Origin of the sequence: Legionella sheltonii (assembly GCF_026191355.1) — a bacterium.
Lineage (GTDB): Bacteria > Pseudomonadota > Gammaproteobacteria > Legionellales > Legionellaceae > Legionella > Legionella sheltonii.
This window is the reverse complement of record NZ_JAPHOQ010000008.1, coordinates 1-57,671: the sequence shown is the minus strand read 5'-3', so window position 1 is coordinate 57,671 and position 57,671 is coordinate 1. Positions and strand designations below refer to the sequence as shown.

Sequence of the window (57,671 nt, the reverse complement as noted above, 5' to 3'; positions counted from 1 at the left end):
ACGTGGCGGTCCTAAAATTGATTATCAAGTGCTCATTTATCCAGTAACTGATGCCAACTTTGAAAATGACTCCTACAAAGAATTTGCTGATGGCCCTTGGTTAACCAAAAAAGCCATGGAGTGGTTTTGGGACAATTATTTACCCGATAAAGCAAAAAGAAAAGAAATCACCGCATGTCCGTTGCAAGCCACTGTTGATCAACTCAAAGGGTTACCTCCAGCACTAGTAATTAATGGTGAATGTGACGTATTGAGGGATGAAGGTGAAGCATATGAGCATAAGCTTAATGCAGCGGGTGTTCCCGTCACCGGAATCCGCCATCACGGCACTATTCATGATTTCGTCATGCTCAATGATCTTTTTGATACTCCAGCATGTCGTAGTGCAATCGAAACCATCAACAGTCATTTGCGTATGGCATTTGCCAAGAAGCACTAATTGAATACACTCGAGGGATACGGCAAGTATCCCTCTTTTTTTTATAACAGTTCAAAATTCGAAACTGTTTTTTTATTTTCAGATTCTTTGTTTTTAATGCCTGTAAATAAAGGCTCTTGATACCCTCCTGGAAGGCCTTCTTTGGAAAAGACAATTTGCCATAACTGGTTTGAACGAGCACGAAAAGAACCGGCACATGCTAATAAATAATAGCGCCACATACGATAAAAATGTTGGTCATATTGTTCCTTTAAACGCTCCCAATTTTGTTCGAAGCGGTCATGCCAGGCCATTAGGGTGTTGTCATAATAAGCCCCAAAGTTTGCCCAGTTTTCCATAACAAATAATCCTTCTGAAGCTTTACTGATTTGCTCCATAGACGGAATCACACCATTAGGAAATATATATTTATTAATCCAGGGATCACAGGATTTGGTCGTTTCGTTTCCGCCAATGGTATGTAACAAAAACAAACCATTATCTTGAAGACAATCACGAGCTTTTTGCATGTAAACACGATAATTTCGATAACCTACATGCTCAAACATCCCTAAAGAAACCACACGATCAAATTGTTCATAAATATCCCGATAATCCTGGAAGCGGATTTCAATAGGCAACCCAGAACAATTTTGTCTGGCATATTCATACTGTTCTTTGGATATGGTGATCCCCACCACACTGACACCATAATGCTCCACCGCATATTTGGCAAAAGCACCAAAACCACAGCCTATGTCTAATACACGCATCCCCGGTTCGAGTTTTAATTTCTGGCAACTTAATTCCAATTTATTCAATTGTGCCGTATCAAGATCATTGGCATTTTTCCAATAACCGCAGGTGTAATTCATACGGCTATCCAGCATGGATTTAAATAGTTCATTGCCTAAATCATAGTGTCTTCGACCTACTTCCAGGGCTCGTTTTTTAGATTGATGATTAATTAATTTGAGCCAAATTAATTTTGGCCATAACCATTTGTTGGCTTTGACTTTTTGATCCAGTTGCGCCCGCAGAATACGGGTAAAGAATTGGTCGAGGCTTTGACAATCCCACCATCCATCCATGTAGGTCTCGCCTAGTGCTAAAGAACCCTCATTAAAAATACGTTGGTAAAATTCTTCATTATTAATTTGAATATCCCAAGGTTCATTCCCGTTGGGCGTAATACCAGCCAAATGCAACAGATCTGTTGTAATTTTCTTAATTTGCTGATTCATGAGTAGACTCATCCGTTTGTACTACACAATTCAAAAACTTTAAGCTGAGTAATTGTTATTGCTTTCGATTACTTAACCTATCCTGTAAAAAAATAAATACCTCAAACAACAAAAGTATTAATACAATATATTTTCCATACATTAGCACTGTCTGTACTATAAATTTGTTACCCACATGTTGTTTGTATAAGGCAAAAGAAAATGAATAATACATTCCTAAAGTAAAAATTCGGGTCCATTGAGAAAGATTATAAACAAATATGCCATCAATAAAACCTGCAATTTTTACTCGATGGTACATTTTAATGAAACTCATTCCCTCAACAAGAAATAATAAACTGGTTGCAAGAATCCAAGTATTAAGAATTACCCTATCATCAAGAGCGTGAGTCGCTGTACTGGCCAATCCCGAGATGGACAGGGCGCCATGAATGATACTGTTCCCATTACTCCAACCTAACAGCAAACGTTTCTTTGAGCATGAAAGCAAATACTTCCCAACAATCATGATCCCAATGGCATAGAAAAAATAACCCAAAATTATTAATACCTGGCTTATTAAAATCGGCATTACTGATGCAAACAAAGAATGGGTAAGCAACGCTAATGCTTGCGTACTCACAGTAAGAAGTAAAATATTACCCGTATGTATTTTTATTTTTTTAAAAAAAATGCGCTGTAAATTGATTAATGAAATAACGAGATAAATCGGCCAAAAAAATAACGCGCAAAAGGCACACAGCCAAATAACCAAATCCCAGGAGGGAAATTCTTGTAAAAATAAGAGTGTTAAAACTGAAGAACCGGCTACCCACGTCCCGATACCAAATTGATTTATTGCGCTGGTAGTAAACAAATTAAATTGCCCTGCCATAGAACATTTTACAAAAAAGCATATTAAATAAAGCTCTATAACCAACAACTCCAGGATAATCAGTCGTTTAACCAAAGGGGTTACCAATTGAAATTGCGGCAACACATCAAAAGTGGCAATCCCAATAGCCATGACAATGCTACCGGCAGAGGTCTGGCAACAGACGCTATTCTTATAAAAGTGATGCACCAAAGCGGAGACTAAAAATAAAATCAAGAGATACAGAACTGAATAATATTCCATAAAGTGATGATCTCAGAGAGGACCCAGTTAAAGTCGTATTCCATTCATTCTACACATTTCAACTTATAAGAAAACTCCCTGGCGTGCAAATTGCATGTGGATACAAAGCTACCTTTTAATTTTTGTAGTTCGCTTTTTCCTATCGACCTAATTTTAAGATAGCGCGCCTTAAATTTTTTAGTGAGGATAAAATTATGCCCCTAACCAGTGCATTAAATGGATTAAGCAGTATCAGCGCTCTTAGCCTTTCACAACCTGAAGCCATCGCAGGTTTAGTAGCTCTTGGGATAGTAGGTACAGGAGCAGTCATTGCAATTGCTCATAAAAAATGGGAGCACTATGAAGAAAAAAAACATAGAGATGAAATTGAAGACATCAATCGACGCCATAAACATTTCTTGGAAAAAATTGAAGTTCCTGGTTATGGAGTTATTCAAGGCTTCCCACCCATTTTCAAATTTACCCTTGAAAATGACATCAAATCAGTAGATTCCCTGCACTATACAGTGGATGATATTAAGGAAATAGGCAGAAAACTCCCACAAGTACCCACTGAATTATCCTCATACAGACAATCCATTCTCCATGCCATCTTAAAATTAAAAGAGTATTATTTAAGTCGAGATAATCATAATGATACTACCGCAGGTGTTCTTTCCTATTTACTCAATATTTTACAAAACAGATGCTTAAGCTTCGAGGGCTATGATTTTGATTCTGCATATCTTAGCGCGCTGACCGACTTTATTGATGATTATGCATCTAAAGAAGGACGGGAAAATAGCCAGCATTTTAAACGTTTACAACCAGTATATACCTACTTATTGGATGCCAAACAACACTTGGACAAACATAAAGAGTCACTGTCATTACGCGAATTAGTCAATGAACTTAGAGAAACCTGCCTTGATGACAGTAATCGATTGTTACGACTCTTAGTAAAAATGGTGGTGCCCGAGAAAGAAAAGGATTTAGCAGATACAGTAGCCCTTGATGAGCTGGAAAATAATATGGTCCGTAGAGAGTATATTAAATCTGAAGTATGGGGGGCAGTACTTAGTAAATTTCATGAAATCAATTTACCGGAAGCTGTATTTAAAGACTGGATCATCGGCTTGGCTGCATACTATCTCAAATCCTTAAGGCCATGTTCCATTTTGAAAGAAAAAAAAGTCATATCACCCGCCGATCTTTTTGCGTTCACCGATTGGGCACAAACCATTCAGCAGCAACCAAGCAAAACATCAAAAGACAAGGCACGGTTAGACAAAGAGTTAAAAGCAATATTGCGGGTATTTAGTGACTCACGCAATTTTATTAACACCAAAAGAGTGGGGCCTGAAAAAGATCCCGAATTTGTGGTGGTTAATGAAGATCACGAGTTGCTGGAGCGAACTGTCATTATGGCAAATTTTGCCCACTTAATTCACGCCATTATTTCCTTACAAGCATTTTGCTCTCACTTATTACACAGCATAGAACAATTGGGAGCAATTTATATTAATGATCCGCAGCATTTTACTGAAATTTTTACGGTACTCGACAATTTATGTAGGGTTGTTGAAGCCGACCTGCAACACGTCAAAGAATCGTTCGTCGCGATCTCTAAAGCCAACAAAAATACCATGCGCCTTGCAAAAGAAGGATTATTTCCCAAAGAAATTATCATGGTTCTCGACTCAGTAGAACACATGCTACTGAAGCTTGGCACGCAAGTTAAAGAATATAAAAATCGTCACTCTGAACCATCAGAATCTGCAACTAGGACAGCGGTTTATGAGATGCTTGCCGTCGCTCAGTTTTTCGAAAAAATGTATACCCTACCTCAAACCATTGCACAAACGATAAATCCAGCTATGGACGCTAAAAATAAAATTGCAGACACGCCAATCAAAGTCACTGCCCCAAGGAAGTCATTATTAAAAGAAACCATCGCTAAAGATGAATTATTGGACATCAACCGAAAAGAAAGGATTTTAAATGATCTGGATCAGCAAATAAGACAGCAGATTGATGCGATGCAAAAAGAGCAGCCATCCGATTTTAACCGAGCCAAATATCAAAAAATCAGTTATTCCTTAAGGATCTTGAAAATTAAATCCATGGCGATGTTACAAGAAAAGTCAACAGACGACGAACGGGTAGATAAAGCGAATAAAACCTACACGTTAGTTCTCTCTTTATATCAAACAACCCTTGAATTTTTGATGCTTCCTCAACAAATGCGAACAGAACAGTCTGGTACGTTTATCCAAAAAATTCAGGATGAATTAAACAATCATGAAAACAGGGCATTCATTGATAAACATCGAGATCCCCTCCCTAAATTCATAGCACAACATTTTGGTTTTTTTCATACGGATACTCGCAATAAATTATCTGTATTGCAGCAAGCTTACGAAGGGTTGCACATTCAATCTGCATAGGCGCATTAAAGGATCCGGATAATTACCAAACCGGATCCTTTCAAATAATAAAGGCTTTATGTCTGAAGGTTTTTCAGGCTTTATTAATTACAACGCGCAGTGCTTGCAACTTTAAAGCGGTACTATGAATGTATCCCTCACTTTCGAGAAGCTGCTTTTTATAATAAGCAATTTCATCCTCACGTATCGAAGGGTTGAGACTTTTTAATGCTTCAAGTCGATTTATTTCATGAGTCACACTTTGTTTCATCTCTATCGTTGCCTGCTCTATGATCTCCTGAAGTTGCGCTTCCGCAACTTTTTTACTTTGCGCTAATATGCGTTCCAGATCTGTTCGGATTTGCTGAATAATTGGATAGCCTAAATGACGTTTTACAGGCTCACACATTTGATTTAATTGTTTGTAATCCAATATTTTCGACAGATTCTTTCCCGATACATCCATAAGCACCCGAATAGGAGTAAGAGGCAGAAAGCGATCCAATTGCAATTTTTTAGGTGCAGCACAATTTGCTGTAAAAAAGGACTCCAAAAACAAGGTTCCAGGTTTAATACTTTTTATAGAAATCGTCGCTAACGCGGCATTTCCCAACTCGGAGTCCAAAGTCATTTCCATACATTCATTGACCATGGGATGCTCCCAGCTTAGAAACTCAACATCTTCTCGCACAAGTGCTTTAGAACGAGAATAAGTCACCGTAACGCCATCTTCTTTTAATCCTGGAAAATGACTTGTTTTCATATGATCCGTAGGACGCAATATTTCCGTACTTTCAGAATGGTACTCATGATCAATACCGTATTCCTGAAATACTTGAGCCATATAATTTTCTAGCTCCAAACAATTTTCTTCTGCCTCAATAGCGGCAATCAAGGCCTCTGCTTGGGAGGTATTACAGGAATTTAATTCCAACAACCGATCGCGGCCTTCGTGAAGTGCTTGATTAATTTGTTCGGCACGAGTTTTCGTTTCTGCAATCAACTGCTCCAATTCGTGTGGGGGGGGGGCTACTGTATCGAGAATGGGTAATAATCGATCTTCAAATTCTTCATAAAGAGTAAAACCCACCGAGCAGCTCTTGGTGAATAAGTTAAATCCCTCTTGATACCAGCGAAATAATTTCTCTTGCACCGTGTTCATGAGATAAGGGACATGAATTTCAATTGTATGTCGCTGGCCAATTCGATCGAGCCGTCCAATGCGCTGCTCTAATAAATCTGGATTTAAAGGTAAATCAAACAATACTAAGTGATGAGCAAATTGAAAGTTTCGGCCCTCACTACCTATTTCGGAACAAATCAGCGTCTGGGCCCCGTTTTCCAGTTCAGCAAAATAAGCTGCAGCACGATCTCGTTCAATAATTGATAATCCCTCATGGAACGAAGTGCTGCGAAGACCTACTTTTAATTTTAAATACTGGTCTAAAGCAATTGCTGTATTGGCCTTAGCACAAATAACAAGAACTTTGTGGGGATGTAATTCATTAATTTTATTCGCTAACCACTTCACTCGAGGGTCATTTTCCAGCCATATTGCTTTATCCAAAAGTTGTTCAGGATAAAGCTTACGCTGGCCTTTTTGTTCATCCATTGCGGAATAAATCGTAGGACACTCCAAAGGATAGGCATGCACTTGACGCTCAGGAAACCCTTGAATCGCAGCCCGCGTATTGCGAAATAAGACTCGTCCTGTCCCATGCCGATCCAACAAGTCTTTAATGAGCTGACTAACACTCAAACCGGTTATGTCCCCTAGATAAGTTTCTAATTGCGACTTAAGCGTTATTGGCAAGACATCCGTCGCCTGTTCCCCGTAGGTCATCAACTCTTGCACCAGCCTGTTGATGTGCTGATACCCTTCTTCTTCTTTTTTGAAGGTAGGAAAATCATAAAATCGTGATGGATCAAGCAATCTCAAGCGGGCAAAATGACTGGCAATTCCCGCTTGTTCTGGTGTCGCAGTCAAAAGCAATAAGCCTGTACTTTGTTTTGCTAATTCCTCAATGCATTCATACTCAGGACTTTTTTCTTCCTCAGACCAATGTAAATGATGTGCCTCATCAACAACGAGCAAATCCCAGTGGCTAGTCAACGCTTGCTGGCGAGCTTGTTCATTTTCCATCAGAAAATCCAGGCTGCACAAAACCAATTGTTCGTTTTCAAAAAGATTCTCTTGGGTTGTACCAATATGCATCCCTTCTTCTTCATCTAACTCATATAAAAGTTCATAGCGCTCCGCATCAATGATCGAAAAATATAAATTAAATCGGCGAATCATTTCGACAAGCCATTGATGAATCAACGTTTGGGGAACCACAATCAATACCCGGCTGGCGCGACCCGTACCTAATTGATAATGAAGAATCATGCCGGCTTCTATAGTCTTACCCAACCCTACTTCATCAGCCAACAACACCCGCGGTGCATAGCGTTGTGCCACCTCATTGGCAATATAAACCTGATGTTTCAGATGACTGGTTCTTGAACCCAATAATCCTCTAACACTAGACTGTTGTAATCTACTGACATGATGCAGGGTATCTATCCTTAATTTAAAGGTGCTTAACTTATCCAACAAACCACTAAATAATCTTTGTTCTGGAGTGTTTAATTTGATAAAACAGTCTAAAGAAAGCTCGCTAATTTGTAGTTCATTGCCCGCCTCATCTTCTCCAGTATAAAATAACAATCCCTGACGCTCTTCCACTTGAGAAATCTGTATTTTCTGTTGGTTTGCGGTAGTGACTTCGTCACCCACTTTATAAATAATACGACTTAAGGGAGCACTGTCGGTGGAATAAATACGCTCTTCATCCGCAGCAGGGAAGCTCACGCTCACCTGCCGACCATTCAAATCAATAATGATACCCAAACCAAGTTGGGTTTCGGTGTTGCTTATCCAGCGTTGGCCAATACGATACGTCATAAAAATCATCTTTTGAGTTAAGTGTGAGTAAAATAATCAAAAAACCAAATAAACTCAACTTGACTTGTATTCTTTTTTTAAATAGGATGACCCGATTTTAATCAAACTCAAGGGGTTTATTTATGGAATCTAAATTTGTTAAAGAACCAGAACGTTCAAGAAAATCAGGACAACGCGATTACCGGGAGCCCTATGAGGAAGAGGAAAAAGAATTAACTGAAGAATCGTATCAATATTACAGCTCGTCTGCTAAACGCTCATCACGTCAACCACTATCTCTTGGCCGTGAAAAAGGCGTATTGGATTTATTGATAGGAAATCCTGAAGAAAAACAAGTTGCAATCAATGCAATTAAAGATAAGCTACAAGAAGGATATGGATTTGTACAACAAACTGTACCTGGATTTTTTACTCCGTTTGGAAAGAAAAAAGCATTAGCGGAGCAACTTGGACTGAGTACTAAATCAGATATCGCAACTACAGTCACAGCACCAATTCATGGGCCTATAGTGTTTGCTCTTGCTGCTGGAGCTGCAGCCATAGCTGCCGCATGCGCTGCACTTTATGCACTTGGAAAATTGGTTATTGCTGCAGGTTTTGGATTACATAGTCTACGTGCAGGCAAAGAAGAGGCAATAGAAACGGCTCAAGATAACCTTAGAGCTTCTGCAAAAGCTGGAATTATTGCAGCTGCCTGTACTGTAATTGCTGTTGCTGCATCCATAGTAACCGCTGTTATAGCTCCTATCGCATTGCTGTATCTTCTTAGCCGTACCGGCGCCACTGCTGTTGCCGAAATTGCTAAGTGTACCGCCTCTTCTGAGGAAAGCCCTGAATATAGATCTGTTACAATGTAAAATGTACTTTATTAAGTTGGGCTCCCAAGCCCAACTTTTCTTAAAGATACATGAATTTTTTATATTTATATATAATCACTTAATTGAGGCATCAGCCTATTATTAACTCCAGGGAATAAATTTTTCTTGTTTTTTTAAGATATTCTGGTTAAAAATAGTAGTTACAGGAAGATTATTCAACAGAAAGGAATTCACATGGCTACCAACGAAGAAGAAACTCGACAACTTATTGATCTGGATGCAGTAGAAGAAAGGGAGCTTGATACCGTACAAGAGCCAGAGCAAGATAAAGAATCAACCATACTCGCAGTCGAAGAAACAGCATCTAAAGAAATAAAAGAGAAGTTAAAAAATCTTAACAATACCGATCAAGACAAACTTGTAAAAATCACTATTACCAAAGAAATATTTGAGCAAATCAAAAAAAGTCTGCAAGATACCATCAAAAGCATGGAAAAAAATCCGAGTATGTTCTCGCGAGCTGCGGAATACTGGGGTGAACTACCGCTTTGGCAAAAGATTATTGGTGGAGTCGCATTAACGGTTCCCACCCTAATCATGGGCATTGTCGCACATATTGGCTTTCTTTTGGCACTTTGTGGGGTCACGGCGGTTACCTATACAGCCGGAGGAATCATCCTTGATGATCATCATAAATGCAGTACCAGTGCTATTGAAAGTTTGCAACAAGGTATTTTAGGCTTAGCCGACCTCCTGCAATTAACCATTAATGCTCTGGATATTATCCGTCAACAATTAGCAGTAGAGATTCAAAAATTTGCCAATGAAAATGTACGGCTCACAGAAAATATTGAAGCGCTAAGCAAGCGCATTGATTTGATTGATAAACAAATCATGGCCACCGTTAAAATTAATGAGGCTTTAGATGGAACTAGAAATGGATTAGTAGAAATTTCTGAAGCCCTCAAAGAGGGGGTGGAACAACAAACCGACTTAATGCAAAAAAATCAGGAAAAGTTAGACCGTATTACAGAGGGATACAAAGCCAGTCAAGAGGAGTTAATGCAAAAAGTTCTGGAAGTGCACAAGGTGAGAGAAGCACTCGGAGCGGATCTTGATAAAGCGCAAGTAATGATCAATACGTTGCAGGCCACCATATCAGAATTAACGGTTGCCGCCATTGGCAAGGAAGAACAACGCCAGGCTTTCCAGGAAAGACTCGATTTATTTCTAACTAATAAAGAAACGAGCTTTGATACCATAGTGACACGCATCTGCGATGCCGAAAGGAAACTGGTGCTGGTGCAACAAGAGCTTGAGAAATCGAATGACCGTTATCAAGAACTTCTTGTGAAACAAGAAAAACTTATAGACACGCTTAAAACACTAAGTACTCCTCCTTCAAATCAGGGCACTCCTCCTACTGATCAACTAACCCCAACAATACCTGTGAGTCAGTTATTGGTTAAGAATGGGTTTTATTCAGAGAAACAAGAAACTGGCAATGGGTTAGATGTGGCAGTGCAAGCAACACAGGTGTTTAACTAATAATAAAATGACCCAAAAAAATCCCCTCTTCCAGGTGGGAGAGGGGCCGGGGTGAGGGTTCTATCTGCCTTATTTTTTTCTCCCTTCCAAAGTCAAATCATATGCATCTAAAGCCGCTTTCACCGCGGTACGCTCACTGATCCGTTGATACCATTTAAGTAAATGAGCAAAACGTTGCGCATCAATAGCCTGTTGATAAAAAATCTGAAAGCAGTAAATCCAGGGCCAAATGGCCATATCGGCAATGGTGTACTCATTACCACCAATATAAGAAAATTGGGTCAGTTGTTTTTCCATAACCCCTAACAAACGCTCACTTTCATCCGCATAACGTTTGAGTGCATAAGGAATTTTTTCATCCATACGATGAAAATGTCCCAATTGACCAAACATCGGACCTATATGAGCTGCTTGAAAAAAGCACCATTCGAGAATAGCGTACTTATTTTGCAGTGAATCCGGTAAAAATCTATGATGCTTTTCTGCAAGATATTGCAATATAGCCACACTTTCAAACAAATAAAAATCGGTTTGCGAGTCATATAAAACCGGAATTTTATTATTCGGGGAAATTTTTAAAAAATCCGGATTAAACTGTTCTCCTTTAGAAATATCGATGGTTTTAATCGAATAGGATTGGGACAGCTCGTGCAGCATAATCGTCGGTTTAATACCATTAGGCGTCCCAAATGAATACAAGGTATACATGCGAAACCTCCTTGTTATAAGCGCTAAAATGAAATTATAGTGTAATTTTTTCCTTCGCGTAAAACCAGTCTGGTTAATCACCAGGATAAAAAGCATACTTTGAAATAAGCAACCAATATCCCGGCTTGAATTATGTAGCGCAGATGGATAATTTTAGTCTATTCTTAGAAATCATGAGCAGCGAAAAGGAATTACCCATGAGCTTCAAAGATAAAGTGGCTATTCTTAATAGTTCCCGCACTCCCTTTGTCAAATCACAAACGAACTATTTAGGAAAATCCAATCAGGATATGTTAGGGGCAGCATTAGCTGATCTTATTAGTAAAACTAAAATTCAAGGTGAGTTATTGGGTGATTTTATTGCAGGCGCAATTATGAATCATCCTTTTGACTGGAATCTGGCCCGCGAAACCGTTTTAGGTAGTGAGTTGTCTCCAGATACTCCCGGATTAACCATACAACGTGCTTGTGGTACGGGTTTAGAAGCAGTCAATTTAATTGCGTTAAAAATTGCTAGCGGCCAAATCGCTGCAGGAATAGGGGGAGGAACGGACACCAATTCGGATATTCCACTAATTGGCCAAAGAAAACTAACTCATTTTTTAATTAAATTTCAACAGGCTAAAGGGGTGAAAGAAAAGTTTAGCCTTTTCAAAGAATTCCGCTTGAGCATGTTAAAACCTCTATTACCGGAAGTCCGCGAACCACGCACTGGTTTGTCTATGGGCGATCATTGTGAATTAATGGTTAAAGAATGGCAAATTAGCCGCCAGGCTCAAGATGAATTGGCTTTTCGCTCACATCAAAATGCGACTCAAGCGTATAATGAAGGGTTTTATGAGGATTTAATCGCCCCCTTTGCTTCTCTAAAGCAAGATACCATTACCCGTAAAGATCCTTCTTTGGAAAAATTGGCGTCCTTAAAACCTGCTTTTGATAAATCTGATAAGGGTAGTTTAACTGCAGGAAACTCAACGCCACTCACTGATGGAGCTTCTGTTGTATTATTAGGCTCTCCTGAATGGGCCAAAAGTCATCAACTAGAACCTCTTGCTTATTTTGTGGACTGCGAAGTGGCTGCAATAGATTTCGTGCATGGTGCAGGATTATTGATGGCGCCAACGATTGCTGTCGCTCGTTTATTGGCAAGAAATCGAATGAGTTTGCAAGATTTTGATTATTATGAAATTCATGAAGCTTTTGCTGGTCAAGTACTGTGTACGTTAAAAGCATGGGAATCTGCTGAATATTGTCAAAAAGTATTACATCTCAAAAAGCCTTTAGGAACTATAGACACACAAAAAATGAACGTAAAAGGAGGGAGTCTTGCCCTTGGCCATCCCTTTGCTGCTACGGGTGGACGTTTGGTGGGTGCCGCCGCCAAAATCCTAGCCAATCAAGGACAAGGACGTATCCTTATCAGTGTTTGCACTGCGGGAGGAATGGGCGTTGCAGCGATTGTTGAACGCTAGTCCCTTCATCCTGAGACAATGAGGAGATCTCCACGACGCAGGGGATCCCTCGCTGGGCTCGATGACAGAAGGTCTCGCACTTTAGGCTAACCTTAATTATTAACTAATGTATAAACACTTGTTTCTGCTTTTTGTATTCTCTCAGCATGAAGATGTTTGGCTTTACTGGCAAAAAAATTATGTGCCAGATAAGCGCTCGCCCCTGTGATTGAAGAAACTGCCTCCGTAACCGCCAAAGGAGGGTTGGGGGTATTTTGGTTTGGTTTAAAGAAAAAACCACCGCCATAGGTAGCCTTTGCAGCCACCTCAACTGTTTTGTTGAGCAAAACATTCATCGTATCAAAATACAGTGGAATGTTGAAACTACTGGTTCCCAAATCGATGTTGATATTAAAAGGCATTGATATGGTTGGACCATTATAATAGGCACCAGCCACATAACGTTCGCCAGAAGGAGGATAGGTGATCTTAGGCACCGTTCTGCTGGAGAAATAAAGTGCCGTCGTGGCAACTGTGGTACTGAGCATCGCCATAGATAGTGCACCAGCAAAAGCTTCTGCACCAACATAACCATACTCTTTCCACTGAGGCTTGGCAATTTGCAATCCATGATTGCGAGCATAATAACGCTGTTCTTCCCTATTTTCCTGCCACTGATTAATCGTTGCGCCTAAAGTTTTTAAGGCAATACCTGATGCCATGCAAATAGTACTGGCTGTTTGCACCATTCCTGAACTAATGTAATCGGTTACATTATAAGCGGTACCATTATTTATATTATTACTGTAAGTCAAAGGAAATGATTCACTAAGACTATAATTTATGTTTGTAAGGTTAACTCCTAAAGTAAAATTACCCGTAGCATTCACTGCGCCATAATAGGACGCACTGACTTCTTCTAAATTAAGCATGTTAGAGACAGCATATGCTGCACCACCCAGAGTACATGCCAAAGTGCCACATACACTCATTGTATCTGCTACTGCATGAACTGTAGTATCAAATGCCCAACTGGTTGTCGACCAAAATCTATCCGTCCAACGCATAACCTACATCCTTTTTTACAATAAAAAAAATGACTTGACCATAATTTTTCATCATGACAAGTCAAAATATCGACACCCTAGCTGTCTTAATTTCTATCAGAACATATCTAAATCAACCGGTCAATAATTTATTTAGATCAGAATTTTATCCATTCGAGGTCATCCCTCGCGCTGCTCGGGTTCCCCCCGCGAAACACAATCTCTCATTGGGTTCTCACTACCCCGCGGAGAGGAGGTGGGTGTAAACATTCTTCTAAAGATGGCGCAAATAAAAATTCATTTCATTGGCACGATTGGTGAAAAGCCAATTTATTCCTCGATTTAATTCGCGATACATGCTGAACTTGGAATCGATCATGCCTACACCAACAATTTGTTTGGCGGCTTGGAGTCTTTTAACAACCTGATTATTCATTAAAAAATAATGTCCCAAAACGCCCCCATAATTCTCTTTTAAACTGATATTGCAAAATTGATGCACATTATTATGCCCTGCTACCAATAACAGTGCATTTTTTGGAAATTGCGATAAGGAGCTAAAAACTGCGGAATCTAAAGTGAGCAAGTGATATTGTTCCCCAGCAGATAATCCATTCAATGCGCGGACTAAAGCTTCCTCATCTTGAAACGGTGCTTTTAATTCGATCAGCAAATGCATGCTGTGTCCATATCTGGCGACAACTTCATTGAGTGTAGGTACTGCTGGGCTCAGGGTTCGTAATTCATTAAAGCTCAGTTGAGCAATTGCTCGATCATGTCCCCACAGACGCTTTAAAGTAGGATCATGATTCACCACGAGCACTTTATCTGCAGTGGCGTGTACATCAAGCTCAATCCCCCAGCACCCCAATTCTTTCGCCAAATCAAATGCCGCTAGCGTATTTTCAATGATACCCTGTGCATGATTATGCGCCCCCCTGTGTGCAATCAAATGTGTGGATTTAACGATCTCCAATGAAGGTTTCTCCCGGGGAAGGAGCGCGAAATAACCATCCACAGTTCGTTCTATTAGATGAAGTAACACAACCACTATCCCTAATCATTTATATTTCAGGCCAATAGAATCTATTGTATTTGGGGGAAAATGAAAAGGCAAAACAGCTGATTTCTCTTTCAATTTGTGTAAAAATAATAGGCTTTTTAATTTATGGTCTGTATATGCCTTTAATTACAACCCACATCGATGATGCTATTCGCGATTTGCTTGCAGGAAAGCCTGTTGCCATACCTACAGAAACGGTCTATGGATTAGCAGCTCCTATTAATAATGAACAAGCAATTAGAGCTGTTTTTGCAATGAAGAACAGACCCTTAAACCATCCTTTAATCGTTCACGTTGCGCAAGATTGGGATCTCAATCAATGGGTCAAAGACATACCAGTCTATGCCCAGCAACTCATTAAAAAATTCTGGCCAGGTCCTTTAACTCTTGTTTTACGTTGCAAACCAGAGCAAATTACTCCATTAATTACGGGAGGTCAGACTACGGTAGCCATCAGATGCCCAGCCCATCCCATAGCCCAGGAGCTATTAAGTAAATTAGGGATCCCGCTGGTTGCTCCCTCAGCAAACCCTTTTGGGAAAGTCAGCCCCACAACGGCACAGCATGTCAGCGAATCATTCCCAAATCAAGAATTAACCATATTGGATGGAGGTCGTTGTACTGTAGGCATTGAATCCACCATCATTGATGCAACTCATGTAGCGAACTACCAAATTTTACGTCATGGACTTATTGATGAAAAAACCATCGCCGAAGTAATTACAATCCCCTCGCTCGACCATGAAAATACGCTGCGGGTTCCTGGAAAATTGGAAAGTCATTACCAACCGCAAAAATTGTTATATTATTTTACCGACTATGAGGCACTTAGCCATTTTTGCCAAAAAAATCCAGATAAAATCTACGTTATTGCCAGCAAACAACCCATAGGAATCCTTGGAGAGCATTTTCATCGATTGAAAGAACATCCTGGACAAGTAGCCTTTGATCTCTATTATCAATTAAGAAATGCAGACACATCCAATGCCCAAGTCATTGCGATCGAGCTTCCTCCGGCAACAGGAGCGTGGCAAGGCGTACGAGAGCGAATCTTAAAAGCAGGAGTCCCCTATTCCAGTTAGTTGAAACATTTTGCGCAAGATTAATCTAAAAAAGCCATTGACAGATCCACAAAATATGAGTAACTTAGCGCCACAATGCCGAGGTGGTGGAATTGGTAGACACGCTAGCTTCAGGTGCTAGTGGGGGCAACTCCGTGGAGGTTCGAGTCCTCTTCTCGGTACCATTAAATCGATTATAAATCCATTTCTAATAGACCCCAATCACGGGAACTTCCAGTAAGCCTGGCTGCTGAAAGCCCTATCTTAATCATGATTCCGCATAAAAATTTTTAAATTCATAGAGGGTTAGCTGATTGCAAGCAACCAAACTACATTTCCGTTATGATGTGTGTTGGTAAGTTAATTTGCTTCAGTTATCATAGACCGACGTGAAAAGGAGGTTGTGCATGAAAATTATTATTGGAGGTGGAACAGGATTAGTTGGTCAAACTTTAGTTCCTGAATTGATTCAATCAGGGCATAACGTGTATGTCATTGGGCGAGATGAAGAAAAAATTAAACAAACCTTTGCAAACACGGTACACCCAATTTCCTGGGATGAACTAGATCTGTTAAATCCGAATGAATTTGATGTGATTATTAATTTAGCTGGTGAAAATATTGCAGATGCTCGATGGAGTGACGAAACAAAAGAAAGATTACTCTCAAGCCGCATTGAAACAACCAGCCAATTAGTGCTATGGGGAATTAAAGCCGAAACAAAAAAACCTCATTTATATAATGCAAGCGCCATCGGCATTTATGGATTACAGAAAACACGAGCAGCAGATAATCTTACGTTTACTGAAACAACTCCCCCTATTGATTCGCCTGAAACCAGTTTTTCGACTCAGCTTGTAACCCAGTGGGAACAAACCGCCAAAAGAGGTTTTGAATTGGGAATGCCGGTAACCCTCATGCGTTTTGGTGTGGTTTTAAAACGCGGTGCTGGGATGTTAAAAAAACTGGAATTACCTACAAAATATGGTCTGGGCGCTGTACTGGGTTCTGGTGAGCAACCTTTAGCATGGATTGACAGTACCGATCTTGCTGAGGCCATTATGTTTTTAATCGCTCACCCAGAAATTACTGGCCCAGTGAATTTAGTTGCCCCAGAGTGTGTATCACAAAAAACATTTACTAAAACATTCGCACAGGTGCTAAAGAAACCTGCTTTTCTGCGCATGCCTGCCTGGTTTGTAACGCTTTTATTCGGGCAAATGGGTGAAGAATTATTATTGTCAGGACAGACCGTGGCCCCACAACGCTTGTCAGAGTATCAATTTGATTTCAAATACCCAACTTTATTGTCTGCTTTAACTAAAGAATTTGGAGGTTAAATTATGAGTCTTCGCTTGTTATCCCTGGAAGAAGTAAAACAATGTATCACCATGAGCCAAGCGATTAAGGCAATGGAAAATGCGTTTATTCAACTCGCAAAACAACAGGTTAAATTACCATTAAGAACAGGGATTACTATTGACGAAGAAGAGGCGCTTACTTTAACCATGCCAGCATATTTGGCCAAAGATAAAGCTTTAGGTTTGAAAGTAGCCTCCATTTTTCCCAAAAATAGCACCCGAAATAAACCGGCAATTACGGGTTTTATTATGTTGCTTGATGCCAGTACTGGTGAGCCTCAAGCATTAATGGATGCAGGGTACCTCACTGCATTGAGAACCGGAGCAGTTTCTGGATTAGCAACCCAATATTTTGCGACAGAAAACGCGAGTCATGTTGCAATCATTGGCTCAGGGGTGCAAGCAGAGACTCAGCTTCAGGCTGTAGCAACGGTACGTGATATAAAACAGGTCTCAGTCTGGTCAAGAAATATTAAAAGTGCAGAACAATTCGCGACAAAATTTGCAAACCAATACGCGATTCATGTCTATGATCATATCTCCTCTGCGGTTAAAGACGCGGACATCATCTGCACTGCCACTGCCAGTACTGAACCCTTAATTCACTTGCAAGACATACAACCTCATGTACATATTAATGCCATAGGTTCCCACACCGCCAAGATGAAAGAAATCAGTGATAATGTGCTAAAACATAGCGTGGTGATCGTCGATCAATTGAATGCGGTGATGGCTGAGGCAGGCGAAATTATCAGCGCGGTCCAACAAAATCAGTTAAAGCAAGAGGATATTATTGAGATTGGTACTTGGTTAATGCATAAAAAACCGGATTACAAAAACCAAATCACTGTTTTCAAATCAGTAGGGCTTTCGATTCAGGACGTCAGCGTCGCTTCCGTGGTTTATGAAAATGCGGTCAATCAAAACTTAGGAACTGCATTTGTGTTAAATTAAGAGGAATTTATATGGCATGTCGCCAGGGTTACCGCAGCGTAACCCGGGCGACAATATAATCAGGCAGGTTGCATAGATGTTAGTTAATTTCTCCTAACGCCTGACCAAAGCGTATGGGACTGCCTGCTTTTAAGTCTTTATCCCAATTCATTTGAGCACCATTTGCAAACAGCAAAACCACCGTGGAACCTAATTTAAAGTACCCCATTTCATCGCCTTTAGCCATTTGCTGACGCTCTTCTGGGGAGTATTCAAAATCAATACGGTTTTTGCTGCGTTTGATTTCCCCATGCCAGCTAGTTCCTATTGCCCCCACTATAGTTGCTCCAACCATTACCATCACCATAGGACCAATTTGCGTAGAAAAAAAGACAGCCAATCGTTCATTACGTGCAAATAACCGGGGTACAACTCGAGCCGTCGATGGTTGGACTGAAAATAAAGCACCAGGCATATAGCTCATTGAAATGAGTTCAGCATCAATAGGCATATGGACACGATGATAATCTTTAGGTGATAAATACAAAGTAGCGAAACGTCCATTAAGAAATTGCGCAGCCAGCTCTTTATTACACATTAAAAGATCGTCTACTGAATAATAATGCCCTTTTGCCTGAATTAATTGACCTTGCTCTATAGAGCCTATTTCACTAACACACCCATCTACTGGCGAAATAATGTCTGCTTGAGCCAAGGGTCTGCATTCTGATTTCAAATGGCGAATAAAAAAATCATTAAAACAAGCGTATGCGGTAGGATCTTCAATCAAAGCCTCACTCATATTAACTTGGTATTTATTTATAAAGCGTTGAATGATGTAATTTTTTACCTTGTGATGTTTCACTTCAGCCAAACATCCAGCTAGAGTCGTTAGCCCATGTTGAGGAATTAGATATTGAGGCAATGTTTTTATTAAATCAAAGGACATATAAAGCTCTGGCAACATTTTAGAAAAAGGGATCATAACCTATACTTCCAATGCTCACAAACTTAGTTGCAAACATTAGAAGTACAGACACGCTTAATAAGAACAACCTTCTGTGAGTTGCAGTTGGCGCTGGGTCGCATAAATTGTTGCATAATTATTTTTCACCTCACCCAGATACAATTTTTTATGTTCTTCCAAAGCAAATTGTGCGATTATTTGATACTTTTCATCTTTTAATAGCTCTGGAATCTTAGTTGTATCTTTTTTAATCGCCTCTATGATTTTGGTAAACAAACAGTCGTTTAGTGTCGAAGAATCTTGCCCGTTCATAAAGATCAAGGCGAGCGCTTTTGAATGAGCATTTCCTTTTAAATAACCCTCTACTTCCGGTCTTCTGGATGTCCCCCAGATGCTCCCCCATGATGCCCCTTCATATTTTTTTAATGATGATTCGATTAAGCTTTTAAATGATCGTTCCGTTAAAGTATCTACCCATTCATACATGCCTTGAAACAACATGGTCATACCTCGATCACTGTAGGGATGAGTAAAGCGTTTGTCTTTCTTGGCGAAGTACACAACATCACGTGTAAAATCGGCAATCCCTTTTTCAAAACTTTTATCTCTTATCGCTTGATCAATACTTGGTATGGGGTATTTTTCAAGCATAAAGGGAGTGAGGCCATTGATAAGCAAAGTATTCAATTCCCCATCTTGCTTTGTACCGGAACTTAAAATGTACGCCAAACGTTGATCTCCACTTTCTGCAGAACTGGCTTTTAAATACTTTTTAACGGATTCTGTTCTTTTGCGAAAGGAAAATGTTTCGATGTAAGGAGCATATTTTTTATCAACAATATCGGTAATATAACGCTCTAAATCTTCAGGCTTAATGGATTTGGCCCAAACAAATAATGAATCATTATATTGATTTTTCACATCTTCATGCGTAAAAGGTAAAACGTCTCTCTTCACCGCAAGTAGCGCTTTTTCCATGAGTTCGTCGGTCTTTGTTAAATGCAACTGGAAATTGACCTGTTCAGCAATTAATTTAAGACTTTCAGCGATATTATTAAATCCAGCGGCATGGGTTGTTGTATTTGCCAAGGCTTGGCAAATTTTTAAATTATGTGTTTTATACAGTAAGCCCAGCTTATCCGAAAACTCCAGGTTATCTTCTTCTGTGAGCTCCTTACGTTCTTTTTCATAATAGGTTTTAATAACCGTACGGAACTCATTAACAAAAGCAACCATAGATAATACTGCATCGCGTAATTTACTGTCTTTATCAACACTAATTTTTGCCGCTATTGTTTCAGCATCGAGTTGAGGAAGGTTTCCAAACAACTCCCAGGCACTGGTTATCGTCTCATCTGTGGGCTGTTTGCTATCCAGCTTGGAAATTTGTACATGCGGAGGATTAGTCGTTTCTTTAAGTAATGAGTTGGTTAGTCGGTATGCACTGTGGATCAGCTCTTTTATTGTTGGAGCAAATGCATCCCGCCAAACCTGATGATATCGTTTTTGTAACTCATCAGGATTAAATTTAAGCTCCTCTTCCTTTGCATAGGTTGTTTCATTTTCTTTTTTGATCCACTCCCCAATGTTCCGATAAAAAGAAGGTTTTTGATACAGCGCCAAATAAGTAGGAGGCAGGGGTAGCCCATAACCATTATCTAAGCATCCCATATAAAAGACGACCACTCGGTATAAGTTATCGTAATGCTCCTGATATAAAGCCATCATAAAATCAACAAATGATTTTTTGTCCGTTTCTGGATTACAAAATTGAGGAAATAACTCTTCATATTTTGCTCGTAAGCTGGGATCCGTTTCATCTAAAGAGGTGTAATTTAAAGGTAAATCACCAAAAAGCTCTGTTAAGCGTTTGCGTTGCAACTCCGGTTGAAACGTTAATAAAGCTTTTAGAGCTGCAGCCAATTTCTGTTCTTGGGCAAGGGAGTTCTGCGCCAAACGGGCGAATTCGGTAGGGTCTGCATACGCTTTGGGCAGCTTTTTAAGCGCTTGTTCTTGTACCCCTGGGACAATTACTGGAATGGTAACTTGCCCTGGATGCTGGTAGGGCGGCCAATGATAAGGCATGGATTCCTGAACATTAGGAAAAGCTTCATAATCACGAACCGTTAAAGTGACATGGGTTTTAGGAACCCCGATCACCGCTCGTGGTACTTTCATGTAAATTGTGAACCAATACCAGAACATATCAAAATCGATATCACCGGCTAAACTGAGATTATGAGGATGAGAATCGTCATCATCAAGAAACCATCGTCCCAGTAAAAGTTCCATAATGTTATGTTCAATCAGTGTCTTAACACTGGGGGCAACTTGTTCCTTTAACGTGCTATTAACAGGAATACCCTGGCTGGCAAAGTGTAACGGTTTAAAATCCTCAATACCAATAGAAAGCGTACCGATCAATTTGTCCTGAGTGTGCCCTCTCTTGGCGGTGATTTCTAAAATATTGCTCTTTACAGTGCGCAGCTGTTCAATTAACGGCAGTTCCGGATTAAAATTGGGGGCTTCCTTAACGGCTATTGTATCTTTTTTTATTAGGCCTTCAGGAGTCTTAACCAGATATTGGAATGAGTCTTTCTCAAATTTAATATAAAGGGTGTTGTCTTTTATCGTTTCATTGCGATCGGGCATTAATTCAAGGTCGTACTCCTCGAATACCAACCGCTCTTCCGCGGATCTTTTTCCTTGAAATGATCTTTTGAATGATGAGGTTGCGACGCTTATTTTAGCTAATAATTCAGGATAGTGATTTTTAGGTTCTAATTTTTTAAAAAACGCTTTTTTGACAACTCCATCTTCTTCAAAGGTAACCTTAAAGGTTTGATGAGAGCTATCGGATATCGCTGTTTTTTCTGAATAAGTGAGTTGACTATGCCTCAGTGCCTTTTTTGGAATTCCCATATTTTAATCCATTAAATCACAGTCGTCCTTTTAGAATAGTTCATATTAGGCAGAAATATTCAAGAAGTTCAAGAATAATTTTCAAGCAGATAACAAGGAAACTAAACAGTAAAAAGCAAACACCAACCCTGTCAGCACTCTTGATGTCAGAAAGGTGTGGGAAAGAGAATTTCTCTTTTTTTTCATTGGGTAAGCCCAGGAGGGAGATGAGTTCCTGGGCTAAGGGTTGTAGCGTTCAAGAGCTACATTGGATTTAACTCAGTTGAAAACTTGATATCATTGACCAAATACCATTTTCGTCTTTTTTTTCTGGTTCTACAAGCTCGAGCACTTCTTTATCCAGCGCGCGTATTTCCTCTCCTGAGGTCGTTTGATTGAAAAACCAGAGGTTTCCAGTCACTTTGTATTTAATTGCATTAGCACTAAAAACGGACAAGACTGTAATCACTATGTTAGCAAGAACAATTAAGGCATCCATTATCGTTTTATAATTCCCCGGTTCCATTTGTGGATCAACAATATCAAGAATCACTTTTTCAGCACCCCGTAATCGCTCACGCACATCAATCTCGGGATCCATAAGCGCTTCGTAAGCCATGGTGTATAACTTTCTTCGATACGCTTCTTGTGCTTTTTCCCAGTCTTTACGCATTGGTTGATAAGTCTCAGAGCCTGCCAAACGCTCAGAAATTACTTTGCATTGCGCTTCAACGCGCAAAAGAACTTGTCGAAAACGTTTGGCCTCTTCATCCTCTTGTGCTGCGAACTCAACCATCATTTTGAACATCTTTAATTTCTGCATTAACGTCACGCAAGTAAATCGCTCGCGTAAATCTTCCGCTAAAGCCCTTTGCTGGGGGTCGGCCAGTTGCAGTATTTGATTCCCTTGCGTTTGTATTCCATGAATAACACCACTATAAAGAACCTTGATCAAGGTCTTCCTATGCGCGTCATCCTTTATATTCACCAGCTGCGGCAAAAACAGGCGTAAAGCCTGTCCTTGAGCATCTTTTTCTAATACCAACTGATATTCTTGAGGAGTAATACCACCAGATTTTTTTAATAGCAGCAATGCCATGTTTGCAGCTTGTAATTCTGGGGAAGTTAATTTAAATAATTTCAATTCAAGATCTTCACATTCTTTTAGCTCTTTATCAAAATGATGTCTAATGGAGTCTTGTAAATAAAGGTGGGGGTTTGAAGCATGTTGCTCTAGTCCACCAATATCAATCGTTTTTGTTTGATCTAAAGCAACTAAACTCGAGGCCATTAAAGGAAAGTCCTGCGCTGCATTAAAGATTCGCTGATATCCATCCTCAGATAAATCGCCTTTGACCCAAAAAATCAAACAAAGCATCTTACAGTCTTCATCAGGGAAAGAATGAATAAACCTTAATTCCTCAAGTTTTGTCGGATCATTAAAAAATCTTTTGGCCTTTAGAGCCAGAGCTGGCTCCAGATCAACGAGTTTGTTTAAAGCCTGGTAATACTCATCTTTTGCTAAAATACCGCGAATTTCTTCATCAGTATAGTTTTGTTCCAGTAGGAAGGGGAGTAACTTAATTTGCGTTTCATTCCACATGAATGCGCTGAATTTTTTTATCAGATCAAAATTAGCAAGTAATTCCCGATTTTCCTCCAGCAGTCCTTTTTCATAAAATACGATAAGCGTTTTTAATAAGCTCTTATTGATGCGCTCATCATCAGTTAATTTAAGCGCCTGAATTTCTTTGCATAAGGGACTGGATTCTGACAACAGATCCTTAAGTACGACTGCAGACAAGGAAAGCTCGTCTTGTATTTTATAGTGCAGAATCTTGTCCAGGGCTGGATTATCTGCAAATAATGCGGGTAAATTAAGATCCGAAAAGGGTATTGGGCCACCGCGCAGTGTTACTGTTTCTTGCTCTACTTGTAATTTTCGCATCAACAGCGCAATGCGTTGAAAACGAAGATTAATGGTATTATCCCCATTGAGTGCTTTTTGTAATAAAACGCTTGGCAAAGTAGAACCAATCTGCACTAACAAGGGGTCTAAAGAAGGCACTAAAGAAACGGTCAATCCAGAATTAGGGACTTTAACCGACGGGGTTAAGTCAAAACTTGATAAACAGAAAAGCGCTCTATCTTTTGGGGCTGCATGGCCATTTTTTTCCAAGGCCATTACCCATTGCGTGGGGTCATCCTTTCGATACATTACCAAAAGCCCACAATTCTCTCCAGCATCGTTAATGTAGGCAAAATTCTGACGCACTAGATTCGCATGGCAAACCTCTGAAGCTTCCCCTACTTTTTTTAGCGGATCAGGCCCAAACAAAAATGCCAAATTACCCGCAGTCATATCTCCTTGTAAATAAAATTTTCCTAGAGCCTGGGTGGCCCAGATCTTAAAATGCGTTATTGCTTGCTGTAGGCTACCCCAAAAATGAACGGCAGGAACATCCCGCAAAATTGTCTTTGTGTCATTTTTTTGTTCTGCAATGAGCGAATCCTGTCCAAATGCATGAAAAATTTGCTGCGCAGTTCCCTTTACCCAATAAGGCATAATTCATTTCTCAAGATGACAAATTGAGAGTATTATAACCAATAATTCAACTAATGGTGATGCTTTTTTGCAAAAATTGCATTATTAATACCGAAACTCAGCGCGCACCATTCCAGAGCAAGAAAAAGTAGTTTATTGCTCGTAGTAAAAATTTTTAAAGAAATTCTATGCACGGCACTTTCTGTGCATTGCGTGGGTAAAAAAAGTGTTTTTAGGCAAGAAAGAATATGAAATGCAATATCATCGGCGCAGGTCGATTAGGTAGAAATTTAGCCTTAGCTTTATTTCAGGCTCAACTCATTACCTCATTTTCGATTTGTAATCGCAGTTTAGAAAGTGCGCAAAAAGTTTGTCAAGAGCTTGGTTGCGGACAAGCAATCGCGGACCTAGAGCATTTACCTGCAGCGGAGCTAACCTGGATCTGCTGTAATGATGATGCCATTAGCGATGTTGTCGACACCCTGGTGCAATATCCTGTTTTAAAACCACAGTCTTTGGTTATTCATTGCAGCGGAGTTCAAACTTCTCGGTTACTGCAGCCCTTAAAGCAAGAAGGTTGTTTCGTCGCCAGTTTTCATCCACTTAAAGCATTTAAAAGCAATTACCTCGATGCGGCTGCGTTTCAGCATGTGGATTGTGTGCTCGAGGGTGATGCCGAAGTCTGCAGCTGGTTAACACACGCTTTTACACAGTTGGAGGCGAATCTCATCCCCATCGAAGCCGACACCAAAGTGGCCTATCATGCGGCAGCATGTATGGCTTCCAATTATTTAATTACCTTAGCGGCCTGTAGTGAAGAATTATTTCTGCACGCAGGAATTAACCCCCAGCAAAGCCGGCAGATGCTGGTCAACTTAATGCAAGGGAATTTAAATAACTTATTGCAAGCCCCACACATTACCGAATCACTCACCGGCCCTTTGGCAAGAGGAGATCTGCAAACCATTGCCCTGCATTTGCAGGCCATAGAAAATCCTGAAATTAAGCGTTTGTATCAAAGCGCGGCATTGAGTACATTGCCACTCACACCATTATCCGCGGAGCTAAAAGCAAAAATTAGGGCGCTTTGTGTTTTGGAGGAGACGAACTGAAGCCTAGGTTTTGGCTCCTCAAGTCATCATCCAGACTACAGTTTATGCAACTATTGAAGAGTTACACTATGATCAGATGTAAGCCCAGGTTTATCATCTGATCGCAAGCTTTGAGAATGATCAACATCTTCACTCCTAAGACTACTTCCATGATTCTTTTCGGATACTACAGTAGCCTGTAACTGTGGCGGTGTGCCCCCTAAACGCCTCAGATTACGCAGACTGCCATTGTCATCCTTCACTCCAGCTGAATCTTCTTTTAGTAGAACTGGTTGTTTGGCTGATTCTTGTTTTAGCTTTGTTTCTTCTGTTTCTTCGAGTTGCTTCATCTTGCCTTTTTTAAACAAATCCTTTTCCTTCCGAGTTAATTCTCCCTTACCTTCAAAGAGTGGATCTGCCTCTAATGCCTCCAAAACGGCTTTGCGAGTCAGCTCATCCTGGCCTTTGTGTGCTTGGGTTTTACTGGCACCGGTAGCATCAAGATGCATCTCCCTGTCCGCCGCATTATTGGTGTCGAATGCAGACTGAAGAAGTTTTTTCCAGGCGGGAATCAACAACAGTGGAAACGTTGCAAGACCAAGAACTCCAATGAAAAGTTGAGCTCCTGTGCGCAAGAAAGTACTTTTTATGTCTTGTACATATGAAAAACTACTAACTTTCGCAGCTCCTCCTTGATCTTCACGTGAAATGGCTGCAGCACCACCATGCAGGTTGCATTTACTAACTGATACGGCGATTGCCGACCTTAATGCGTCTGGATCAGCTGCTTGACCGTTTGCATATTGGGTTAGTTGTTCATAAATTTCTTTTTCATGGTCTTGCAGCGCGTCGGTATTGCCAGCATGCTCCACACGCTCATGAATACTTTTCAAGAGTGCAAAACGTAGCATCACATCCTGATTGCGTTCATTACCACTTTTACAACCACCAGTTGATGCCCATTCCATATACATACTAAGAGCTTGCGCAAGTTGGCCATATCGAATGTCCCAATGCTGATTGGTGACAAACATTCTTGCTAATGCATTGGAAGCTAAGGTGGGTAAGTCTTCAGTTTTTTCAAATGTATTTTGTTGAACGATTTCACCTTTTAATTTTTCTTTCAACACCCTAATATCATGAATTAAAGCCAGGCCCGCGTCGGATTCGGCAAAATATTTTGGCCTTGGATCCTGTTGTAAGAAATAATTATAATTTTCAAGCACGGTTTCATTTATGCCGGCAACTTGTTGCTTTATTTCAGGGCTTAAAAATGCACTATTTTCCTGAAGTGTATGCAGCATGGCCATTTCGGCACTTAAGGTAATGTCATCCAGCTCCACTGAACCCGTGACATCTAAAAAGCTTCTATCAACTCGATATCCCAAATCCTGAGTATGGCGGTTTGTACCAATATTTTGTACATATAAGAAGTTGTTATTTTCTCGTGTCGCGTTAAACTCATGCATCGCTTGTATCATGTACAACGCACTCGTTCTTTGTCGGTTACTTCTATCGCCGATCAGCTCAAATAGCGGTGAATGAAATGAAGTAAATAAGCTTTCTACAGCAGGTCCTTCCTTACCTCCCCGCATTGCCCGCATTTGGTCATGAAAGAAACCGAATTTTTTTACCAGATCCTCTCTAATTTTATCCGCTGACATTTCATGAAAAACCAGAGCAGGAGAGGGGACACGCGCACTCATTGCCGAAGTAGGTTGCAACGCACCATCGTTATCTCGATATGTATAGGAAACCCGTCTAAAAGCAGCTTGATCTTCTGACTCTGACTCCGTCGAAAATGTAGTCTTTTCATGCGCGGTTTGTTCAGTGCCGGTAATTAACATGCCTTGTTGCAAGTAATCAGAAGTGTGGAAATAATCATATCCTGTAGCTGTTTTCTCAGTAGCTGAATGTTTATCCATTTCACTACTTAGTTTTTGCATATACCTTAAAATTTCAGCGCGACCCTTTGTTGGATCTAAAGGATCAACTTTTTGTTTTAAATTGACAACAACTCCTTCAATGAGCTCTTTTTTTGCAGCGGCAGCTAATTTGGTTCTTGCTTTTGCTAAACGTTGGTTCAGGTTTTCTACATCAACAACACCCGTTTTTTTGTCAGTAGCTTTGCTAACCGCTTCCTGATAAACCTTAGCCACTTCATCCTGAAGTTTTTCTGCGGCGGAGTGGCGAATTGTTTGCCAATCCTCTGGACTAATCTTACTCCTGTCATTTCCAAAGGGTATGGAGAGTCTCTCATAGGTGCCCGCCATTAAACACATATGCGCGTAAGTTTCTTCAAAAGAGGCGACAATGCTCGCTCTTTGATGGGAAGGAATGTTTTCAAGAGAATTATCACCATATTTTTCTTTATACCTAACCTGTAGTTGAGTATAAACATCCTTCCCTTGTTTAGGAGGCTCTGTATAAATCTTATCGTCTTTATCTTTATTAGGAATTCCACTAGTTAAATCTATGGAACATAAGGTAGTATCCTTAGGAGTGCGGCCACCAAGGACTGCTTTAAGCCCCTCTTTGATCTGTATACCAGCTCTATTCTCTCTATCCTCAACTTTGGGTAAATCTAGGGTGTTTTCTATTTTTTCAAGGACTTGTTTTTGTTCTGCTTCAGTTAATGTTAATTCATAAACTAAGCGCCCTTGTGGGTCAAATAATAAGTTATCTTGCAGTACTACTGCTTGGTCTTGTCGTTCTTTGACTATTTTTTCCAAAACTTTTTGATAGAGGTATTCTTGATAGATGGCATTGGCTTTGGCTACATTATATCGCTGTTTCTCGATTGCAATTCCAACTTGTATCTCTTTGGGAAAATTATTCTTTTCCAGTTTCTCTAAAATAGCTATTGCATCCCTATCCCCTTCGCCTGCTTTGTAGAGCAATTTTTGATAAATTGCCATTTGGACATCAAGTACTTTCAGGTCTAGGAAATTCTTTTGACAGCTTTCGACATTAACTTCTCCTTTGCTTCCATCGACAAAATTTTTGTAATCTTCTGAGAGGGCCATACTGCTGTCTCCACTTTACCTTTATGATCATAGTTTAGCACTCAAACATTATGTAAACCTTATGTCCAAAGAAATTGCTTTAGTCGTTGATAGTTAATTTTTTTAACATTATGAGGAGCACCTCTTACGATTATAGCTGGGGATCCCTACGCTATAGCACGGGGTTTATGATGGGAGCTCTCTCATTACTCTCGGGATGACAGAAAAAGCTGGTGCAGAGTAGCGATACTCGGGGAGTATGAGAAGATGTAGATCCCGGTTTAGGGCTTGTGCCTAATCGGGTCTAGGATTAAAGATAAGGGTGGCTTACATCCCATTTGAAGATCGCTTTAGAGCCTAAAGCTCAGCTTCTTTCAAATCTGCGGCATTGGCGTTCTTCTTCGCCTTTCTTTTTTCTTGCCAAGTCACCAGCATGACAAAAAATGCCGGTACAAAGACCACCGCCAGACAGGTTGAGGCCAACATTCCGCTGCACACGGCAATCCCAATCGAGCGTCGGGCATTGGCACCGGCGCCGGTGGCGAATACTAAGGGCATCACCCCGAGAATAAATGCAAAAGAGGTCATCAAAATAGGACGAAAACGCGTTTTCGCGCCAATTACCGCGGCTTCCATGATGGACTTGTTATGAAGCTCATGTTCTTCTCGTGCCACCTCCACAATCAAAATGGCATTCTTCGCCGCTAGTGCAATCAGCAGTAATATCCCGATTTGGGTGTACATATTATTAGAAAGACCCAAAGCGGATAAGGCAAAGACGGTTCCAATCAAGGCTAAAGGCACGCTTAACAAAATCGCTGCCGGGGCAATCCAGTTTTCATATTGGCCCGCCAAAATCATATACACCAAAACAAGCGACAAGATAAAAATATAATAACTCATATTTCCCGCAATCTTTTCCTGATAGGCAGTACTCGTCCATTCGTAAGATATCCCTGCGGGTAATACCTCTTTAGCAACCCGCTCCATCGCTTGCATGGCTTGACCCGAGCTGTACCCTTGCGCGGCCATGCCATAAATATTACTGGAAGGGTATAAATTATAAAGAGAAATAATGGGTGGCCCTACAGTAGGTGACATATCGGTCAGTGTACCCAAGGGCACCATTTCACCTGATTTATTTCTAACATAAAAATTACGCACATCGCCAACGGTCATCCGTGAATCGGCATCTGCTTGGACATAGACCTGAAATACCTGACCGAATTTTGAAAAAAGGTTTACGTAGGAAGAGCCAAGGTAGGTTTGCAAGGTTTCGGTTGCATCCCCCACAGTAACGCCCAAAGTTTCTGCTTTGACTCGATTGATGGGCGCCGCAAGCTGCGGTGCTGAAGCACGAAACGAAGTCCGCAACCGTTGCAATTCCGGTTGTTGGCTTGCATAGAGAATCAACTGGTCCGTCGCGCTTTGTAATTTGCGATAATCAAATGATCCATCTTGTAATTCAAGTTGCATTTGAAAACCGCCCGAAGTCCCTAAGCCTTGAATCGGTGGCGGGATCATCACCAGCACTTTAGCGCCCAAAGTTTTCTCTGCAATCGCATTCAGTTTTTTGTACAAGGAAAGTAAATCTTCATCTTTACCGCGCACACTCCAATCTTTAAACATCACGTAAAGAACGCCGCCATTGGCAAGGGGGGCACTATTATCCAAAAGCGAGATTCCATCAATGGTGATGACATTCTCTATACCACCAACTTTAGAGACCTGTTCACTTAAATCATGTAACAGTGCCTCCGTCCGCCCTAAACTGGCCCCATCAGGTAATTGGACGTTCATCATCGCATAACCCTGGTCTTCAATGGGAATAAATCCTGTAGGGATCCGGCTCAGACCAATAATCGCCAAGACGACAAGAGCAATACCAATCAAACATACGCTTTTATTTTTATGAACAAGTCGGTCGATAAAGCTAATGTAGTTATTTTCTATAGGGTAATAATATTTATCGAATAAACGGAAAATAAAGTTTTTCTCTTTCTGCGTGTCAACAGGTCTAAGCCACATAGCACATTGAGTGGGTTTCAAGGTCATGGCGTTAATCGCGCTGATGAATGCGGTAGCCGCAATAACTAAAGCAAACTGGGCATACATCGCTCCAGTTAATCCGGGCATGAACCCCGCGGGCACAAATACTGCCATTAATACCAGCGTAATTCCAATAATTGGTCCCATTAACTCAGTCATTGCATTAATAGCTGATTGTTTGGGCGAGGTGCCGCGCTCAATATGTTGGGTGACGCCCTCTACAATGACAATCGCGTCATCAACCACAATTCCGATGGCTAAAACCAAGGCAAATAAGGTTAATAAGTTGATGGAATAATGGAGTATGAACATGGCAAAAAATGCACCTATGATGGTCACAGGCACGGTGGTAGTAGGTACCAAAGTAGCGCGAGCATTTTGTAAGAACAGCAGAATCACAACTAAAACCAAAATACCTGCTTCAAACAGGGTTTTGTAGACCTCGTCAACAGAAGCTTTTACGAAAATCGTGGTGTCAAATGGAATCGAATACTCCATCCCTGGAGGAAATTTCTTTGCCATTTTGGCCACGGCTTTGCGCACCTCATCTGCAACTTGCAGTGCATTGGCTCCTGGAAGTTGATAAATACCAATGGCCGCCGTCGGTTTATTATTCAATTTTGCAAGCTGAGCATAGCTATTAGAACCTAACTCAACCCGACCCACATCACGAATGCGTACGATTTGCGCGCTACTGCTTGCATTAGCGGTTTGATTTGGGGTTTGGGCGACTGTTTTCACAATGATGTTTTCAAATTCACTGACATCAGCAAGTTGTCCTGGCACATTCACGGTAAATTGATAAGGTTGTTTCCCTGCCGCGGGTGGTGCCGCAACTTGTCCAGAAGAAACCTCTTGGTTCTGATGGCTAATGGCCTGTAACACATCACTGGGATTCAGTGAGTAGGCCAGCATTTTTTTAGGATCCAGCCAAACGCGCATTGCATAAGTACCCGTTCCAAAAATAAGCACATTACCTACGCCCGGCAAACGCGCCAACTCATCTTGCATATTAATTGCAGCGTAGTTATCAAGGAACAATCCATCGTATTCACCATTTTTGGAGGTTAGGGTAATAAATTGCAAAATTGCAGTCGATTTCTGCTGTACTACCACCCCTTGTTTTTGCACCGACTGGGGTAATTGTGCCATTGCAGCTTGTACCCGGTTTTGTACCAGTACTTGCGCAAAATTAAGATCCGTACCGATAGAAAAGGTAACAATAAGCGTATAAGCCCCACTATCGGTGCTGGTAGATTGCATATACAACATGTTTTCCACCCCATTCACTTGCTGTTCAATGGGCAAAGCGACGGTTTTGATTAGTGTCTTCGCATCAGCACCAGGATAGGTGGTTGTCACCTGAATGGTCGGTGGAACAATAGCAGGATATTGAGAGACAGGTAGTGCAATAATTGCTACCAATCCCAGCAGCACTATGAGTAACGCAATAACGTTTGCCAATATAGGCCGCTCAATAAAAAATTTAGAAATCATTCTGTCCGTCTTCTCACTTTTTGTAACAATCCCTGAACCATGCACCACTGCCATTAAGCTAAATAATTTCCCTTCCCCCATGGGGAGAAAGGTACCCCTCTGGGCGGATGAGGGTTTAATTGGGCTACCGAACCCTCGCTCCTGCCCCTCTCCCACGAGAGAGAGAGGGGATTCTTAACTTAGTGGCAGTAGAACGACACATACCTCAATTAATGCTTGGCTTCTTTATTCTCTTTGTCTTTATTATCTTTCGTAGGCGCAGCCTGTTGCCGCGGCTCCACCTTATTTCCAGGAGTCGCATACTGCAAGCCATCAACAATTACTTGGTCTTGAGCATTAAGTCCCGTAGCGATCGCACGCATTCCATTCTCTACACTGCCTAAAGTGACTCGCTTCAATACGACGACATGGTTAGTATCGACCGTTAATACATAAGCGCCGATTTGATCGTAAAGAATTGCAGAATCAGGCACGGTTAATTGCTCTTTGGGTTTGGATATCGCCACACGTACCTGCACAAAGAGTCCTGGGACAAAAATATAATCTTTATTTTGCAAAACGGCACGCAACTCCATAGTCCCTGTAGATGCATTAAGGCCTGTATTCACAAAATCAAGTGTTGCTTTGTACTTGAACGTTGTATCGCCTTGTAAGCTAATTTGAACCGGAATTTTTTTAATATCTTTTGGTTTAAAGCCACTCGCACGCGCAGCAGCACGCAATTTGATTAAATCAATTTCATTCAGGTTAAAGTAAACATAGATGGGATCAATCTGCTCTATGGTAGCTAAATTCGTGGCTTCGCCGTGGCCCACAAGATTACCAACATCAACCAAATGTCGCCCAATTCGACCATCAAATGGGGCTGAAATATGGGTATAACCGTAATTAATTGCCGCATTTATTTCTTCGGCTTCTGATTTATCCAATTGGGCGGCAATTTCTAACGTTTTGGCATACCATTTTTCGACTTCATTGAGAGATGTAGCATGTTCTTTATACATACGCTGTTGGCGTGCGTATTCTGATTTGTTATAAACAAGCGAGGCCTTTGCTGCGGCAACAGTCGCCTTAGCAGCTCTTAGTTTTTCAAAATACGGCTCGGGTTGAATGACGAACAGCTCTTTTCCTTTTTTAACAAAAGTTCCATCAACAAACTCAATGGAATCAAGATAGCCTTCAACACGTGCAACCAGATTAACCGAATTATAAGCTACCGTATTTCCTGTTTGGGTCACATATTCGGCCATTTCTGCAGTTATTGGTTTTTGCACAACTACTGCAGGTGGCGGGATCGTTGGAACATTACTTTTGCCAAAAAAATGCACCATCAAATAGATGAGAAGTAAAATAGCAACAGCTATCCCTGCCATTTTGACCGATTTTGAATCTTTATTAAAGTTCATACCTGATACCATTTTATTTATTTTTCCCAAATTTTCGTTCTCCATTTAAGAAAGAACGCGTCGCACTGCGAGGGATAAAGAAACGACAACTTTATCGGCCCCTCACTTCGACCTTACTGCCATTAAAAGAAAATATCCCTTCCTCCCCAAAGGGAGAAGGCGCGCCTGTCAGGGCGGATGAAGGTATTGAGCATGGCTAATGTCCCCTTCACCCCTGGCTCTCTCTCGATAGCGGGTGAGGGGATATTTTTTCCTCCATCCAGGTAACTGTCTCTACCACTTAGGTAAATAAAGTTCTTTTACTCTTTCTTTCTTAGTTCGAGGTGCTTCGTGATTCTGTTGTTTGAGTAAAGTACCCCAGTTTGTTCGTGCTGCCATTTCCGCTTTAATTTGTTGTGGTACCACATCATTAGTGCCTCGGATTTCCCAACCACCGCCAAGTGCACGATAAAGAGCGACTAATGCCTGGGGAATATTCGCTTGTGCATTCACCAATGAAGTCTGCACACTTAATTGTTGCTGCTCGGCATTAAGCACCGGTGTAAAATCTGTTTCGCCGTTAATATAACGAATTATTGCGAGTTTCAACGTTTTGATTGCAGCAGCGTTTGCCTGTGTTAAGGAGCGTTCCGCTTTTTTTGCTTCAATATAGGCCGTAATATTGTTTTGCACTTCTTGCTGTGCCTTTAGAACCAAATTGACATAATTTAATACGGACTGCTGAAATACGGCATCTTGTGCCCGTACCGCGTTGGTGATTTGACCGTAATTGAGTATTGGCCATGTCAGCGTCGGTCCAGCAGTTATGGCACGATTTGACCAATTAAAGAGATCCGAAAGGGAGTTTGACCCAATATTGTTTGAAGAAAAAACAAACGTCCCATTTAAAGAAAAAGATGGAAAAAGATTTGCTTTAGTTGCACCGATTTTGGCTGATTGTGCTATCGCATCCAAACGTGCTTGATGAATATCCGGTCGACGCGCTAATGTTTCTTTAGGAATTCCAACCGCTATCGTTGAAGGTGCTTTAGGAATCCCTTTACTTTTTCTTAGTTGTCCATCAACTCCATTAGGCACCGTACCTAATAAAAGCGCCATTGCATTCTTTTGTTGTTCTAAACTATTTACCAGTGGCGGCAGAGACGCCTCGGTTTGTGAAAGCTCTGTCTGTGCTTGTTCCACATCAATCAGGTTAGTTTGTCCTGCATTATAACGGGCTTTGGCTATTTTTAGACCTTCCCTCTGCACCACGATATTGGCTTTTGTTACCTTGATTTGCTCTTCATAAGTACGGATTTGGATGTAGGTGCTGGCAACGTCTGCTGTAAGAGTAACTAGGGAATTATCGTATGCGGCTAGAGAAGATAAAAATGTCGCATCATTAGCCTGGATAGCCCGTCGATATTTGCCCCAAAAATCGATTTCCCAATTCGCAGTAAAACCGAGCGAGGCGGTTTCAAAGGTTGAAGGTAAAAGCGTTTGCAGCTCACTGCCACCAATTTCGTAGTAAGTGAAGTTACCGGTTACGGCCTGTTGTTGCGGATACAACATACCAACTGACTGAGCCAACAGTGCCCGAGTTTGCAAAACCCTTACGCCAGCAATCTGTACTGTCAGATTATTGTGATAACCTTGATAAATTAACGAAGTAAGTACTGGATCATGAAAAACTTGCCACCATTTTATTGTTTTAAATGGTGCTTCTTTAACTGAAGCATCCCTTTTTGGCCAATGTGCAGCAACCGGTTTTTTCGGCTCTTTATAATTAGGGCCCACCATAAAACACGCGCTAAGCAGCAGACAAGCAACAAAGGTAAAAATTTTTAACATGAGCGCTAAGATTTCCCTATCTAAACTATTTTCCATTATTGGAAATGATTAGCCATTATTACTTCTCAGAACTTTATCACTACTATAAATTATTTGATAGATCATTGGATTAAATATGTAATTTAAATAAGGTAGGTACTATTTGGAGAAAAACTCATAGCCTGGCTGCAAGCAACAACCAGGGCACTGTTGATTGCCCTTTTTAAGAGCTTATTCGGCGCTAATGACTTGTAATTGAGTCACATTTTGTAAGCCGCGCGGTAATCGATTGCCTCGACGCCCACGTTCCCCTTTATAATGCTCTAAATCAGCCCCTTTCAAGGTAAAATGGCGTTTACCGGCATGGACGGTGAGCGAATCATCTGCAGTGAGTACCTGCAAATCAATCACATATTCTTCGCGCGATGCCGCTTTGGCTGCAGGAATGCTAATTAATTTATTGCCCTTCCCGCGAGATAATTCAGGTACTTCTTTGGCCGAAAAAATGAGTAATCGACCTACACTTGTAGCGCAGGCAACAAATAATTCCTCGTGTTTCGGTAGTATTCGCGGTGGTAAAATGAGACTGGCTTCAGGCAGTCTGATACACGCCTTTCCATTGCGATTTTTTACATACAGATCGGCGATTTTTGCAATAAAACCATATCCCGCGTCACAAGCTAATAACACCAATTGTTCTGGTTCGCCGCCAACTACCGCTTCAAACAATGCTCCTTCAGCGGGATTCAGCTTCCCCGTCAGGGGCTCGCCTTGTCCGCGAGCAGAGGGTAAGACATGGCCCGGTAAAGAGTAGACCTTACCTTCACTATCAAAAAAGAGTATTTGCTGATTTGATCGCGCCATAGCTTGTGCCTTGAACTCATCCCCCGCTTTATAACTGAGCTCACTACCTATGACATCATATCCTTTAGCTGCCCTTACCCAGCCTTTTTTGGAAAGCACGACCGTAATAGGCTCATTGGGTAAAATATCCTCTTCTTTTAACGCTTGTGATTCTTGGCGAACAATAATGGGGGAGCGACGAGCATCACCAAACTCATCTCTATCTCTTATAATTTCTTCTTTAACTAAAGCTTTTAAACGCTGCTCCGAGGCAAGGATGTTTTGCAGATTGTCTCGTTCAGCACATAGTTCATCCAACTCACCACGTATCTTGATTTCTTCCAGTTTTGCCAAATGACGCAATTTCATTTCTAAAATCGCCTCAGCTTGACGGTCACTGAGATTAAAACGAGCCATTAAGCCTTGTTTCGGTTGCTCGTGTTCACGGATAATTGCAATGACTTCATCAATATTCAGATAGGCAATCAGTAAACCTTCAAGTACATGAATTCGATCCAGTACTTTGACCAAGCGATATTCCAAACGTCGCTTCACTACCGTTAATCGATAAGACAACCATTCGGTAAGGATATCCAATAAATTTTTAACTTTGGGTCTGCCATCAAGCCCTATCATGTTGAAATTAACACGATAACTTCGTTCCAAATCGGTAGTGGCAAATAAATGAGACATTAAGCCCTCTACATCAACTCGGTTTGAACGAGGAATAATGACTAACCGAGTTGGATGCTCATGATCGGACTCATCGCGCAAATCCTCTACCATTGGTAATTTTTTCTGTTGCATCTGTAATGCGATTTGCTCGACTACCTTGGCACCCGATACCTGATAAGGCAAGGCGGTGATCACTATATTTTGTTTTTCCTGACAGTAAACAGCCCGCATTTTAATTGAACCATTACCTGTTTCATACAGAGTAGCAATTGCGTCAGGTGGGGTTATTATTTCAGCTTCTGTCGGAAAATCTGGCCCTTTAATGTGCTGTGTAATCGCCGCTAAATCGGCTTGAGGATTATCAAGTAAATGCACACAAGCATTAGCTACTTCTGTTAAGTTATGGGGCAGAATATCGGAAGCCATGCCCACTGCGATCCCAGTTGCGCCATTTAACAAGATATTAGGTAAGCGTGCAGGCAATAGCGCGGGTTCTTGCAGCGTTCCATCAAAATTGTCTACCCAATCAACGGTACCTTGTAATAACTCCGAAAGGAGTACTTCGGCATAAGGAGATAATCGAGCCTCGGTATAGCGCATGGCAGCAAAAGATTTGGGATCATCTGGAGAGCCCCAGTTTCCTTGGCCATCAACAAAAGGATAACGGTAAGAAAAGGGTTGCGCCATTAATACCATGGCTTCGTAACATGCACTGTCACCATGTGGATGGAACTTACCCAATACATCCCCAACGGTACGTGCTGATTTCTTATATTTGGCAGTTGCCTTTAAACCAAGCTCAGACATTGCATAAATAATGCGTCGCTGAACTGGCTTTAGACCATCTGCAATATGGGGTAAGGCTCTATCTAAAATGACGTACATTGAATAATCAAGATAGGCCTTTTCGGTAAACTCGGTTAATGCTTTTCGTTCTGTAACTTCATTCATTGTTTTTTTATTCATGAAAATAATAATGACTATTTAACCATCGCAATGCTTTATTGCAAAGTAATTTTAACAAAGTTCGCTTATTGCATATATAGAAACTGCTTACATATTGTGAATAACTTTGCTCTCTCTACAATGTTTATTATAGCATCGCTCGTAACTTATTGAAATTTAACTTATTTTAAAAAAATGTTATTTTTTAAAGCATTTTCGCCCTGTGGATAACTTTGTGCATGATGATGGAATAAAATGCTAAACCATTGTAAATAATACCTAAAATGGATAGGTATGTTTCCTATTGCCAAGAATTACTTGGATAATGATATATAATTGAATAAATGAAAGCATAACTAATGGCTTGTTATGGATGACAGCAAAAATAAAAATAAAGACTATAAATCCAGTAAATTTTTGATGTATTTTATTTTCATACCCGCACTCTCGCTGGTATTGATTATTAGTATTTTCTCTTATCGCCAACTCAATAAGCTGATTGCAGCGAACAGTGTGGTGGCCCATACTTATCAAGTCATTCAAGCCACTGACCAAATATTATTTTCCATTGTCAATCTAAATTCGTTACAAAGGGGCTATCTTATCTCCGGTGATAACCAATTTATAACAAAAATGGATAAAATAAAATCCGATCTTAAGCCTAGTTTTGATAATTTATTTGATTTAACAAAAGATAACCGTTCCCAAACCGAGCGAATAACACGCTTTATTGATTTGACCAATCAAAGACTTAGTCAATTAAATCAAACCATTCAATTAAAAATGAATAATAAATTCAATTCACCTGAAGGGAAAGATTCCTTTCGTCAAGAGGTCGATCTTTCAAATCAAATTAAAGACATAGGCCACGAAATAAAATCTGTTGAATTGGTATTATTAAATGAACGAAATGACATCGTTCTTGAAAATGTGAAACTCGCAAACTTTATCATTATCTTTGGCAGTATTATTAGTATTGGGGGCTTAATCTTAGCCTTCATCCTCACGAATAAAGAACTCGCTCGCAGTCTAGCTGCAGAACGAGAAAGAGAAAATGTTGGCACTCAGTTAAGAAGTATCCTGGAAAGTGCATCCGATATGATCGCTGCAGTTGATAGTAATCATTGTTATCTTATCTTTAATGAAGCATATCAACGTGAATTTAAGCGTTTATTTGGCAAACCTATAACCATCGGCATGAATGTTGATGTTGCCCTTTCTGATGTTGCAAGTTCGAAAAGTAAATTGGTGGAGCTGTGGAAAGAATCGTTCAAAGGTGGAGAGTTTGTTAGAAATATTGAATTTGAAGTACAAAAGCAACGTAATATCTATGAAATTACCTCCAGCTTTATTAAAAATGATAACGAAATCAGCGGCGCAGTGTTTATCATTCGTAATATTACGAAACAAGTTGAAGAACAAAACGAACTTAAAAGGTCTTATGAACAACTCAATGCAGGAATGCAAGCGCTTCAAGATAAAAATAATCAGATCACTCTTCTTGTTGAATTGAGTGATATTATGCTTACATGCAATTCTCAAGATGAATTAGGTCATGTAATGACCAAATACTGCCAACGGATGTTGAGTTTTGCCAGTGGTTATTTATATATCATGCATCCCTCAGGAAACTATCTGGAAATCGCCACATCCTGGGGCTCACCAAACCCTCAAGAACATGTTTTTTCTCCTGATGCATGCTGGGCAATCCGCTTAGGAAGAATTCATCATGTACGCCCATTACATAACGAATTAATCTGCAATCATGTGCACGTTACCAAAGAGTTGAATTTAACCTATCTTTGCGTTCCGCTTATGGCTCAGAAGGAAATTTACGGTTTATTGTATTTAGAAATCGCTCAAGAAACTCCAGTTACATTTTCTGAAAATCAACACCTTATAATAAACGCATTCTCCGAATTAACTGCCCTAGCATTTGCTAATGTACGCTTAAGAGAAAATCTCCGCTATCAATCGATGCGTGATCCTTTAACTGGTTTATATAATCGTCGCTATCTAGAGGATTTTCTTTTAAAACAAATTCATCAATCCGAGCGAACTCGAACCCCACTATCAGTCTTGATGCTGGATTTAGATCACTTCAAAAAAATAAATGACACTTATGGACATGATGCGGGCGATGCAGTCTTAAAAGAATTGGGAAAAGTGTTACAAGATGATATCCGTGTCGGAGACATAGCAGCCCGTTATGGTGGTGAAGAGTTTATTATTGTTTTTTATGGCATCGGTGCTGAAATGATCAAAAATCGTGCTGAAAGCATTAGACACAATGTTTCTCGAATGCAAATAAAATATGGCGCGCAGCCTGTTGGTTCTATAACTATTTCGATTGGTATTGCCGTATATCCTATGCATGGACGCAATGCTGAAGCATTAATCGAGTCAGCAGACAAGGCGTTATATTTTGCCAAAGCCAATGGAAGAAATCAGGTCGTTTTATTTTCAGATATTGAAAAGTCATATAATAATGACAAAAAAAATGAATAGAACAAATCTTCTATTAGTAATTAATAGAACGTGATCTCCATGATATTGTCAGAAAAGATGCTTGGTTGGTGTCGAAATCAAGGACGACGACGTTTTGTCGTCGTCCATCATAAACACTATGGATAAGGTTGTGCAGTACTGATGCCTTGTGCCGAGGTAATCACAACATTACTACACCAAGGCTGATCTGCTGCAGCACAACTGATATCTGCTGCTGTTGATGTTAATGGCGCAGGAGCGTTCAGCTTGAAGTGATAAAGTCTTTTAAGCGAGTCCTCTAGCGTGATGACACAAGGAAAAGAACTGCTTGGAAGTTGGAATTTGAATGACGCCCCGCCTCCAAGGCTAGATGGCGCCGTCTGTGAACATACACCATAATGGGTAAAGACAGGAAGAGAGCTGCCAACTGGCGGTGTGCCCAAACTAACGGTTATCACCTGCTGCGGATTATATTGCTGGGAATTGGGTAACCCTTTCGCGCCGCCAACCGTGATCACAAGCCCATTACCTATGGTACTTATAAAACCTACCGCATCATCTACAGAGTACGCATAAACATTCATTTGCAGCGCTTGATGAATCAGCGAAGTATAGGCATTAAAATCCTGTGCGTAGCTTGAATAGTTTTTGTAGTTATACTGGAGTGCTGTATAGGCATCGAATCCGGCCCCACTGCTCGGTAAAGGTGTAGCACAAAACGCAAGATAACCATATATATTTTGCATTGGTAGAACAGTTGGTCCACTTAAATGCGTACCATTACACGCGAAATAATTGGCATCAAACAGATTAAATACGGCAGTACAGTTGGCATAATCCGGACTGGCTGCATTCGTGCTGCAATTGTTCCAGTAAGCAGTGAGTGCCGCAATTTGTGCGGCAGAGCTTGTTAGTTGTGAATTACCAATAACCACATTATAAGCTCCAGGGACTCTAGGATAAGGAAGCCCTGCGTAAACAGGCCATTGTGTTCCAGCTAAAAAGGTGTTCAGACTACTTCTAAAACTGGTTAGATCCACAACTGTTCCAGTATAACCAAGCAGGTTTGAACCGTAGGGCTCCATTGCCACCGGTAAGTAAACTTGATCCACCGCTGAATAATCATAATTAACGATTGTGCGATCAATGGAATATGGAAGTGGTAGAGTAGGTACCACTGCTGCAAAAGTATATTCAGTGAGCTGTTGCGGATCATTAGTTGGCATGATGCTTGTCGCACTAAATACACTGGTTTGCGAGCAGCCACTAATACAGGTTGGACCGGGAGTATATAAAGTCACGGGACTAACACCGGCTTCACTTTGTGTTTGAATTAAGTTGGATTGCACATCATAGATATAGACACGCATTGAAGACCACCAATCCACATATTGATCAGGGGTATTGCCTCCAGTCGGATTAGGAACTAAACCACTGTAAAAGGGAACAGAGACTAATGCAGACTGCATTGGAGGGATACCATTGATTCCATTAATATAAACTCTATGTAGATGGGTTGCTGTAAAGGTGTAGCTGGGATCCGTTACCGCAAATTGTGCTTGCATCCACGTATCAACCGGCAGGATGGGTGCCTCGATAACCGGATATATGGTCTCAGAGGTATTATTGTAAAAATAAAGTACTTTGGTTGGTACATTAGACACATGAACAGTAATGGGGGTTCCAACTACGGACGTAGCATCATCTGCTGTAGCTGTAATTGTGATCACCGTAGTAGCGTCTACTCCAGTTAGATTAAATGTACCCGTTTGAGTGCCAGTAATGGTTCCTGGCCCACTGATTGCAAATGTATAGCTAACAGGATGACCTGAACTATCGGTAGCATTTGCGACAAAGCTACCAAAACCATTTCCCGTGATGTCTGTTTGTGCAGAACCACTATGAGAGCCGGGCCAGCTAATTATCGCAGTAGAAGGTTGAGCACTTGCAGTTGTCGTCACCTCAGTACTGGTGCAGGTAGAAGTAGTTGAATAAGTCTGACCGGTTTGAGTCTGGTCAGCAATTCCTTTATCGGAATGATTACACGTACTGTGATCGACAGCATAGCTTGTCATCGATAAAAAAATTGTGATGGCGAAGATAAAATCACGTAGGTATTGTGTCACCGTCTTATCCTTAAATAATCTTTAAAATTTCAATAATATGGAACATTTAATCTGTAATTAATTAAAGAAATATGTCCCCTTTACCACGACTGCATTCGCATGTTTTGCTGTGTCATCTGAAGAACAGTAACCCGGGTTTTGCGTGCTTTACCCAGGTTACCAAATAAAGGGGTATCTCTTAGACAGGGGATTGTTACTTAATGGTCTTTCTTACTTTTTGAATCGCACGAATTTGTGCAACCGCGCGCGCTAATTCTGCAGCAGCAACTGAATAATCCATTTCACCGCCCTTGCTGGACATTGCGGCTTCAGCTTGGGCTTTTGCAGCAAGTGCAGCGGATTCATCAAGGTGATCAGCACGTTCAATCACATCAGCAAGAACAGTAACACTGTTAGGCTGAATTTCCAGCATTCCACCTTGAACGTAATAAATTTCTTGGTGGCCACCAGGTAAGGTAACTCGTACTTCACCTGGTTTGAGAACGGTAAGCAAAGGCGCATGACCTGCTGTAATGCCTACTTCACCTAATTCTCCGGTTGCGACAACCATTTCGACCACACCGGAGAATATTTCATGTTCAGCACTAACAATATCTAAGTGCGTAGTTCTAGTCATATTTGCCTACCTCATAAGGTCTTAGCTTTAGCAACTGCTTCCTCAATGCTACCAACCATATAAAATGCTTGCTCAGGTAAATCATCATATTCACCGGCGAGAATACCTTGGAAGCCTTTAATTGTATCTTTTAAAGAAACATATTTTCCTGGAGAACCAGTGAAGACTTCAGCAACGAAGAATGGTTGTGACAAGAATCTTTGAATCTTACGAGCACGCGTAACAACACGCTTATCTTCTTCAGATAATTCATCCATACCAAGAATCGCAATAATATCTTTTAATTCTTTATAGCGTTGTAATGTTTGTTGAACACGTCGAGCGGTATCATAATGTTCTTGTCCGACAATGAGCGGATCCAATTGTCGAGAAGTTGAATCTAAAGGATCAACCGCAGGATAAATACCCAATTCAGCGATTTGTCGTGACAATACAACTGTAGCATCCAGGTGAGCAAACGTCGTTGCAGGAGATGGGTCAGTTAAGTCGTCAGCTGGTACGTATACCGCTTGAATTGAAGTAATAGAACCTGTTTTAGTTGAAGTAATACGTTCTTGCAACATACCCATTTCTTCAGCCAATGTTGGTTGATAGCCGACCGCTGATGGCATACGACCTAACAGCGCAGATACTTCAACCCCTGCTAAGGTATAACGATAGATATTGTCAACGAACAGTAATACATCACGGCCTTCATCACGGAATTTCTCAGCCATAGTCAAGCCAGTTAAAGCAACGCGTAAGCGGTTACCTGGTGGCTCATTCATCTGACCGTAAACTAATGATACTTTATCCAATACATTAGAGTCTTTCATTTCATGGTAGAAGTCGTTTCCTTCACGAGTACGTTCACCCACACCGGCAAATACTGAGTATCCACTGTGCTCAATCGCGATGTTACGAATGAGTTCCATCATGTTAACGGTTTTACCTACACCCGCACCTCCGAACAGACCTACCTTTCCGCCTTTGGCAAAAGGACAAAGCAAGTCAATTACTTTAATACCGGTCTCAAGCAATTCTTGACTGCCTGCTTGTTCTTCGTAACTTGGTGGCTTACGGTGAATTGACCAATGCTCTTCGGCGCCGATTGGGCCTGCATCATCAACTGGGCGACCAAGAACATCCATAATTCGACCCAAGGTTTTCTTACCAACAGGTACTTGAATAGGATTGCCTGTATTTTCAGCGCGCAAACCACGTTTAAGTCCTTCAGTTGTTCCCATAGCAATAGTACGAACGACACCATCACCAAGTTGTTGCTGTACTTCAAAAACCAAATCACCATCAACAAGTTTTAATGCATCATTGATTTTAGGGACATTCTCACGGGGGAACTCCACATCCACAACCGCGCCAATAATTTCTACTACAGTTCCTAAGCTCATTTTATACCCTCTTATAAAGCGGCTGCGCCACCGACAATTTCTGCCAATTCTTGCGTAATTGCAGCTTGTCGTGCTTTGTTATAAGCCAATTGAAATTCTTTAATCAAATCACCGGCATTATCCGTTGCATTTTTCATTGCAATCATCTTAGCCGCTTGTTCACAAGCAATGTTTTCAACAACTGCTTGGTAAATCTGCAATTCGATATAACGTTCTAAAAGATTATCCAGCAATTCCTTAGCATCAGGTTCATAAATATAATCCCAATGATGCCCCATTGTCGTGCTGTCTTCTTCTGATTTTGGCAATGGTAGTAATTGTTTCACCACAGGTTTTTGCGTCATGGTGTTAACAAATTCGTTGTAAACCACATGCAGTGCGTCGATGGTGCCGTTGTTAAACGCATCAAGCATCACTTTCACAATGCCAATAATGTCATTAATGCTTGGTGTATCACCAAGATGGTCTACAGAACCAAGAACATTACTGCCAACACGCTTAAAAAATGCTTGCCCTTTACGGCCGATTACTGCCAGATCAACCTCTTTACCTTGTTCCTTCCAGTTACGAATAGTACGAACTGTTTCACGTAACAGGTTTACGTTTAAACCACCGCATAAACCTCGATCGGTAGTAACAACGATAAGACCAATACGATTAATCTCGCGATGGGTCATAAACGGATGTCTGTATTCTGAGTGCGCGCGCGCAATGTGCTTTACTACGCTGTAGATCTTACTAGCATACGGCTTAGATGCGCGCATTCTTTCTTGAGTTTTGCGCATCTTACTTGCTGCCACCATCTCCATCGCACGAGTAATCTTTCGAGTTTTGTTAATACTCGAAATTTTCGAACGGATTTCTTTTGCTCCAGCCATAATATCATTTCGCCTTAAATTGACTTACCAACTTGCTGTACGCTTAAAGTCTTCTACAGCTTTTTTCAATTTTGCTTCAATGTCATTATCGTAAGCACCTGCTTCATTGATCAGTTGTAACAGATCAGGATGTGAGCTGCGCATATAATCATGTAATGACGCTTCAAATGCAGCAACTTCATTTACAGGCACATCATCCAAATAACCTTTTTCAACTACAAACAATGCTGTACCCATTTCAGCAACAGATAATGGAGAGTATTGTTTTTGCTTCATTAGCTCAGTGATTCGCTGTCCGCGCTCTAATTGCTTACGGGTCGCATCATCAAGATCGGAAGCAAATTGGGAGAAAGCCTCCAACTCACGGAATTGAGCAAGTGCCAAACGAGTACCGCCACCTAATTTTTTCATGATTTTGGTTTGTGCAGCACCGCCCACACGAGATACAGATAGACCTGAGTTAATTGCGGGTCGAACACCTGAGTTAAACAAATCCACATCAAGGAATATCTGACCGTCTGTAATCGAAATCACGTTAGTTGGTACGAATGCAGAAACGTCACCTGCCTGGGTTTCAATAATTGGCAATGCGGTTAATGAACCTGTTTTGCCTTTTACTGCGCCCTTAGTCAGCTTCTCTACTTCGTCAGCATTTATTCGAGCAGCTCTCTCTAATAAGCGTGAATGCAAATAGAAAATATCCCCAGGATAAGCTTCACGGCCTGGTGGTCTGCGTAATAACAAGGAGATTTGTCGATATGCCCAAGCTTGTTTGGTGAGATCATCATAAACAATCAATGCATCCTCGCCATGTTCCATGAAGTATTCGCCCATAGTACATCCCGCGTAGGGAGCAATAAATTGTAATGCGGCGGAATCAGAAGCACCTGCAACGACAACGATGGTATGTTCTAAAGCACCGTGCTCTTCAAGTTTACGAACTATAGCAGCAACAGAAGAAGCTTTTTGGCCTACGGCGACATAAATACACTTAACGCCGGTACCTTTCTGGTTGATAATTGCATCAATAGCAATTGCTGTTTTTCCTGTTTGGCGGTCGCCAATGATAAGCTCGCGCTGACCACGTCCAACAGGAATCATCGCGTCAATCGCTTTTAATCCAGTTTGTACGGGCTGATCTACTGATTTACGTGCAATAACCCCAGGAGCTACTTTTTCAATGGGAGACATGCCTGCAGCATCGATTGGTCCTTTACCATCGATCGGATTACCTAATGCATCAACAACGCGGCCTAGAAGTCCTTTACCTACTGGTACTTCAAGAATACGTCCGGTACATTTACCTTTTTGGCCTTCAGCTAGAGAAGAATATTCACCAAGAACAACTGCGCCCACTGAATCTCTTTCAAGGTTAAGAGCCAGACCATACACGCCGCCTGGGAATTCAATCATTTCCCCAGCCATTACATCTTCAAGGCCATGTAAGCTCACAACACCGTCTTTTAAACTAACAATAGTACCTTCATTTCGTGCTTCAGATACTACACTAAAGTGTTCTATTTTCTTTCTGATTAATTCACTGATTTCAGAAGGATTTAATGCTACTTGTTCTGACATGGAAACTATCCTCTAAATTATGCAGCCAGTTCGGTGTTTAGCTTATTAAGCTTGCCACGAACTGAACCATCTATAACTAAATCGCCCGCTCGAATTATTGCTCCACCAAGCAAGGAAGGATCAATATTGATTTTTAACGAGACCTTACGCTGCAAGCGCTGACTTAAAGATTCGATTAATCGTTGTTGTTGTGCACTAGATAAATCAGAGAAACTGCTTACATCAACATTCAGAGTTTTTTCTTGCTCTGCGCGATGTGCTTCATAGAGTGCATAAATATCAGGTAGCAACATCAATCTTTTATTGGTAGCCAGTAAAGTAATTAAATTACTTAATGGCTTGTTTTCATTTGGTTTTGCACTAATTGCTGTGTGCAACAACTCCATATGCTGTTCTACAGTTGTTGCAGGATTAGCAATAAAGTATTCAGCTTCTGTCGTCAACACGGCTTGCGCGAGATTTCTCAAATGTGCTGACCACTCAGCTAATTTTTTTTCCCCTAAAGCATATTCAAAAATTGCTTTAGCATAGGGTCTGGCTATGGTGGTACTATCAGACATTTTAAATCTCTTCTATCAAGTTATCTAACAATGCAGTATTTGCCTTAGCATCTATTTCGCGCTTTAAAATTTTCTCAGCGCCTGTGATGGCTAAGTGTGCAACTTGTTTGCGCAACTCATCTTTTGCATGATTGATTTGTTGCTGTAATTGCTCTTGTGCCAATTTCACTTGCATTTGCGCTTCATGTTTTGCTGTTTCTTTTGCTTCTTCAATTATTTGCGCAGCACGCTTATTTGCTTTTTCAATAATATCAGCAGATTGAACTTTAGCTTGCTTTAGTTCATCTTTGACGCGATGTTGTGCTAATTCTAATTCTTTGCGACCACGTTCAGCAGCAGCTAACCCATCAGCAATCTTGTCTTGTCGCTCTTCCATTGCTTTTGCCAATGGAGGCCATACTAATTTCATAGTAAACAAAACAAAAGCTGCGAAAACGAGCATTTGTACAATTAGTGTTAAATTAATTTCCACCGTTTAATCTCCTGTAACAATTAGGGCGCTTTGCGCCCCGATTATGTGTTATCAAGAACCCAGGTTGCTTAGGAAAGGGTTTGCGAAAGTAAAGAACAATGCGATACCCACTCCAATCATGGTTACGGCGTCTAACAAACCAGCAACGATGAACATTTTTACTTGTAACATTGGAACCATTTCTGGTTGACGAGCTGAGCCCTCAAGGAATTTGCCACCAAGCAAACCAAATCCTATCGCTGTGCCCAATGCACCCAAACCAATTAACAAGGCAACCGCAACAACGGTCATACTTTGAACTTGTGCTATTAAACTAGCGGCTTGCATATTTATCCCCTTTACAATGGATGAAAATTAAATCGGTTAATGATCTTCGTGTGCTAAACTCAAGTAAACAATCGTTAGCACCATGAAAATAAATGCTTGCAATGTAATTACCAATATATGGAATATTGACCAAGCCAGCGCCAAAATAAATTGTGCTGTGCCCAAAGTCGCGGTACCCAGTGTTGATGATGTTGCAGCATTTAAGGTTAACAGGGCGATCAATATGAATATCAATTCGCCTGCATATAAGTTTCCAAATAACCGCAGTGCTAGTGAAATGGGTTTCGCAACGAGACCAACCACTTCAAGCAATAGGTTAAAAGGTATAAATCCGGGATGATTAAAAGGCTGTAAAGTGAGCTCTTTTATGAACTTTTTTGGTCCTTTTATCTTAATACTGTAAAAAATAATCAGAATGAATACAGAAATTGATAAACCAAAAGTTAAATTCAAATCGTTAGTTGGTACTACTTTCAAGTAATGAATACCACCCGTCTGAGCAATGGCAGGTAATATGTCTACGGGTAATATATCCATAAAATTCATTAGGAAAACCCATAAAAATATAGTAAGCGCAAGCGGACCAATTAAATTATTTTTGCCGTGGAAGCAGTCTTTTACCTGATTATCTGCAAACTGGAGCATGATTTCGGCAAAATTCTGTAACTTGCCGGGAATTCCAGTTGTCACTCGGCGTGCACCAAAATACATCAGCGCGCAAACGAATATTCCCAAAACGATTGAGAAAAACAGTGTATCGAGATTCAATGTCCAGAAACCACCCGAACCCAATTTCATATCACTAACGTTGTATGTGAGGTACGTTAAATGATGCTTGATGTAGTTTGTGCTAGATACCATTTCAGTCACTTTCAGGCCTATTCTGTTTATTTACAATAATCAACGGGGCGAACCAATGCGTCATCTGGATCATAATGTATGATACAAAAAACGCTAGCGGCGTAATTTTAAATAGTAAAAACACCGCGGTGAATAGGAATATGGATATAATTATCTTTAACGCTTCGCCTTTGTAGAAACTATTTACGATCTGCTTGGCTGAACGAGCACCTTGATACTTAAACAGTTTGCTTGCAAAATACGCGTTAGGAACAATACAAACTACACCACCAAGCAATGCTGAGCTTGCCGCATTAGTACCATATACTAGTGCGCATAAAGCTGCAAAGACCAATGTAACGCCTGATTGTACATACCATAGTCGCACAATACCACGTTTACTTAGCTGTTTGTTCACATATTCACCTAAGTTTCACCGCGCGAATTATAAAGCAATCAGTTTGAATAAGCAATGCCATATTTTATACACGCATGATTCTTTATCACCAGTGACCTATGTTTGGTGCGGATGCCCAGCGCTCTTGGATAGGTAAGGGCTCCCCTTTCTGCAGCAACTCGATAGAGATATTATCTGGCGAACGAATAAACGCCATACGTCCATCTCGAGGTGGCCTGTTAATGACTACCCCTGCATTTTTTAATCGTTGGCATATAGCATAGATATCCTCTACTCGATACGCTAAATGGCCAAAATTTCGTCCTTCTTGATACTCTTCTGGATCCCAATTGAATGTAAGCTCAAGCATAGGCGTATTTGCCTGCTGGGCGTGCTCTAAATCATTAGGTGCCGCTAGAAATATTAATGTATATCGGCCTTTCTCATAGTCTGTACGCTTGACCTCAACTAAACCCAGTTTATTGCAATAGAAGTCGAGTGACTCCTCCAAGTTGGAAATCCGCACCATCGTATGTAAATAATTCATGCTGTACTCCCTTAAACGTGTTTTTATATCCCGTCGAATGCCGCAAACAACAGATTTTAGCGTCTATAATTAGAATGTGGAACTTATTATCGCAAATCAGGTAATAAGTAGTGTTATTAACCTCGCAAAAGGAAAGAACATGCCTGATAAGATCCAACATACTGCAGCCGGTCTGCAACAAAAAATGCTCGCTCGTTATAGCGATGGGTTACCTCATAAACATAATAAACATCATCTAGAATATCGACAACACTGTAGATCTCACCCTTGTAATCAAAGTAATGGCTTAAATGAAGAAGAAGGATTAAATGGTTCTACGGGATTGTTACGGCAATTTAAATTGAGGAAAATGCGTAAACGACCTGACAAAGGACATTCACATTAATACATGCATCCTAAAAGAAGCGGTTGGATGTATGTTTCTTTTGCATCCACTGCTTTTTTAGGATTAAGCAACCGCATTATTTTGATAAGTATAATATTTAAGAATTTTTACCACTCGCGCAACATCACTGGTTTGTCTTGCCATATTAATTACTTTCTCGGCTTGCTCTTGATGTACATCTCCCATTAAATAAACAACCCGATCCGAAGTCACTACCTTAAATGCATTCGGATCAATAGAACCATCAGCGAAAATTTGGCTGCGAATCTTGGCGGTGATCCAACTGTCTTGCATCGAATTTGATCCCGCAGAACTTACCCTGACTTGATTAAACAAACGTCGATAACCTTTTACTGTAGCCAATCGTCGTTGTAACTCGGCTTGCATTTCAGCGGTAGGAACATGGCCCGCTAATAAGACATCTCCATTGAAAATAGCAATATCAATGACACAATTGTTATTTTTAAATGCATTATCAACGGTGATTGCATTATTCACTTTAAGGAATAAATTGTAATCATCCAACTTTTTATACACATCGTGTCTATCGTAAACCATAGTGGCGCCTGTCCATAAGCTGCCTATGCAGCCAGACAAACAGAATAGAACTAAGACTAGTAATACAGCAAAACATCCTTGTTTTAACATGTTATTTTAATGTATGTATTGAAAAATTTTAACCACTTTATTTACGCCATTAACTCGTCGTGCTGCATCTACGGCAAGCGCTGCTTGATGATCGTTAACGATACCCATGAGATACACGACTCGATTTTCAGTCACAACCCGGATAGAGCCCGACTCAAGACCTTTTTTAGCCAGCAATCTGGTGCGAACCTGGCTGGTAATCAAACTGTCATTCGAACGAGCAGTAAGCGGTATAGGATATCCAACCGATATTTCATTATATACGCGATGCACTCCGGGGGTTCCTCGTGCAATTTTTTCAGCCAAATCTCGTAAAGAGGGGGTAGGTGTTTGGCCAACAAGCAATACCACACGATTAAAACTGGTCACCAGAACTCGTGAATCACTAAACTGACGGTTTGTTACAATGGCTTTGTGTATGACATGAAATAGTCGTGCGTCGGCTTCCATAGTGATAACCCCACGCCGGTCATAAACCATTCCAGCCACTGCACCAGTTACTACTGCTGCAACACAACCTGTTAACAGGGTAGCCACTAAAAGAAAAGCGATCGATCTTAATTTAAATCTCATTTTTTTACCCCATGACTTGACCAAATAATGATTGGTCAATTAAATCACAAAAGCAATGTAAGATGAACAGATGCATTTCTCTAATTCGCGCTGAATTATCCGATGCAACGCGGAGTTCGATATCCTCTGGGCCTAAATGGTTTGCGAGAACACCTCCGTCCCGTCCACTCAAAGCAACTGCATCCATACCTCGTTCATTGGCAGCATGGAGGGCATGCAGCATACTGTCTGAGTTGCCTGACGTGGTTAATAAAAGCAAGACGTCATTTTCTTGCCCAAGCGCTTGAATTTGTCGGGCAAAAATTTGACTGTAATGATTGTCATTTGCAGAAGAACTTAAGCTGGTTGCGTCTGTACTTAAATTGATTACAGGCAGAGAAGGCCTTTCAACTTCAAATTGATTCAACATCGCACTGGCAAAATGCATGCAGTTGGCACTTGAGCCCCCGTTGCCACACAGCAAAATTTTTCCATCTGCAAGCAAACAATTCACTAAACGTTGACCAGCCCTGGCAATCAAATCAGATAAAGAATCAGCAAGAGCTATTTTGGTTTCTATGTTTATACCAAATAAATGCCTTACTCGTTCCTCCATTTGTACCATCATATTAAACCTCTACTTCATTAAAAAATTGTAACCTGTAGGAAGAACAACCAGAGGTGTCATCCCTAATCAGTTCTCACTAAGATGTAGGTTGGGCTTTGGGCTCAACCTACATCCAATTAAGCAGCTAACAGCAGCTGGCTTAATCAATAATCCACCCCAAATGCATCCTTTATCCAATTTATGGACGCTGATTTTCCATCAATGCTTATCACATCAAAACGAAGAGCAAATTGATCATATTTTTGATGTTCTAGCATATAGAGGGTAGCTGCCTTGATTATTTTTTGTCTTTTTGTATAAGTAACACTCGCAATGCCCCCACCAAACTGGGTGGAAATTCGCGAACGGACCTCTATAAAAACCAGCACGTCATTGTCACGCATAATTAAATCAATTTCGCCCAGCCGGCACCTGTAATTTTGCGTAATTAATTTAAGTCCTTGTGCTTTTAAATAGGCTAAAGCGTTCTCTTCAGCAATGCGTCCTTTCTCTTGCGTTATCAATTACACTGTCTCACCCAATGAATGCACTAGTCCTTGTTTGAATTGTCCCCACTCCAATACACGGGCAACGTGTTGTGATGGTTTGAGATATAAAATACCATCGCCATTATGCGATTGATCCGCGGGGAATAACATCAATTGGTTCAATTGGGTAGCCAAAGTATAACTGTCTATTCCTAAAGCATACAAACGATTATAACTATTAAATTGTTCTGGCCAATTGCGTGTACCTGCCTGGTGTGCGAAAACCCAGGGAATGTCACAGAAAATAATTCCATCAAGGTCTTTATCTTTCAACGGGTTAGCCTGACCACCATAGACACTGGCAGTAGCATAAACTGGAACATCTCCCGCAAAATAATAATTGAGCAACGGCATAATTTGCCGTGCTTTTGACGGATAGGCTAATAGAAATATCATATCAAAATCTTGTCTCCTGCTAATAACAGGTTGGATTTTTTGCCCGAGTAACTCCCTTATTTTTTTTTCACGTTGCTGACTGTTGCTGATTTGCAGAAAATCCTTCATTTTTTTATTCAAATCATCATTTGAACCATATGAAAAAGTATCAACAACACGACCACCACTCTTTTGCCATTGTTGTGTAAACGCTTTGGTCACCTCTTTACCCCAATCATTTCCAGGCGCAATAATCAATGCACGACTATACCCCTTGTTTTTTGCTCTGATCGCTACCTGGATTGCCTCATTTACAGGTGAAAGTCCAAATGAATAAGAATTTTCCTGGATGCTCGTATCCGCATCATTTAATAGCAAGGTAGGAACAGGATGTTCTAATGCAGCGATTACCGCGACTTGTGATTTTGTTAAGGGGCCTACAACATAATCAGCACCATCAGTGATCGCATTTTTGTATAAAGAAGCAACATCTCCTTTACTGGTATCATAGGTTTTCACCTGCATGGAGGTGTTGTTGTTATTCTTTTTATAGGCGGCCATAAATCCATCGCGTACTGCAGTTCCTGGCCCCTGTAATGCACCGCTTAAGGGGAGTAATAAAGCGACATGTTTCGGTGGGGTATGCATTTTACTGGCAATTGAATCCAACGGATTAGGTAAAATATGATTTGCCGGATGAGTACTAAAATGAGATTGCCACTGTTCTAAAGCAGTCATTAAAGACTTGGGATCATCACGATACTTACGCGAAATTAACGCAAGCTGCAGCCAACCTTGTAAAACAGCTTGATCCGATGCCTTAGGAGTCAAAGAATTTAATTCCGCCGGTGAAACATGAGTTAAAGTTAACCACAATGTACGACGATTAGTGGCTTGGCTCTCTTCATCAGTCAATAACGATTCAAGTTTTATACGTTCATTAATCGATTCCAACAGGTTGTTTGTGTCACGGTAAGCTTGAGCCAATAGCTCGTGAAATTGAATCTTTTGGTATGGGGCAAATGCGTCGCCTTCGCTAATACGGGTTAATTTACTTAATGCCATTTGCGGGCGATCCCGAATGAGATCAATTTGCGCCAATAAAAGATTTTTTTCATTCATAGCTGCCGGTGTTAAGTCAGAAGTCTGTGCTAAAATAGCAGCGCCTTGTCGCCATTGGCCTTCTGAAATCAAACGTCCTGCTGCACGGATTAATGATTGTTGCTTTTCACTGCCTTCTTGATTTTTGGCCTGTGTGAGGTAACTTGCCGTAGGTTTGGAATAAGGATTCGCTATTTTTTTGTTCTCCACTTTGGGAGTCGTTACTGGGGCCGGCGTTGCCATTTCTGGAGGATTAACTGCGGTGGTGCACTCACAAAGAAAAAAGGTTGATGTCAGTAAAAAAAATGTGCGAATTTTTATTGTTTTAATAAACATATTTTTAGACATTGAATAAGCAATAACGCAAGAGGATAAACTATGACTAACTCACTAGCAACAGGCAGAGGAACTCTCTATATCGTTGCAACTCCGATAGGAAACCGTGAGGACATTACGTTTAGAGCATTAGAGGTGCTTAAATCAGTTGATTTTATTTTAGCGGAGGACACGCGTCACTCCCTACAATTACTCAGCTCCTTAGGAATAAAAAAGAGTCTTGAGTCGCTGCATGCGCATAATGAAAATGACAAAAGCAAACACATTATTGAAGAACTTTTACTAGGAAAGTCTGTCGCCTTAATCAGCGATGCCGGTACTCCGTTAATTAGTGATCCAGGTTTTTTATTGGTTAAACTGGCAAGACAACATCACATTCAGGTTGTCCCGGTGCCTGGGGCTTGTGCATTAATTACCGCACTTTGTGCCGCAGGCATCCCTTGTGACTCTTTTCTTTTTTTAGGATTTCTCCCCGCGAAACAACAGGCGCGGAAAACTAAATTAGAATCTTTACGGACAGAACCCCATACTCTGATTTTTTATGAGTCAACCCATAGGATTCTTGAATGCATCGATGATTTGGGTGAGGTTTTTGGTGAACCATGCGAGATGGTACTTGCAAAAGAATTAACCAAAACTTTTGAACGCTTTATTTCAGGGACTATCAAGGAAGTTAAAAGCTGGCTTTTGGCCGAACCAGCGCATGTAAAAGGTGAATTTGTTTTGCTTATCCCTCCGCGCCCAGCTGTTTCTGAACCGGATAGTCAAGAAAAACTATTGGCAGTGTTGCTCAGCAAATTGCCGCTGAAACAAGCCGTGGCAATTGCGTGCAAGTTGAGTAATGGCAGTAAAAACGAATTGTATGAAAAAGCATTGGCGATAAAAAATAAATCAATGTAGATTGGAACCACATCATCCCTGGTCCACATGGGATGATGTGGGGGCTCTGGCGATAATCAGCCCCCTAGGTGAACTTAATTAAAAACACAACAGCTTGTATCCACCTCATCTCTCTCTACCTTATCCGCTTTAATTGTATCTTCGTCACTCGGACTATCCATAACAGGTCCATCCAAAGCTAATGGCGCTTTCTTGCTGTTATGCTGATCATAAGCATGATAAAGTTCATAACCTAGATAGAGCGCCGTTAAAACTATAGCTGCAGGCCAGCAAACAGCAAAAGTAGCAATTAAAAGGGTAGGCATTACGGTATTTTTGATCATCGTAAACATAAAATCATTGCGCGCCGCTTCGTATTCTTTAAGTGCTAATTGAAGTTCTGTTCCAGTTTTAGCCGCATCCAAACGTAAACTTTTCTCCTGGAGTTTCGAATAAGAATCAGAAGAAAGATACATAGCTACGGCAAGAGTACAAACAAAAAAGCAAGCAACAGCGATTCCTGGTCCTGTAAATATGAGCGAGGCGGAAAATCCTAGCATCAATAAAGCAGCTGCAGCCGCATTAAAATAAAAAGTTCCTTGTTTGGTTTGCCAGTTAATTTCCAATTCTAAAAGTTCAAGTTCAAGTATTGCTTTATGCCGCTCTAAATCCATCCCTCGGTACCATTCTGGATGCGCTGAGTACTCACGCCATTGCCTCTCGAGCTCACTCTTCTTGAGTAAATACTCCTGTTTGGCCAAATGGCATTTGTACAAAGTCATGCACACGTCAAAGCCTAAAAAGACCGCAGTAATTATCCCGGCAGTAGGATCTGGGATGTTGGTAATATGGTTAAAATTAGTAATGAAGTTTACTGTGGCCCATACCAAGTCATTCGCAAAGTTACAATGACGTTTGTAAAATTCAAACTTAAAACGCTCAAGAGCTGTAGTTTTATCCTTTTTTTCTCCATCCGTTGGAAACCAAGTGTGTTGAACTAAATAACCAAAATCGATTGCAAAGCGGATTAAAAACAAACCCACGCTCAAATAATTCAATACGCCATTAGGTGCTTTAATAAAGTCAATTATTTTATCAGCATCAGTATGCGTCCCCAGAATTGCGTCCAGCTTTTCAAGAATTTGCAACTCTTTTGCGAGAGTAAACCCCTGTGTAAGGGTTAAACGGCAAAAAACCCAATACACACGGCATAGATTTAAATAAGCAACATAATCACGGATTTGTGATAAATGTGCTGGTGTCTTCCGCAAATTTTCGAAACTTTCACTAAAGCTCTTTCTCAAAGATTCGAGAAACTCCTTTTCCTTTTTAGCGTCTTCCGTCGTCCTTTTTAAGAGACGGTCTAAAATGTTCTTTTTAGTCTCTTTATATTTTTCGACTTTGCTATGTTGTGAATAGGCTTGATGAAAAGCTTCTAAAAGGGTGCAGCAATAGTAACAATACTTCCAAAATTCGATGTTCTTTAAGTCATCATCATTGCGTTGCTTTTGCAGTACATTGAATAGTAGGTTGAATTCTGTTTCAAGAGTTTTTTGATTGTCTAATATAAAGGAATAACTGGTCTCAGCAGCCCGGCCTTCAATATCCTTAAGACTGTTTATTTCATTCCTATGAAGTTGCGTGAAAAACTGGATCTTATCGTTAGTAAACGCCTCATTTTGTTTTGAAAAAGCCATCGCAACCTCACAAAAAATATACAGGGAGTTTTATTTCTAAGATACGGTACCACCGGATTTTTCATTTGACAAGAATTTTTTGTTTGTTTTTTCATCACAATGTTTCAAAACGGTAAAAATGTTTCAAAAAAGTAAAGAAATGATAAGTAGTAATTCATAGAGACTGCTTTTTTGATGAGAAACTAATCTTTTACATTTCAAAATAGGTACTGATGACCACCATGAGCAACAATTAAGCTCGAACTCTTAGATAGGTGTTACTTCAAATTATTTAATACTGATAAGGAAAGTGCCTTCGCTACTTAAGGACCCTATGGATTATAATTTGTGGCCAATAAAATTAAATAAAATCATTTTTGCTAACTCATCAATATCTCATGCCTATAGATGGGACAAGTCCTTACATTTAAGTATTTTAATTTTAATTTGGCTAGTTTCTCATATTTAGATATTCTAGAGATATCCCCATGAAGA

The 57,671-nt window shown here is 40.7% G+C and carries 43 protein-coding genes and 1 tRNA gene (1 of these 44 running past the window's edge); 13 read left to right on the top strand and 31 right to left on the bottom strand.

The genetic code is table 11. The annotated features are described in order from the left end of the window. Nucleotides 1–439 carry the 3' portion of an alpha/beta hydrolase gene (locus OQJ26_RS10030; RefSeq protein ID WP_265703697.1) on the top strand. It extends 527 nt beyond the left edge of the window, so 439 of the gene's 966 nt are visible here — the last part of the coding sequence; its start codon lies beyond the left edge, outside the window; it ends in the stop codon at nucleotides 437–439. 41 nt (nucleotides 440–480) lie between these two features. On the opposite strand, the gene cfa is transcribed toward OQJ26_RS10030, so the two are convergent. Beyond that, nucleotides 481–1,662, bottom strand: coding sequence for a cyclopropane fatty acyl phospholipid synthase (gene cfa / locus OQJ26_RS10025; protein ID WP_265703696.1), 1,182 nt, complete (start codon nucleotides 1,660–1,662; stop codon nucleotides 481–483). 55 nt (nucleotides 1,663–1,717) lie between these two features. Next, the gene (locus OQJ26_RS10020; RefSeq protein WP_265703695.1) at nucleotides 1,718–2,779 is read right to left on the bottom strand and encodes a TDT family transporter; all 1,062 of its coding nucleotides are present in this window, start codon (nucleotides 2,777–2,779) and stop codon (nucleotides 1,718–1,720) included. Between the two features lie 194 nt (nucleotides 2,780–2,973). Here OQJ26_RS10020 and OQJ26_RS10015 point away from each other — a divergent pair, with 194 nt between their 5' ends. Next, complete coding sequence (locus OQJ26_RS10015) at nucleotides 2,974–5,205, top strand: hypothetical protein (protein WP_265703694.1); 2,232 nt, start codon at nucleotides 2,974–2,976, stop codon at nucleotides 5,203–5,205. 73 nt (nucleotides 5,206–5,278) lie between these two features. On the opposite strand, the gene rapA is transcribed toward OQJ26_RS10015, so the two are convergent. Further along, the gene (gene rapA, locus OQJ26_RS10010; RefSeq protein WP_265703693.1) at nucleotides 5,279–8,131 is read right to left on the bottom strand and encodes an RNA polymerase-associated protein RapA; all 2,853 of its coding nucleotides are present in this window, start codon (nucleotides 8,129–8,131) and stop codon (nucleotides 5,279–5,281) included. 122 nt (nucleotides 8,132–8,253) lie between these two features. On the opposite strand from rapA, the gene OQJ26_RS10005 reads away from it, so the two are divergent. Both OQJ26_RS10005 and OQJ26_RS10000 read left to right on the top strand, forming a co-directional pair. Next, a complete protein-coding gene (locus OQJ26_RS10005; protein WP_265703692.1) occupies nucleotides 8,254–8,988 on the top strand; it encodes a hypothetical protein in 735 nt (244 codons plus the stop codon). A 195-nt stretch (nucleotides 8,989–9,183) separates the two neighbouring features. Next, on the top strand, nucleotides 9,184–10,497 hold the full coding sequence (locus OQJ26_RS10000) for a LegC2/C7 family Dot/Icm T4SS effector (RefSeq protein ID WP_265703691.1): 1,314 nt from the start codon (nucleotides 9,184–9,186) through the stop codon (nucleotides 10,495–10,497). Between the two features lie 69 nt (nucleotides 10,498–10,566). Here the strand turns inward: OQJ26_RS10000 and OQJ26_RS09995 are convergent, their stop codons facing one another. After that, entirely contained in the window at nucleotides 10,567–11,205 is a 639-nt protein-coding gene (locus OQJ26_RS09995; protein ID WP_265703690.1) for a glutathione S-transferase N-terminal domain-containing protein, read from the bottom strand. Between the two features lie 197 nt (nucleotides 11,206–11,402). Between OQJ26_RS09995 and OQJ26_RS09990 the strand changes: the two genes are divergently transcribed. Then, nucleotides 11,403–12,677: an acetyl-CoA C-acetyltransferase gene (locus OQJ26_RS09990; RefSeq protein WP_265703689.1), complete on the top strand. Its 1,275-nt coding sequence runs from the start codon at nucleotides 11,403–11,405 to the stop codon at nucleotides 12,675–12,677. Between the two features lie 92 nt (nucleotides 12,678–12,769). Here OQJ26_RS09990 and OQJ26_RS09985 read toward each other — a convergent pair whose 3' ends face one another. Further along, complete coding sequence (locus OQJ26_RS09985) at nucleotides 12,770–13,723, bottom strand: hypothetical protein (RefSeq protein WP_265703688.1); 954 nt, start codon at nucleotides 13,721–13,723, stop codon at nucleotides 12,770–12,772. A gap of 253 nt (nucleotides 13,724–13,976) precedes the next feature. Then, the gene (locus OQJ26_RS09980; RefSeq protein ID WP_265703687.1) at nucleotides 13,977–14,747 is read right to left on the bottom strand and encodes a glycerophosphodiester phosphodiesterase; all 771 of its coding nucleotides are present in this window, start codon (nucleotides 14,745–14,747) and stop codon (nucleotides 13,977–13,979) included. Between the two features lie 134 nt (nucleotides 14,748–14,881). Here OQJ26_RS09980 and OQJ26_RS09975 point away from each other — a divergent pair, with 134 nt between their 5' ends. The 4 genes from OQJ26_RS09975 to OQJ26_RS09960 all read left to right on the top strand — a co-directional run bounded on the left by OQJ26_RS09975 (nucleotide 14,882) and on the right by OQJ26_RS09960 (nucleotide 18,141). After that, nucleotides 14,882–15,847, top strand: coding sequence for an L-threonylcarbamoyladenylate synthase (locus tag OQJ26_RS09975; protein ID WP_265703686.1), 966 nt, complete (start codon nucleotides 14,882–14,884; stop codon nucleotides 15,845–15,847). A gap of 77 nt (nucleotides 15,848–15,924) precedes the next feature. After that, a tRNA-Leu gene (locus tag OQJ26_RS09970) sits at nucleotides 15,925–16,011 on the top strand. 222 nt (nucleotides 16,012–16,233) lie between these two features. After that, nucleotides 16,234–17,166, top strand: coding sequence for a TIGR01777 family oxidoreductase (locus tag OQJ26_RS09965; RefSeq protein WP_265703685.1), 933 nt, complete (start codon nucleotides 16,234–16,236; stop codon nucleotides 17,164–17,166). Nucleotides 17,167–17,169: 3 nt separating this feature from the next. Beyond that, nucleotides 17,170–18,141: an ornithine cyclodeaminase family protein gene (locus OQJ26_RS09960; RefSeq protein ID WP_265703684.1), complete on the top strand. Its 972-nt coding sequence runs from the start codon at nucleotides 17,170–17,172 to the stop codon at nucleotides 18,139–18,141. A 79-nt stretch (nucleotides 18,142–18,220) separates the two neighbouring features. Here OQJ26_RS09960 and asd read toward each other — a convergent pair whose 3' ends face one another. The 3 genes from asd to OQJ26_RS09945 form a co-directional block, all read right to left on the bottom strand. Next, entirely contained in the window at nucleotides 18,221–19,069 is an 849-nt protein-coding gene (gene asd / locus OQJ26_RS09955) for an archaetidylserine decarboxylase (protein WP_265703851.1), read from the bottom strand. 93 nt (nucleotides 19,070–19,162) lie between these two features. After that, complete coding sequence (locus tag OQJ26_RS09950) at nucleotides 19,163–22,009, bottom strand: hypothetical protein (protein WP_265703683.1); 2,847 nt, start codon at nucleotides 22,007–22,009, stop codon at nucleotides 19,163–19,165. Nucleotides 22,010–22,262: 253 nt separating this feature from the next. Then, nucleotides 22,263–24,554: a hypothetical protein gene (locus OQJ26_RS09945; protein WP_265703682.1), complete on the bottom strand. Its 2,292-nt coding sequence runs from the start codon at nucleotides 24,552–24,554 to the stop codon at nucleotides 22,263–22,265. Nucleotides 24,555–24,781: 227 nt separating this feature from the next. Here OQJ26_RS09945 and OQJ26_RS09940 point away from each other — a divergent pair, with 227 nt between their 5' ends. Beyond that, nucleotides 24,782–25,645, top strand: a complete 864-nt coding sequence (locus tag OQJ26_RS09940; protein WP_265703681.1) for a Rossmann-like and DUF2520 domain-containing protein — start codon at nucleotides 24,782–24,784, stop codon at nucleotides 25,643–25,645. 50 nt (nucleotides 25,646–25,695) lie between these two features. Here the strand turns inward: OQJ26_RS09940 and OQJ26_RS09935 are convergent, their stop codons facing one another. The 5 genes from OQJ26_RS09935 to parC form a co-directional block, all read right to left on the bottom strand. Beyond that, complete coding sequence (locus tag OQJ26_RS09935; RefSeq protein WP_265703680.1) at nucleotides 25,696–28,650, bottom strand: hypothetical protein; 2,955 nt, start codon at nucleotides 28,648–28,650, stop codon at nucleotides 25,696–25,698. 336 nt (nucleotides 28,651–28,986) lie between these two features. Next, nucleotides 28,987–32,175, bottom strand: a complete 3,189-nt coding sequence (locus tag OQJ26_RS09930; RefSeq protein ID WP_265703679.1) for an efflux RND transporter permease subunit — start codon at nucleotides 32,173–32,175, stop codon at nucleotides 28,987–28,989. A 209-nt stretch (nucleotides 32,176–32,384) separates the two neighbouring features. Next, on the bottom strand, nucleotides 32,385–33,581 hold the full coding sequence (locus OQJ26_RS09925; RefSeq protein WP_265703678.1) for an efflux RND transporter periplasmic adaptor subunit: 1,197 nt from the start codon (nucleotides 33,579–33,581) through the stop codon (nucleotides 32,385–32,387). Between the two features lie 273 nt (nucleotides 33,582–33,854). Beyond that, nucleotides 33,855–35,411 carry an efflux transporter outer membrane subunit gene (locus tag OQJ26_RS09920; protein ID WP_265703677.1) on the bottom strand — a complete coding sequence of 519 codons (1,557 nt, stop codon included), beginning with the start codon at nucleotides 35,409–35,411 and terminating at the stop codon, nucleotides 33,855–33,857. A gap of 210 nt (nucleotides 35,412–35,621) precedes the next feature. Next, nucleotides 35,622–37,859 carry a DNA topoisomerase IV subunit A gene (parC, locus tag OQJ26_RS09915; RefSeq protein WP_265703676.1) on the bottom strand — a complete coding sequence of 746 codons (2,238 nt, stop codon included), beginning with the start codon at nucleotides 37,857–37,859 and terminating at the stop codon, nucleotides 35,622–35,624. Between the two features lie 363 nt (nucleotides 37,860–38,222). On the opposite strand from parC, the gene OQJ26_RS09910 reads away from it, so the two are divergent. Further along, nucleotides 38,223–40,361: a diguanylate cyclase gene (locus tag OQJ26_RS09910; protein ID WP_265703675.1), complete on the top strand. Its 2,139-nt coding sequence runs from the start codon at nucleotides 38,223–38,225 to the stop codon at nucleotides 40,359–40,361. Nucleotides 40,362–40,477: 116 nt separating this feature from the next. Here the strand turns inward: OQJ26_RS09910 and OQJ26_RS09905 are convergent, their stop codons facing one another. From OQJ26_RS09905 to OQJ26_RS09855, 11 genes are all read right to left on the bottom strand, one after another. Continuing rightward, nucleotides 40,478–42,466 carry a hypothetical protein gene (locus OQJ26_RS09905; RefSeq protein WP_265703674.1) on the bottom strand — a complete coding sequence of 663 codons (1,989 nt, stop codon included), beginning with the start codon at nucleotides 42,464–42,466 and terminating at the stop codon, nucleotides 40,478–40,480. 193 nt (nucleotides 42,467–42,659) lie between these two features. Next, on the bottom strand, nucleotides 42,660–43,082 hold the full coding sequence (locus tag OQJ26_RS09900) for a F0F1 ATP synthase subunit epsilon (protein ID WP_265703673.1): 423 nt from the start codon (nucleotides 43,080–43,082) through the stop codon (nucleotides 42,660–42,662). 11 nt (nucleotides 43,083–43,093) lie between these two features. Then, nucleotides 43,094–44,470 (bottom strand): F0F1 ATP synthase subunit beta, encoded by a 1,377-nt coding sequence (atpD, locus tag OQJ26_RS09895; protein ID WP_028381468.1) that lies wholly within the window; start codon nucleotides 44,468–44,470, stop codon nucleotides 43,094–43,096. A gap of 11 nt (nucleotides 44,471–44,481) precedes the next feature. Continuing rightward, nucleotides 44,482–45,348 carry a F0F1 ATP synthase subunit gamma gene (gene atpG / locus OQJ26_RS09890; protein WP_265703672.1) on the bottom strand — a complete coding sequence of 289 codons (867 nt, stop codon included), beginning with the start codon at nucleotides 45,346–45,348 and terminating at the stop codon, nucleotides 44,482–44,484. 24 nt (nucleotides 45,349–45,372) lie between these two features. Beyond that, a complete protein-coding gene (gene atpA, locus OQJ26_RS09885) occupies nucleotides 45,373–46,926 on the bottom strand; it encodes a F0F1 ATP synthase subunit alpha (RefSeq protein ID WP_058388161.1) in 1,554 nt (517 codons plus the stop codon). A gap of 17 nt (nucleotides 46,927–46,943) precedes the next feature. Next, nucleotides 46,944–47,486 carry a F0F1 ATP synthase subunit delta gene (locus tag OQJ26_RS09880; RefSeq protein ID WP_265703671.1) on the bottom strand — a complete coding sequence of 181 codons (543 nt, stop codon included), beginning with the start codon at nucleotides 47,484–47,486 and terminating at the stop codon, nucleotides 46,944–46,946. Between the two features lies 1 nt (nucleotide 47,487). Beyond that, nucleotides 47,488–47,958 (bottom strand): F0F1 ATP synthase subunit B, encoded by a 471-nt coding sequence (locus OQJ26_RS09875; protein ID WP_028381464.1) that lies wholly within the window; start codon nucleotides 47,956–47,958, stop codon nucleotides 47,488–47,490. 51 nt (nucleotides 47,959–48,009) lie between these two features. Next, on the bottom strand, nucleotides 48,010–48,285 hold the full coding sequence (gene atpE, locus OQJ26_RS09870; protein WP_006869493.1) for a F0F1 ATP synthase subunit C: 276 nt from the start codon (nucleotides 48,283–48,285) through the stop codon (nucleotides 48,010–48,012). A 36-nt stretch (nucleotides 48,286–48,321) separates the two neighbouring features. Then, nucleotides 48,322–49,146 (bottom strand): F0F1 ATP synthase subunit A, encoded by an 825-nt coding sequence (gene atpB / locus OQJ26_RS09865; protein ID WP_265703850.1) that lies wholly within the window; start codon nucleotides 49,144–49,146, stop codon nucleotides 48,322–48,324. 1 nt (nucleotide 49,147) lies between these two features. Continuing rightward, complete coding sequence (locus OQJ26_RS09860; protein ID WP_265703670.1) at nucleotides 49,148–49,543, bottom strand: F0F1 ATP synthase subunit I; 396 nt, start codon at nucleotides 49,541–49,543, stop codon at nucleotides 49,148–49,150. An 85-nt stretch (nucleotides 49,544–49,628) separates the two neighbouring features. Beyond that, entirely contained in the window at nucleotides 49,629–50,069 is a 441-nt protein-coding gene (locus tag OQJ26_RS09855; protein WP_265703669.1) for a VOC family protein, read from the bottom strand. A gap of 139 nt (nucleotides 50,070–50,208) precedes the next feature. Between OQJ26_RS09855 and OQJ26_RS09850 the strand changes: the two genes are divergently transcribed. Then, nucleotides 50,209–50,454, top strand: a complete 246-nt coding sequence (locus tag OQJ26_RS09850) for a hypothetical protein (RefSeq protein WP_265703668.1) — start codon at nucleotides 50,209–50,211, stop codon at nucleotides 50,452–50,454. 63 nt (nucleotides 50,455–50,517) lie between these two features. Here OQJ26_RS09850 and OQJ26_RS09845 read toward each other — a convergent pair whose 3' ends face one another. The 5 genes from OQJ26_RS09845 to OQJ26_RS09825 all read right to left on the bottom strand — a co-directional run bounded on the left by OQJ26_RS09845 (nucleotide 50,518) and on the right by OQJ26_RS09825 (nucleotide 54,633). Then, a complete protein-coding gene (locus OQJ26_RS09845; protein ID WP_265703667.1) occupies nucleotides 50,518–51,102 on the bottom strand; it encodes a BON domain-containing protein in 585 nt (194 codons plus the stop codon). 6 nt (nucleotides 51,103–51,108) lie between these two features. Then, nucleotides 51,109–51,675 (bottom strand): BON domain-containing protein, encoded by a 567-nt coding sequence (locus tag OQJ26_RS09840; RefSeq protein WP_265703666.1) that lies wholly within the window; start codon nucleotides 51,673–51,675, stop codon nucleotides 51,109–51,111. A gap of 4 nt (nucleotides 51,676–51,679) precedes the next feature. After that, nucleotides 51,680–52,279 carry a D-sedoheptulose-7-phosphate isomerase gene (locus OQJ26_RS09835; protein ID WP_265703849.1) on the bottom strand — a complete coding sequence of 200 codons (600 nt, stop codon included), beginning with the start codon at nucleotides 52,277–52,279 and terminating at the stop codon, nucleotides 51,680–51,682. A 146-nt stretch (nucleotides 52,280–52,425) separates the two neighbouring features. Next, on the bottom strand, nucleotides 52,426–52,782 hold the full coding sequence (locus OQJ26_RS09830) for a YraN family protein (protein ID WP_265703848.1): 357 nt from the start codon (nucleotides 52,780–52,782) through the stop codon (nucleotides 52,426–52,428). Between the two features lie 3 nt (nucleotides 52,783–52,785). Further along, nucleotides 52,786–54,633: a penicillin-binding protein activator gene (locus OQJ26_RS09825; protein WP_265703665.1), complete on the bottom strand. Its 1,848-nt coding sequence runs from the start codon at nucleotides 54,631–54,633 to the stop codon at nucleotides 52,786–52,788. Nucleotides 54,634–54,663: 30 nt separating this feature from the next. Here OQJ26_RS09825 and rsmI point away from each other — a divergent pair, with 30 nt between their 5' ends. Next, nucleotides 54,664–55,521, top strand: a complete 858-nt coding sequence (rsmI, locus tag OQJ26_RS09820; protein ID WP_265703664.1) for a 16S rRNA (cytidine(1402)-2'-O)-methyltransferase — start codon at nucleotides 54,664–54,666, stop codon at nucleotides 55,519–55,521. 74 nt (nucleotides 55,522–55,595) lie between these two features. Here rsmI and OQJ26_RS09815 read toward each other — a convergent pair whose 3' ends face one another. Further along, the gene (locus tag OQJ26_RS09815; RefSeq protein ID WP_265703663.1) at nucleotides 55,596–57,197 is read right to left on the bottom strand and encodes a hypothetical protein; all 1,602 of its coding nucleotides are present in this window, start codon (nucleotides 57,195–57,197) and stop codon (nucleotides 55,596–55,598) included. Nucleotides 57,198–57,671: the final 474 nt, after the last annotated feature.

Excerpts from the sequence above, each read along its gene's own strand:
- cfa (WP_265703696.1), bottom strand. The coding sequence starts at position 1,662 with ATGAATCAGCAAATTAAGAAAATTACAACAGATCTGTTGCATTTGGCT.
- OQJ26_RS10020 (WP_265703695.1), bottom strand. The coding sequence starts at position 2,779 with ATGGAATATTATTCAGTTCTGTATCTCTTGATTTTATTTTTAGTCTCC.
- OQJ26_RS10015 (WP_265703694.1), top strand. The coding sequence starts at position 2,974 with ATGCCCCTAACCAGTGCATTAAATGGATTAAGCAGTATCAGCGCTCTT.
- rapA (WP_265703693.1), bottom strand. The coding sequence starts at position 8,131 with ATGACGTATCGTATTGGCCAACGCTGGATAAGCAACACCGAAACCCAA.
- OQJ26_RS10005 (WP_265703692.1), top strand. The coding sequence starts at position 8,254 with ATGGAATCTAAATTTGTTAAAGAACCAGAACGTTCAAGAAAATCAGGA.
- OQJ26_RS10000 (WP_265703691.1), top strand. The coding sequence starts at position 9,184 with ATGGCTACCAACGAAGAAGAAACTCGACAACTTATTGATCTGGATGCA.
- OQJ26_RS09995 (WP_265703690.1), bottom strand. The coding sequence starts at position 11,205 with ATGTATACCTTGTATTCATTTGGGACGCCTAATGGTATTAAACCGACG.
- OQJ26_RS09990 (WP_265703689.1), top strand. The coding sequence starts at position 11,403 with ATGAGCTTCAAAGATAAAGTGGCTATTCTTAATAGTTCCCGCACTCCC.
- OQJ26_RS09985 (WP_265703688.1), bottom strand. The coding sequence starts at position 13,723 with ATGCGTTGGACGGATAGATTTTGGTCGACAACCAGTTGGGCATTTGAT.
- OQJ26_RS09975 (WP_265703686.1), top strand. The coding sequence starts at position 14,882 with ATGCCTTTAATTACAACCCACATCGATGATGCTATTCGCGATTTGCTT.
- OQJ26_RS09965 (WP_265703685.1), top strand. The coding sequence starts at position 16,234 with ATGAAAATTATTATTGGAGGTGGAACAGGATTAGTTGGTCAAACTTTA.
- OQJ26_RS09960 (WP_265703684.1), top strand. The coding sequence starts at position 17,170 with ATGAGTCTTCGCTTGTTATCCCTGGAAGAAGTAAAACAATGTATCACC.
- asd (WP_265703851.1), bottom strand. The coding sequence starts at position 19,069 with ATGTCCTTTGATTTAATAAAAACATTGCCTCAATATCTAATTCCTCAA.
- OQJ26_RS09950 (WP_265703683.1), bottom strand. The coding sequence starts at position 22,009 with ATGGGAATTCCAAAAAAGGCACTGAGGCATAGTCAACTCACTTATTCA.
- OQJ26_RS09945 (WP_265703682.1), bottom strand. The coding sequence starts at position 24,554 with ATGCCTTATTGGGTAAAGGGAACTGCGCAGCAAATTTTTCATGCATTT.
- OQJ26_RS09940 (WP_265703681.1), top strand. The coding sequence starts at position 24,782 with ATGAAATGCAATATCATCGGCGCAGGTCGATTAGGTAGAAATTTAGCC.
- OQJ26_RS09935 (WP_265703680.1), bottom strand. The coding sequence starts at position 28,650 with ATGGCCCTCTCAGAAGATTACAAAAATTTTGTCGATGGAAGCAAAGGA.
- OQJ26_RS09930 (WP_265703679.1), bottom strand. The coding sequence starts at position 32,175 with ATGATTTCTAAATTTTTTATTGAGCGGCCTATATTGGCAAACGTTATT.
- OQJ26_RS09925 (WP_265703678.1), bottom strand. The coding sequence starts at position 33,581 with ATGAACTTTAATAAAGATTCAAAATCGGTCAAAATGGCAGGGATAGCT.
- OQJ26_RS09920 (WP_265703677.1), bottom strand. The coding sequence starts at position 35,411 with ATGTTAAAAATTTTTACCTTTGTTGCTTGTCTGCTGCTTAGCGCGTGT.
- parC (WP_265703676.1), bottom strand. The coding sequence starts at position 37,859 with ATGAATGAAGTTACAGAACGAAAAGCATTAACCGAGTTTACCGAAAAG.
- OQJ26_RS09910 (WP_265703675.1), top strand. The coding sequence starts at position 38,223 with ATGGATGACAGCAAAAATAAAAATAAAGACTATAAATCCAGTAAATTT.
- OQJ26_RS09900 (WP_265703673.1), bottom strand. The coding sequence starts at position 43,082 with ATGACTAGAACTACGCACTTAGATATTGTTAGTGCTGAACATGAAATA.
- atpD (WP_028381468.1), bottom strand. The coding sequence starts at position 44,470 with ATGAGCTTAGGAACTGTAGTAGAAATTATTGGCGCGGTTGTGGATGTG.
- atpG (WP_265703672.1), bottom strand. The coding sequence starts at position 45,348 with ATGGCTGGAGCAAAAGAAATCCGTTCGAAAATTTCGAGTATTAACAAA.
- atpA (WP_058388161.1), bottom strand. The coding sequence starts at position 46,926 with ATGTCAGAACAAGTAGCATTAAATCCTTCTGAAATCAGTGAATTAATC.
- OQJ26_RS09880 (WP_265703671.1), bottom strand. The coding sequence starts at position 47,486 with ATGTCTGATAGTACCACCATAGCCAGACCCTATGCTAAAGCAATTTTT.
- atpE (WP_006869493.1), bottom strand. The coding sequence starts at position 48,285 with ATGCAAGCCGCTAGTTTAATAGCACAAGTTCAAAGTATGACCGTTGTT.
- atpB (WP_265703850.1), bottom strand. The coding sequence starts at position 49,146 with ATGGTATCTAGCACAAACTACATCAAGCATCATTTAACGTACCTCACA.
- OQJ26_RS09855 (WP_265703669.1), bottom strand. The coding sequence starts at position 50,069 with ATGAATTATTTACATACGATGGTGCGGATTTCCAACTTGGAGGAGTCA.
- OQJ26_RS09850 (WP_265703668.1), top strand. The coding sequence starts at position 50,209 with ATGCCTGATAAGATCCAACATACTGCAGCCGGTCTGCAACAAAAAATG.
- OQJ26_RS09845 (WP_265703667.1), bottom strand. The coding sequence starts at position 51,102 with ATGTTAAAACAAGGATGTTTTGCTGTATTACTAGTCTTAGTTCTATTC.
- OQJ26_RS09840 (WP_265703666.1), bottom strand. The coding sequence starts at position 51,675 with ATGAGATTTAAATTAAGATCGATCGCTTTTCTTTTAGTGGCTACCCTG.
- OQJ26_RS09835 (WP_265703849.1), bottom strand. The coding sequence starts at position 52,279 with ATGGTACAAATGGAGGAACGAGTAAGGCATTTATTTGGTATAAACATA.
- OQJ26_RS09825 (WP_265703665.1), bottom strand. The coding sequence starts at position 54,633 with ATGTCTAAAAATATGTTTATTAAAACAATAAAAATTCGCACATTTTTT.
- rsmI (WP_265703664.1), top strand. The coding sequence starts at position 54,664 with ATGACTAACTCACTAGCAACAGGCAGAGGAACTCTCTATATCGTTGCA.
- OQJ26_RS09815 (WP_265703663.1), bottom strand. The coding sequence starts at position 57,197 with ATGGCTTTTTCAAAACAAAATGAGGCGTTTACTAACGATAAGATCCAG.